Source organism: Microbulbifer variabilis, from assembly GCF_023716485.1.
Taxonomy (GTDB): Bacteria; Pseudomonadota; Gammaproteobacteria; order Pseudomonadales; family Cellvibrionaceae; genus Microbulbifer; species Microbulbifer variabilis_B.
Map to the genome: position 1 here is coordinate 2853621 of NZ_CP092418.1, position 55913 is coordinate 2909533.

Consider the following 55913-nt stretch of genomic DNA (forward strand, 5'->3'; position numbering starts at 1 on the left):
GGCGACCCAACTAAGGCGATGAATCCTCTCAAGGAAAAACAGGGTGGGCGTTATGTCGAAGATTCCGAATATTTAGCCTTTTACACCTGGCTTGAATCCAGGGGCCACACCGCACACGCCGCTGTCATGGAAATCTCATATCTCTGCGGCGCTCGACAGCAAGATGTTCTCGCATTAAAACGACAGGACATTACAGAGGAAGGTTTATTAATTTGCCAACAGAAGACCGGCAAGAAGCAGCTGAAGCTCTGGACGTAGAGATTACAGGACGCGGTTGAGCTGGCACTTAAAAGCAACACCAGCTCCAGGTCACAAAGTATGTATCTGATTCGTGGCCGAATTGGGCAACGCTACACCCGAGATGGATTTAATAGCACCTGGAGCCGCGAACAGAAAGCTGCCAATGAGGCCGGCGCCTACCCTCTCGCTTCCGGTTTCATGATTTAAAGATTAAAGGCATCTCAGATTTCGAAGGCGACAAGCAGGAGTTCAGCGGGCATAAGACTCGCAGCATGATGGAGCGCTACAACCACACCGCCGATAAAGTTGTTTCTCTTAATAAGGCGAGGATTAAAGGAAAGGAAGACACGCCAAAAGACACTGGATGAATGTCCAATCGGAGGGGCTGAAAAAATCGATTGTGGTAAAAATTACCCCTTCGAATTACCCCTCAAAGGCCCAAAACGAAAAAACCCCGCACTAGGCGAGGTTTTAAGTCCTTGATAAACAAGGAAGAATCTGGGGTGGCCGACGGGGATCGAACCCGCGACCTCAGGAGCCACAATCAAACCTAAAACCATATAATAATCATGAACTTACACGACATTGGATGTAAATATTTGTTAGTATGAACTACGCTATACACACCATGACTGTTGAGCTGCACAGCCTTTTTACACATGGGTAAGCTGTCCGTTTAGCCAGTAATATGATTGAGCTCAATACCTATTTGTACCCATGTCACCACCAATTATCCCCCCTTTCGCATCGGGAGTGATCATAGTTATCTCTTGCAGGCATAGCCTGCCCCTTTTTTTACCAAATACTCACAGGCTAACCACTATTAAGTGCCACAAGGCCATATCATCACTACCACCCAATTCAACGGACCATATGGACTGCGCCCCACTTGTTGTTCAAATGTTTATCTGAGACAGAAGGCATAGACCCCACCTACTTTACCGTTGTGAAAAAAAGAAGTTTCAAATACAGCAACACATAAGGCAGCCCTATAAGCTCATGACTGTCAATCTTGTCGAGAATCGATACCTGAGAAAAGATCATATTGTTGTTCTTTTCCTCTCCGCTTAAGACGAGCCTTAGTTATTTTAGGTGTATCAAAAATTTTCAACTTACTTGTTTTGCATTAAAACAATTAGTTGAGACATATTTTCAATATAAAATAGCAATCGAGAAATAGTTCACGATGATCATCATGTAAATGTTATGCACTAATACATGACGTGCAACAACCACAAAACATGCTCTTATGACCACCACTTGTAGCTACCCACTTTTTGAAAATTGTTTTTTTGCATGCTTCACCGATACAGAAGCCGGTAGTTTTTTGAGGTCCACCAATACTTTAGTAGCTACATTGACACCCACCGCACCTTGGCTGGCGCACACTCACATCAATACAAAATTCACACCTCACAAAAATAGAACTTCAACCTCACATCAAGAAATAAAAAAAATTTTCAATAAGGTGCATATTTACAATTCACCACGCAACAACCCACAACTGAAAAACAAAAAGGATGATAACTTTATGCCAAGCCAATTTAACTTCAACGCTTCGGACCCAGTAGTTATAAACACACTAACAGAGGAGGAGATAAACGAAGTATCAACATGGCAAAATGACTACCCTGAATTTAAATTTGAGTTTCACACCATGCACGAGGCAGGGTGGCCATGCTACCTTAGAGAGCCAAATGGTCCAAATCGAGGGCTACCAAAAGTCAACCTTAAAGATTACTGTGGCCAACTCTTGCAAGGAGAGAGTGTAAGAAGCCAAGAATGCTCCTCTGAGTTTATGAGGGTAATTAGTGGAAACCTAGAGTCATTCCAAAAGCTAGCCAAAGAGTACTATGAAGGAAAGGAAGTCAATATTGAACTTAAAAAATTTTGGTATGTAAAATACAAATGTGCATACTCTAAAAAGGCCCCTCTTATTATTATTCAACTTCCTACCAGGGGGCAGGCCATAGCCGAAATTTTTTGGCTAAATATGCAAAACTGGGCAAAAAAACCAGAATGCGTCTTACATAAACACACCAGCTGCATGCTCCCGGCGATTCTTGAGTCATTTGATAAAGACGAAACAAAAGAGTTTAATTATACATATAGATACAAAGACAACGGCGAAATAGAGGAAATTTAATCATCAACAAAATAAACTCAGGCGACGTCATAGGCGCCGCCTAAATTTAGCGTTAAGCCCCAATGAAATATGAATAGAGAAATATTTAGAGACAACGATAATTAAGCTCTAGTCGTGCTATTTAAATTTCAGCCGATCATTTTGAAATAAAAATTGACCCTTCCTACAATTTCACTGTTGCACTCCAAATAACTTCCCATTCATCTCAAATGAGCGCATCCGAGTTAAAGAAATCCTCTGTAGATTTGGAACAAGGAAATATGTCTTGCTTAGGAGTAAAGACGATTACCATTAAGAAAAATCTTTCCCCTGTACAATACAGAGAAGTTCGTTTAGTCGATCGTGTACTTGTAATTGGTTTTCATATTGTTTCTGCAACTTGAATATGAGGCCGGTACCACTCACGCACCGACTCTACAAAGCAGTCAGGCAGGCTCTTCAATTGCAGGTCTTCCCCCTGGGATCATTTACTCAGAAGCGCAGATAACACCTTCAAACACGAACCCTACCTCCTCGCCAATAAGCTGCACGGGCCAGCCGATTCGGACAATCCGCCACCCATTCCAGGCCGGCACATAGATTATTGACGCGGTGAAGTTGTTGAACATGAGCGGTCATTAGCAATGCAAAATGCGGTTTTATTTCGAAAATCGAAAATTTGTTATAACGGGAGTACCTGATACGGCTAGATGTTTGAGGCCGGAACACTGGGCGAACGCCTGCGCAACGCACGGAAATTGAAGAGGATGACGATTGCACAGTTGGCCAACCAGCTGGAGCTGGCGCCATCTCAAGTTTCGAAAATGGAAACAGGCAAACAGAAGATAGCGGGGGAGCTGCTGCCGGCCTGGCGTGAGGCGGTGGGGATTACGTTGGCCGAGGTGTACGGGGCCGAGAACCGGCACCACTTTGTGCAGGTTCCCTTTCCGCCGCTAATAGCTCGACTGTATGCAAAATTGCCACAGGAGTTTCGCCGGCATATTCACCGGGTGATTGAGAGTAGTTACCAGCTTTGGAAGAATCGGCCGTAAATTCAGTGGTTGAAGTTTACTTACCCCAGACTGCCCAATATAGGACAACCTAGACAAGTTCAATGAAGCTTGAAACTTTAAAAATATACACAAACTCCACTAACCATTTCACCCCAAGCTCCTTTGTAGAAAAAAGGCTTTTTATCTCCGCTCACATATTCACTAATCTCCAAATAATCAACAGTAAAATGCGGCTTATAGATTGTAACTGCCTTAAAACCATTTTCTTGTGGCAAATAATTGTAAACCGTTGGCATTTGCCCTGACATTGTATTTACAAATCCACCGCCAGTAATTTGGCCGGTTTGCCGATTGACGATAAACTCCTTATCTCTCTTCCCTTTAGCTACATTACTCACTCGACTTAATGTGCCATCCTTTTCCAGTGTCACCGAGTCAATTACCTTACATTTAAAATCTTTGTAAGCTTGAGCCATTGGAGCGACAAAGAACAACGCCACAAGAATTAATACACTTTTCATGTTCATCAGAAGTTGCTATCAAAATTTCTACGCATTGAATTCAGGCCGCTTAAATTTGTTTACCTTTATTGAGTGGCTCTCTGCTTTCAGTACGCCTAGCTCTCAGAGTGCCCTCAAGGGATATAAGCCTCATGCACACAGCAATTAGGCCTAGAGTAATAGGTAATGTACCTGATGGAACTTTATTAATCAGTGGCAAAGGGTCACTAAATTCATGAGCTACGAGAAAGAACAAGCAAACTCCAAGAGCGGCATTAGATAACGTTCCAAATGTTTTAGACATTTGATCGTATTAACTTAACTCATCTTTCATATCATTTCTTTCTTGCTATTGAGGAGGACTAATATCGATCAAGGGTACCTCAAAACTAGAGCACTAACTAAATCACATCAGTCCATATTTTTGCGCGACTGCTTTAAACTGTCTCGTATAAATAGCGCGGGCGGGCTGATAGGGCGGCAACCATTCATCGGGGCCTTTATCGCCCTTGCTTTGGTTGTGTCCATCATCTACTAGCCAGAGGTTGGCCGGGTCTTCGGCGAAGGCACGGCGCTGTTCGCGGGTCCAGTTGGCGCCACCGTGCTTATGGGCCCAAGAAAGTGGAACAATATGTTCAACATCCAAGTCCGAAGCCTTTTGGAAAAACTGACCGATATAGGGATCCATCCATAAGCCTGACACCACGGTGTAAGCCCTCTCATTGCTAAAGGTCACTGGAGCCAGAGAGAGACGAATCAGCAACTCCTGGCGAGTATTCTGGCAGTCGCCATCGGCATCAGACCAGCGGGGAAGCCATTGCTGGCGGTCGTAGGCTTGGAGTTCGGCTTCGTAGCAGCCAATTAAAGCGGCTGCTACAGCAAGTAAGGAAAAAATACAACAGTGTTTTAACATCGAAAGGTGGTCTAACACCCAACACTTATTTTGGTGGCTGGGCTATATATGATTAGAACGAGACAGCTGGGACACAAGGGCACCCCAGCCTGCCGAAAGCTTAACGTTTAGTCTGCACTTTTAGTGAAATGCAGACTGTCTTTCACCCGAACACCGGTACTTGGGTCAGTGACATACCAGGTTAGCTCATAATCTCCGGCCTCAAACCAAGCAGGAATATTTAGATAATTTCTAGTGTAGTCCTTCGCCTCAGAATAATTTAGCACCACATCCCGTGACTTATGGATGGGATAATTATCCCCGTTGGGAAATTTAAGTACACTCCACTGTTCGAGTGTCACCAAAGATTGCGTAGAATCTAAATTACGAATACTTGCATCATAATTGACTCTCCCTCCGTAAGAAGGAACTGAAAACTCGGCAGGTTCGTCAAGTGCAATTGTTAACTGAGTATCAGAGATATCACCTTCAACTTGCAATCTAAGGCCCGATAACTCTACATAGCCACCGGACACAGTGAAATTAATCTCACCTTTTCTGTCAAGAAGATTCTTTGGCAATATATTATTGCCATCCATACAATAATTGAAATCTTGCAACTGCCTAATGGGATTAGGATTTTCTGGAGTTGGGAGAATAATGGGATAAAATAAAGGTACCGAAATCCATTGACTAACTACAGGCGGGTAACCTGGGAATTCATTTTCTACTATGAAACCTGCATAGTCCGCATCTCCACCATTAACTTCAGCTTGGATACAAAGCCTTTCAATACTATTGAATTGAAAGCCAATGTCTAACTTCACCTCATGAGTAACTCCATCCTCCATCATGAAAGGATACGGTTCACTCAGGTGTACTGGGGCACTGATCATGTCTGCCTGTACGGATGCCGATGCGCAGATTAAAGTAAAGCCAGCGATAGATTTTCTCAACACAGTATTGTGCAGAGGTTGATTTATAGTCAGCTTTTTCAAAATAACAACTCACTCAAATATATTATGAAGTATAACAATTCTTCCAAATAGAGTAGCTGGGACACAAGAGCGTCCCAGCCTGCCAGGAGCTTAAAGCTTAGTCAGCACTTTTAGTGAAATACAGACTATCTTCTACCAGATTCCCGGTGCTCGGGTTAACTACATACCAAGTCAACTCGTAGTCTCCAGCCTCAAACCAAGCAGGTATATTTAGGTAATTTCGCGTGTAATCCTTTGCTTCAGAATAATTCAATACGACATCCCGTGATTTATGAATGGGATAATTAGTCCCATTGGGAAGTTTGAGAACACTCCATTGTTCGAATGTAACCAATGATTGCGTATAGTCTAAATTACGAATACTTGCATCATAATTAACTCTTCCCCCATAAGAAGGAACTGAAAACTCAGCAGGTTCATCAATTTCGATCGCCAACTGGATGTCAGAGGATTCACCTTCGACAACTAGCTCAACATCCCAGAACTCTACGTAACCATCAACCGCTTCGATTGAAAACTTAACTTCCCCATCGAGAAGGTTTTTCGCCAAGAGAGAATTTTGATCTAAACAGAGACTAACATCCTGTAGCTCTGAGACAGGGTTGGGATTTTCCGGAGTTGGATCATCGGCGGTGTAAACCATAGACATAGGATACAATATCTCATAGGACATATGGCAGGGTTTAACATATTCCGGTCCTACAATAACAGCCATCCTGTCAGCATTTCCGCCTTTAACTTTAGTTTTGAAACAAACTTTTTCAATGGTATCAAACTGATGGGCAATATCTAAATCCACCTCATGCTCAACTCTATCTTCGAAGCTGAAGGGATACGGCTCACCTAGATCTATTGTTGTACTGATCGTATCTGCCTGAACTAATGTCGACGCGCAAATTAAAGAGAAACCAGCGATAGAATTTTTCACTACAGCTTTGTGTCGAGGGGATCTATTTGTCAATTTTTTCAAAACTACATTCCATTACATACATTTTGAGACACAAAAATACTTCGAACATTTTTTACAACCCAATCCTGATTAAGTGCGACCCATGCTTTGGTAATCGGTATTTATCGCACGTCTTAGATAGCTCCAAACTACGAACAATAGATTTACAGAGCACAACCCCCAAAATCAGTAGGCTAAAAATGTTCGAATTATTCTATTCGATCATTTCCTTATACCTCAAAATTTTTACCTTTGTATCCGTACCATCTAAGCCAACAACTAAAACAACACGACTAACTAACCTGATTATCCCAATAAATCCCATTCAACGCGCTTAACATCTGCGTAACCACCCCAGCCAAATCGCTGCTTGTGTCGCCAGTAATCTGCGGCAAGGTCGCGGGGCGGTTGGAGATCTGCCAGCCGCTGTTGCCTTTCACATACAGCAACCCGTCCGCTTTATTTAGGGTCACTTTTGCCGGGAAGAATTGCCAGTAGCCGGGGTCAGCCATATAGCGGGCGAGCTGGCCGTCTTTGCCGGCCCAGGCGCCGGTGCCTGCACCTACTAAATAGCGGTCGCCATCGCTGGCAGAGTCCGGTGGATCATTCTGTATTGCCAGCACTTCCAGCTGTAGTAATGCGTCGATAGTGTCCAGGGCTTCGTTTAAGCTCGCGGCTGGGTCCAGTACGCCCTGGGCGGCGTAGGGTATGGCGTTGTTGGGTGTGGTGCTCATAGGCTCTTATACCGTGATCTGTGCAGCCGGGCCGGCCCCGGTGATGCTGTTTAGTTGGCTAACTTGGATAGTGGCGGCACCTGGGTCTGTTACCGTCAGGCTGGTTGCGTTGGTGTCGCTGCTCTGCCCGTTTACCGTTACCCGGTAACCGCTGAAATTTTGCGATTGATCGAAGGCGGCGCGGCCACCGAGGCGCCCTACTCCGAGCCAGTTAATTACCAGCTGGCCATTTGCTCGGTGAGTGCTGAGATTGGCCGGGGCGGACTCGGTATGGCTGGCGCCGTTAAAAGTGCTGCTGGTAACTGTCTCTTTACCACTGCCAATACTGGTGGCGCGGAAGGTCAGCGTCTGGCCGAGGTTATAGCGCTCGGTGGCAATAAAGTTCAGCGTGTTGCGTTCCAGTAATACAAAGCGCGTGCCCGCCGGGTGATTGGCTGGCGTGGTGTCGAGGCGCCCGCGCAGGAAAAACCCGATTTCCCACAAGCCGGGGCTGATTTCTTCGGCCTCGCCAAAGCTGACGATTTCATTGCCGATCAGCGCCCTATTCTGGCGGTTTAATAGATCTGCAAGAGTGCGATTTTCCAGCGCGTCATCGCTATCGTAGAGACGCAACTGTACGCGGTTGTGAGTATCGGGGATTTCCGGCTTGTGGCTGGCAAGGCTGGTGGTGAGCTCGCCCATCACGGCCTCAATATCGGTGTTATCGGATTCGATATAGTTCTGCCCGCCGTCCAATGAGAGGGCCACTGTGGCACCGGCCCAGGCGCTATTGCTGCCGGCGAGTGCGATGTAATAGCCGAGCTGGCTATCATCACCGCTGGCAAGAATCGGCGCGTCGATAAATTCGATATACGTAGAGCCCGGTACCAGCGGCACCGGGGCCGGTGGCGCCATGGGTGCCACACCAAAGGCCTGGGACTGGTAAGCACTTTTGCGGTCGTGAATCAGTTTGTACTTCTGCTCGCCGTTATCCAGGGAGACTTCGTCGATACGGCAGCGGTCCCCACGGAACAGCACCACATCGCCAGGGGTGAGTTTTAGATAACTATCCGGCAGGGTGATTTCAAAATCGCCGCGCTGCTCTTCGATCATCACCTTGTGCATAATCACGGCGATCTGCGCGGCCTGGTCGGTCTCTAGTACCAGCGGGGTTTCAATATTCTTTTCCCCCTCGCCACGTGTATCGATGCTGCGATCACTGGTCTGCTTACAGGTATCGATACCGCCTTCAGCATCGTAATAGTTCAGGTTTAAAACCCGCACAATTTCCTCGGGGGAGCGTCGGGTTTTCTCGTCATAGCTATCGCCGATCAAATCGTTTTCATCGATGGTCATAACCGGCTCGGTGCCGCGCGGGGTAAACACCAATGAATCGCCCCGGTTGACCGGATCAAAAAAGAACGCCTTGGCCAGCTCCTGAATATGTTCAAACGCGGGGGCCTCGTTGCTGATCTGCATACCCGAGACATACCCCTCCAACAGGGAGGTAGCGAATTTGCCAAACGGCAGGCCGGCACGCTCGCAGATCTCTGCAACCACGGCATAGAGGGGATAAGGCATAGGGATTTATTCGAAGGTTTTATTCGGGGGGCTAATCAGGGCTTTTGAGTAAAAACTGCAAGCGGAAATTGCGGCTCATGCCGATTTTCACCAATCCGGGGCTGTTCACATTGCTGGCCAGCAGATACTCGCTGCCGTAGCGGTCGCGCTGGCGGCGGTGGTAAAGATTGCCGTTCTTTAAGTAGGCAAAAATCACATCGCTTGCCTGCTGCTGCAGAGGGCGCTTTTCATCCAGGGAAACCCTGGGGGTAATAATCCCTGGCCAGCTGGTGGTCACCTGCTGGGCTTGGCTGGAGTCGTACCAGTACAGCTTGGCGGTGCCGCTCTCGACGTAAGCGATCACCGGGCGCATATTCTGATCGAATGCCAGACTTACCTCGGTAATATTGGTTCCGCTAATTACCGTGCTGGCCGCCACCTGCTGGGCATCCAGCACGATGGCTTTGCCGTCATTTAATATCCGCACTCGCCAGGTCTGGTAGTCCAGACCGCGACTGGTGTCCTGTATGGCAATGCCGCCGCGCTCGTAGTCGATAATATGCCGCACCGGCAGGGCGGCGCCGCCGATAAAAGCCGTAGGTACCGCTTGGCTGGATAATTGGTTGTCCGGCAGCATCAGGCGCGGCCCCAGCTATGTGTCACCGCGATTTTTAAAATACGGTCGGCATCTTTGGGAATGGTGCTGCCATCCACCTGGCTGGTGAACTGGATCTGCCAGGCAGAGAAACCCAACGGCAGGGCCAGTGAGCGGATACCCCCAGCCAGATTCCAGATACTGGTACCGGCGGTAAAAACCAGTGTGGCTTGGTAAGCGTTGGCCACATAGGCTTCTGCGCTGACATTGTCCCAGCTTTGAATCGTTTCACTATTGCCGCTGGGTATGTCATCCACTGCCCCTATAGGGCCACTGTAAGCGTGTATAATGTTGGCACTACTAAACGCCACATAACGCGCGGACTTATCAAAACTCCAACCATATTGGAAGCCATTGGGCTGCACCAGATCGATATTGGCCGCGCGTGCGATATAGTCGTAGACAACCCCTTCCAATTCAATCGTGCCGACTAAATCCGATAGCGGTGGATAGATGCGCAACTCATAGGTGACGCTGAGGATTTCATCATCCAATACAGTCAAGGCTGTGGGGTTACCCTGGGCATCCTTGACCAGGGCGCGGCAAAACAGGCTGTTGTTGTCACTGCTGTCACCAAGGCCCAACTCTGCAATATTGCCTGCTGCAGCACCCTCGGCAAACTCGAAACGCATCCGCTTCCACACATAAGGGGTGCCACTGCTCTCGACGCCATGGGTGGTTTCCACTCGGTTACTGGTATTGGCCAGTGGCAACACCAGTGCCGTCTGCGTCTCCGCAGGCGCAGTACCGCCTGACCCCACATGGCAGTTATCGGTGATCTGGCTCAGAGAGCTATCGGCCAGCTTGTTCAGGCCCTGATTCAAAATCAGATTTTTAAACCAGTGGCCAGCGCCATTTTTATTTACGGGAATTCGCGATCCACGGGCACCGCGCTTTGATACCTCCAGGCGGAAGTGGCCGCTCATGGTGTTGCACAGATTAATCATTGCTTATCTCCATTGAACCGGTGACCGCGACCAGCGCGGAACTCAACGCATCGGTTTCGCTGTAGGGAATTAACGGCATACGCAGAGAACCGCTAATCGAAACCAGGGATGACTGCAGCGCTTCCTGCTCTTGTGTGTTGGGTGGAATTTTTAGGGAGCCGCTGACTGAGACCAGTGCAGAGTGCAGTGCCTCGGTTTCGCTGTGCGCCACTCGGGCAACCCGCATAGTGCCGCTAAGGCCGGCCAGGGTGGAACCCAATCCCTCAGCAGGAGGCTTGGCCTCGATATTCTTGAAACGGGCAGTGGCAGAGCTAAAGGCCGGTGTCAGAGCCTCCTGGGTCTCGATGGCATAGGGCCTACTGGTGAGCACAAAACCCTCGGAGCGCTCCACCTCAAACGCATACTGCGGAATGGCGCCGCCGGTGCTGGTGAGGTTTTCGTTGTCGATCACCAGGTAACAGGTGCCGCGATAGGCGGGCACGTTGTTAATGCCAAAGGCAGCCTGCAGTACCGCGCTGGGCATTTGCCCAAAACCACCGAGGAAAAACTCGGCCAGCTGTAAAAACGCTTGGTTATTGTCGATCTGGGTGGGGTCTGTGCTGTCACGGTCGTAAACCAATTCATTGTTGCGCCAGACCTTACAGACGCCGGTAATCGGGCCTTCGCAAATACGGATCGCATAAGTGCGGTACACCTCCTCGTTCACGACCTCGGTTTTGCCGCCGCCTTTTCCGCTTTTTTGCTTTTGTTTCTTCTTAACAATTTTTGGCGGCGTGGTGGCGATAATATTGCCGATCACCGGCTTTACTCGCCCGAAAATAATCTGGCGCGGCACCCCCGCTTTGCTGGTCTGCAGTTGGATCTTGTCGAACTTGCGGCCCTGAATCGTAGTGGTGCCGAATATTAAAGCGCCCATGGCGAATAGACCTCCACCAGTAAGCGGCGCCAGCGGGCGTCTAATAAGTGTTCTCTGCAGTCCTGATCGGCGTGGGCATGAATTAAGGAGAAATCAGCGGAGCTTCCAAGCGGATAATCGCCAAGAAAACCCACATGGCTGGGATCGCTGCGCTGCGGACTTTTAAAAACGGCGATATCGCCCGGTTGCCATAAATCCTTGGCAATAGGCTCGCCGAAGCGCGCGCGCATTTTGCGGCGCACGCCGTCTTTCCAGGGCTCGCGGCCGTAGTGTTTTTCATCTTCGATATTCAGCCCGGCGGCGCGCAGGCTGAGCACAATCAGGCCCACGCAATCCACCGCCCAGGCGGTGCGGCCCCGGTGCCGCCAGCGCACGTGCTTAGCCACCAGGCCTCGGGCAAAGGCCAGTGTGTCGATTCTTTGTTGTTGCATTAGTGTCGCTGCTGGCTGGGGCCGTTGGAATTAAACGAGGAGCCACCGCCGGTACTACCGGGCACACCGGCGCCGGGGGTATCACTGGCCTGGCCAATGGGAATTAAGTTTTCACCCTTAAAATCCAGGTGATTGCTGTACACATCGCGACAGACAGAAAAGGTCTTGTCGCAGTCCGGGCGGATCTCCAGTTGATCCCCGTTTTCCACGGCAAATGGCAGCGGTTCGATTTGAGTAATCTGTCCTGTGGCGCTATCCACCGCCTCCACCTGATACAGACGCGAGGAGACGTTATTGCCGCTTTTCCAGCGCACCCGCCAGCGCTTGGCGGCCGTGGGCAGGCTGGCAATATTGCTGACCTGGTAAGTGACTTTGGGCTCATCCGTATTAACCGCAGTAACCGTGGCGGGCAGCCACAAAGAATCTGTATTCACACCGCAACCGGTCTGGGAATTGGCCGGGGTCCCGAAAATTGCCCTGCAGGTGATGGAATCCACATGGCCGATACTTTGCCGCAGACGCATGGCGTAGCTGAGTAATTCCGGCATAAATACCGTATTGCTCGCGGTGCGCACCTCGCCTACATCGCCGCCATCGAGCAGCAGCGCACCCATGGATAGATCGCGGTAATTCACCAGAACCATGGCCCACTCCGCCCCGTCCAGTTCGCCGCGTTCCGCCATCTCGACGGTAATGCCGGGCACATCGGTGCTATACAGCGAATAGCCCTCGGCGTTGTCCACATCGAACGAGGCATCACTGGCAATAATGCTGGAATCGAAACCGTTCTGGGCGTAATAGGTGAGCCCTTCGAAATCGATATCCCGATCCAATGTTGTGGCGCCAAACTGGCGGCCATCGGCGAGGGTAATTTTTAATAAGCGGCACAACGTGGTGACGCCACTATTCAGATGGGCCTGCAGTGCTGGGGGAATATTTCTCACAGACGAATCTCCAGCAGCTCCACATTGCCATTCAGTACCGGCATTCGCTGGTGGCGATTGTCGATACTGAAGCCGATTTCATCGTCTTCAAAGCGCACCGGTACATCGAATTCCCCGCTCCAAGTAATTTCCGCACCGTTATCGGCGCTGAGCTGCACAAGGCCCGTGGTGTAGTCGATGCTGTGAGCCACCGGATTACCATCGACAAAAATGGTTACCCGGCCGATCACCGGTTTTACAATTTTGCGCTGATAGGAAAAGGCACCGAATAAATATTTTTTTACCAGCTGGTAGCTCTCGCTATTGCCGCTGCCAAAGCCAATCAATTCACGCTCCGCTTCAAAATCGCTGGCGTCTTTAAAACGAAAACCAATCAGGGCACCCATGCAGGCATGATGGGCGGCGACCACGATTTGATGGTCTGCATAATCCAGGTTTTTAAACAGCACCGAGTAACGGCCCAGCGGGCGCTCCCATTCGGCATTGCGGCGCTCTACCCCGCTGCGCAATGCTTTAATTTCGGTTTTATAGCGGTGGCCGTATTCGGAGCCGTAGGCCACTTTTTCCAGCAGGCGACTTTCGTTAAACATTAAGAGCCGAGCCTCCTGCGGTTAATCCGTTGTTTACGCTCGCTCTCACGGGCGAGCTGTGTGGCAGTGCGATTATTCACCGTGCCATCGACGCGAATATTCTGTGTCATGGAAACCGGACGGCTGTAATCCCCTGCACCGCCACCACTGTGCATATCCGCCTGAATCATGGCCAGGGTGCGGTCCAGTTTTGCACTGGTTTCCGAGGTGGTCACCCGCTCGCCTTTTTGCAGCAGCCAGGTGCCGTCTTCCGGTACAGCGTCGATACCGTCGTGGGCCATACCGGTAATTTTTGCCGCGGCTAAACCGCCGGTAACATAAACCGCACCCGCCGCCGCAGCGCCCAGCACCGGGCCCACATAGGGAATCGAAGCCATGGCTTTATAAGCGCCCATGGCGGCGTCCTGGGTGTTGGCAATTACGCTCTGCAGGGCATTGCGTTTTTTCTCATCCAGCAAGGCCCCGCCGATAGAGAGGGCCGCGCGCATATAGGCCGCCTCTTCGCCCTCCATGCCCGAGTAATAATCCGATGCCACTTGCATCAATACGCTGTAGCCATCCAGCTGTTGCTGGCGGCGCAGGTCTTCATTGGCCTGGGTGATTTCGGTCAGGCGCTCTTCGTACTGTTGCCGCAGGGATAATTCCTCTTCATCCCAAGTGGCATTGAGGTCGGCGCGCTCGCTGCGGAATTGCTCCAGCATTTGCAGCTGGGTGGAATACCAGTCCTCGAGTTCTGTACGCGCGGTTTCGATATCCTCGCCACTGCCGAGGCCGCCCAGGGTTGGACCATCTTCGGTGGCGGCGTCGGCGATACGGCCGAGAGTGCTGGCCCGCTGCTCTTCAGTGAGGCCGGCCATGGCATCGACTATGGCCAGGCGCTCGCGCATCTGATCGGTCAGTACTTCTTCGTCTGTGCGCAAATCCCGCAGTAAACCCGCATACGCTTCCTTATTGCGCTGCAGAGCCTCGGCTTCTTCCTTGGCGGTTTTAAATTCGGTGCCGAGTTCTTCGATGACTTCGTTAAAAATCAGCCAGTGATCCACCGGCGGAAGTAGCTCGCCCTCCGGGTTAGCATCAGTAACCAGGCTGGTATTTTCCACAAGCCCGGCGGGGGCCGGTGTTGAGTTACCGGCAATTTTTGAGCGCGGCTTGTAATAGGTATCGATCGCGGATTCCAGCCGCGCTAGTTCCGTTTTTAATTCTTCATCATTCCAATATTCCACCACGCCTTTAGGGCCGAAGAAGCGCAGGCGCTGGCCAAAGTCATTGCTATCGAGCACGTCCCGAATGCGTTGAGCGTCCCGCTCCAGGCGCACAATATCGTCGGCATGGATGCCCACGGTAATTGCGGCGAATTCCTCGGCCAGGTATTGGACTGTGTTCACCGTATCGGTGACCACTTTGGAAACTGCGGTGAAGCCTTTGATCAAACCATTGGTAAGCGCAGCGGCGGCCTTTTTGGTGGCCGGATCTTGCAATAGTTTGGTCAACTCCTGCAGGGCCGCTTTCCCCTCATTGAGCCCGCCCTCGGATTCGAGCAGATCCCCAAAGGCATTCTGGGCCTGCTTTAATGCCCCACCAAAAGTATCGGCAGCCGCCTCGGCAGCGCCACCGAATTGCTTTTCCAGCTCTTCAAGGATCAGCCCCTGCGCCTCGGCAGTGCGTCCGGATTCCACCAGCGCTTCAATGGTGCTTTTCTGCGCGTCGGTAAACTGAATACCGGTACGGCTCAAAGCTGAAATTCCCTTAATTGGATCATTCAGCGCTTTGCCGAGTTGTACTGCCGAGGAACGCAGATCCGTACCCATGGCCACGGACATATCCAGAATCGCCGGGGTAGCCCTTTTAAATACCTCGCCTTGGATATTCGTAAAGGTGAGCAGCAACGCTTCCATTTCCATCACAGCTTCATCGCCAAAGGTGGTGAGCTGCTGCATGGTGCCGGCGAGGTTTTGCAATTCCTCCGAGGAGAGACCGGCGGCGCCCTCGGTGGATTTAAGCCGCGCTTCCAACTGACGTAAGGCGTTTTCCTGGCGGATAGTGGCCTCAATAATCTCCTTGGTGCCCACTGCCGCACCAATCGCGGCGAAGGCGGCCCCGATAGCCCGTGCGGCGGTTTGACTGCTCTTTTTAATTTCCCGCATACGTTTATTGGTATGGCGGGTGGCCTTATCCAGCCCCTTTTCAAAACCGCCCACCTTGGCGATTAAATCCAGCGTTAATGTGCCCAGGCTTTTTTTAGACATAGCGATCCACTGGCCCCTAGGACCAGCTGTTCATCGCCTCTTGCAGCGATAGCTCTGGCTCTTCCTCGTGGGGCATAAAGTCGGTGATTTTTACGGGATTGCCTTTACCGCGATGGGTATTGGCGTAGAGGGTGGCAAGTAATGCCGACGATCTTTCGATACGCATCCCAGGATGCAGGGAGCCGCGTTTTTTGCGGTAGAGCGCCCAGCGCTGGACCTCTTCATAGCTGAGCCGCTGCTGGGCCTCGGCGATGGTGCAGCCGCCGATACCATTCAGCACCAGCTCGTGCCAGAGTTCGTCTAGTTCACTGAGCTGGGTGTCTTTCCCAGATTATTGACCGCACCGATTTCCAGCAACAGAGCTTGGGTTAGATTCGCACTGAGCGGGCCGCGCTGCGGGTCTGCCTCACCGGTAATATCCGCCGGGGTAAACACCGGCTTGCCCTCGGCATCGACAATACAGGCAGCGATCCGCCCTGCAATCACATCCCCCTCACCACGCAGCGCAGTCACATCACTGACGGCGCTGTGATAAGAGAGTCGGCGGACATAAACGGTTGCCGACAACTCCTGTTCACCCTGCTTCCAGGTAATGGAACGCTTCACAGGCGCACCGGAAAAAGCCCCCTGCTGCTGCAGGGATTCGATGGATAATTCCATGATTGCTCTCTTAGGTTGAAGACTTAACCGTCCAGGCCGAACCACCGCTTCGTTGAATCGACATTTCACCAGTGACCAAACTGTTCTGCTGGAAATCAAAGGGGAAGTCGGCCACATAGCCCTCGAAGGTGAACCAGGTGCGGGTGGTCGGTAAATCAAACTCTTTGGTTACAGAAACGGTGGGTTCCTCGGTGCCATCACTCCAACCCACCGCCCATTTCATATTGTCCACCGTGTCATCCTGGGACAGCTCATGCAGGCGTTTGTGGACCGCATTTCTCGGATCAATTTTGAGACCCACCGACGCCTGCCCCGGTGTACGCAGGCCCCGTTTGAATTTTTTATCCAAATCCTCCAAGGAGGTATCGTCGAGCTGATCCGCCGGGTTGCCACCGGGGTTAAAAGAATTCAGCCCGGTCACTTTCTTCACAGAGTCATCTGCCGGGTCGATAAAATAGATATTGGTGCCCTGAGCCAATTGAGACATAGGGGTTCTCCCGTTGCTTTAGTGGAAATGAAAGTCCGACGCAGGGGTGCGTCATTCAGTGGAATATTGAGCGGTATAGGTCAGGCGTACTTCACCAAGCGGGTGATCCTGATCCAGGGCGAAATCGGTTTGTGAGAGCGCAAAAATCTCACAGGCAGCGCCCAGGGTTCGATCCTGCAATACGCCCTCTACATCCTCGGAAGCCCTATCCAGCAGTTCATAGATATCTCCCCGACTGTGCACCACCACCGAAACGACAAGATCCAGCTGGCGGGTAGTACCCGAGAGTTCCTGTTCTATCTGTTCCGTAGCAAAGCCCACAAAGATTGCCGGCAGCTTTTCCCGTTCGATGCCTTCGGTGGTTCCGGCTGTGGGGAAGTTGTAGCCGGTTAGGGTTTGTAGCTTGTTTAGTACGCCATCGCGGATGGTGATGCGTTGTGTCATGGGGTAGTACTCCAGGAATTTTGGGTATAAAAAAACCCGCTGGTGCGGGTTTCGATATCAGTTTACTCTCAACTCAAAATACGATGACTTCCAAGATTTACTATCACTCTTTATTGGTTAACAATGCACTTGATGATTGATACATTTCACGCAAAACAACTGCAGCAACAAACCCAGGAATAACACAAAAAATAAAAAAAGAGTACACCGTGTAAAATCTAGACTCACCAAAAAATAGAGCTGCCATCGTTATATTACAGATTCCACACAAAAGGCCACCACCAACATAAAAACAAAAATCACTCTTTAATATAGATTGAAAAAACTCAACGATTACGGAACAAATAAGCGCCGGAACCCCAAGAAATATGAACTGAAAAAAAAACGCCAGAATGAACATCGTATAGGAATTAGAATCTGTCAAATTATTAAAACCACGAGGTAAAATTACCCATATCATAAGAAATAGAACCCCCAATATAATGGGAAATAAAACCCCAACAATCACCCTCTGAATTCTCTTACTCACAAATCGATAACCCCTTAAAAAAATCTAACCCCAAACAAAGCGAAGCGAACCAAGTATAGGCGGCCGGACAAATCTATTTTTTTACAATCTACTTCCTATAAGATATTTACTAAAAATACCAGAAATACATTAAGCGAGTCATTAAAATATAAATTATTGGTACAAATGTACAAAATTCTGCTCTAAGCATCCTCAATAAAGTTGGGCATTTTCTCCGCCTTATGCTAATTTGGGAAGGGCATATACTCCTAAGCATCCACCAACGTCCGCCAAACAACCCCATCATCCCACCAGCGCTTGCGCACTTAATATGCCCTCAACATCCGCCGCAGCCCTATCCAACAGTTCATAGATATCCCCCCGGCTATATACCACCACCGCTACAACAAGACCCAATCGGCGGGTAGTGCCTGAGAGTTCTTGTTCCGTGGCAAAGCCCACAAGGATTGCCGGCAGTCTCTCCTGCTCGATACCTTCAGTGGTTCCCGTTAGGGAAAGTTGTAGTCGGATAGGGTTTGCAGATTGCTGAGTACGGCATCGCGGATTGTTATGCGTTGGGTCATGGGGTAGTGTTCCAGGAATTTTGGGCATAAAAAAACCCGCTGGTGCGGGTTTAGGTAATTGTTATGTTATTTACTGACCGCCATCTTTGATGGCTATTTACGGTTAAAACAGTCATGTAAAACAAGATGAATAGTGGTTATTGGTGTAGCCTTAACGTTTAGAACACAACTTTGCGGACCCAAAGCATCGACTTTTTAGAATTAGGAGCCACCGTATACCGTTTCTTCTTGCAAATAGTTATTCTTTACAAATTTTGATGTAACAAAAAAAGTTGAAGAGCTCTCATCGTCGCACCACTGCCATAAATCTTTAGCTCTAGCTGCACAGATGTCCTGACTAACATTTGAACCATACGTTGTATCGAACCACTTCGATGGAAATTCTTGGGCATTTGGATAAGAAGATCTAGCCGGGCAACTAGTTGCAGATATCTCGCATCGGTTTGATAAGCCTAAAACCTGGCTACAGGTATTTCCTGGTGCTTTACTGTCGGACAAACACCTATAATAAGCGTCAGTATTGCCTGAGAAATGAGCGACGGAAGAGTGATTGGAAACAAAGGTCCTTCCACTTGCGTTTGTGGTCGATGTTCGCGTGACATTATTAAGAACGCTTATACCTATAACAGGCGAGTTAAAATCAGATAGAATAGCATTCCCAATAGCAAGGTCATATACGGAATTATGTTCAATTCCAGAATCATTCAAGTCTGTCCACGTGGTGCCATGGAAGGTATTCCCAATAACAGTTTGAAAGCTATCCATTAGCTTTATCGAGGTAATGTTATTGATAAACGCATTGTTACGAATAACATTAAATTTGGAATAATCGAAGTATTTATCAATATAACCGCCGATTGTTTCATCACTACAGCCCGAAATAGTCTTACCTTGTCGCGATGCTATAATAATGGCCGCTCCTGCATCATGGTTGTCATGATACTTGAAGACGTTATCCTCTATTATGTTGTTATTGGCGTGCATCGCTCGGTAAGTATTGGATTCACCACAATTTTTATAGGTTGTAATTGCCGCATATTTATTGTCAACGAATGTATTTCCAGATATAACATTTCCAGATGATGCATCAATGGCAATTGCTTCGCGCCCCTCTGTTCCGCCAGAAAATCCATTATGCAAAAAATATGAATCCACCACCTTAGTCCGAATACTATTCGCCTCTAAGTAAAGCCCCGACAATTTAGTATCTTTTATTAAGGTGTTTTCAATTAGAAAATCCTGACTATAAGGACCAACAATAACACCCTCACCATTGCCATCATCACCACCTTCAGTATTTTCAATTGTCACATTACTAATCGTAAACTTTTTAAGACCTGTTATGTAGTTAGCTCCTGAAATACCTAAGGTAGAAGGCGCCAGAATCAGTCCACTTTGATAATTCTTGAATTTACAATTTTTTATGACTACGTTTTCCAATGAACTCATGGAGTCCAGTGCTCGGGAAACATAATTTTCCGGTGCCGACAACATACCATCGAAAGTGTTCCCACCGCAATCCAATACAATATTGGATGCTTTCACTTTAAACCTTGTACCGTAGACAACTTCTTCTGTAGGGCATAAAGTAAGACTCTCATTTAAGTTAATAAGCTTTTCATCATTTGCTACATTTTGAATGGGCACGCTATCAAGCGTTACGCAAGCAGCCGAATTAATGGATAACAGCGACCATATTACTCCGCCTATCGTAGCGACCTTACTTAAATACTTCTTCACACCTAACTCCCCTTTATGCGGATAAAAATCTAACAGTTAATTTTAGATACACACCTAATATGATTTTCCGCACTGAACCCTTACCAGAAAAACAATAAAAACCAAATTGAATTCAACGACCTGACATCCATCAATCGTACACCCTGCATAGCAGGTGTAACCTTGCCCCACATATACTAGACAAAAAACCTAGGGCCAATAAAACTCTGCATATATTAACTTATGATCCGGAAAACATTCAGAGCCAACACATAAAGCATCTTTTGCCTCCGCCGATAAGAGAGGAAAAGGATAGCCATTAGGAGCGTTAACAGGCAGAATTTTCTGTTTAATTAAACCATTTGGCGAGTAGTAGAATATGTAATCCAATTTAGACCCATCTACCATAACATGCCCACCGCTACCAGAACCTTCACTCCTTTTCATATATGTGTACTCAATTTTTTGAGTAGCTTCAACGGTCCCATCAAAATATTCATCAAACAATTCAATCAAATCATCGTAGTGTGACGTTCCAGACCTGATATTAAAATCCCCGGAGAATATTATTGGCCTAGGCTCTCTCTGATAGGCTTCCTTCATATCTATCAACATTTGCTTTACATCTGCAACTGCCAGGCTGGCGTCACCATGAGTAGCATGAATATTTACAAACCATAGTTGTTTTTCAGACTCAAACTCCAATAGAGTTGTGACATATCCTCTAGATGTCTTTTGATCATCGCTCAACCCTTTTCTAAGCACCTTATACATAGTCTCACGAATTTTAGGTCGCGTTATAATGGCATTCCCAACGTAAACCCCTGACATCTCACCATTAGACATTGAATCTTGTGCTTCACCTGGAACACCCCCGTAGTTATCCATAGGTCTGAGACCCAAAAAAACATTTTCAACTTCAGGGAGAAAATGATCACCAATCCTCTGCACCAGCGGAGAACCATCTCCACATGTCCGCTCAGACTTATTATCTATTTCTTGAAAAGCAAAAATAAAATCTTCTTCCTCCCCCACAACCTCACTCAAGTATCGCAAATATGATTTAACCCTTTCGTTATATTTAGTAGAACCTGTTTCACAACTTATATTAACATGGGCTGCGGCCCCACCCCCTACACTTAAATCGTAATGCTTAGTAAGGCCAGCCCATATATTTTGACTAACAACCTTAAAGGTTTCCGCATAAACACCACCCGGCAAAAACGATAAAAAACAAAATAAAAATACAGCTATTTTCACTCTTCCCAAAACAAAAACCTCAAAGTAGAATTCTTCACAGACAGAAGGTAAAGCCACTTACTCACCAAATCTACGCACGTTGAATCCTACTGCACACGCAATATATAAACGCCACAGGAAAAAACGAACAAGAATAGATTGACAATAAGGAAACTTATTAAAGAAAAGCGCTCAACTCAGAACTCTGAGCTACAGCGCCTTTAGATTTTACGATTTCACAACAATGCCAGTGACCAGCGGGTACTCCTTCCCGAACTCATCTGTAAAACAACCCTTTACATTTAAATCTATCTTTTTGTTTGCCATCATGGCTGCTAACGCCATACTAATGATTTTTTCATCACCACCATCATTATCGTTAAGCAGTCTTTTATGCTTTGTTGGCTGCGCTCCAGGACATTGAGTAGCATCGTCATCTTCAACGGTAATAAAACCGTAATCTGTATACCAGCGAACATCGACAATTTTAGTATTGTATATCCAAGCGGCAGATGCCTGAGCATGAAAAATTAGAAGAATAAAAAATAATACGTATTTCATAACTTACACTCAAAAGAAAATAACGACATGCTCTAAGAAACCTCTTCACATCTATCAACCTTATATCTCGCCCCTTCCCCTTAGATAAAAAAAACGGTCGATAAATTCTGATAGACAGAAAGAAAATTGAATGTAAATCGGTTTCAGTACAGCTCTGCCATTCTCTCAGCTTCTCCTCTAATTATAAAGTCGCCACAAAACGCACCTCATTAATCAGCTACCAACACCCGCCAAACAACCCCATCATCCGACAGTCGCTTACGCACTGCATACTCCACACCGCCAAGCGTAATCACCGCCTCGGTGTTGTAAGCCCCTACCTCACTCACCAGCAGGCTTAACTCAATGCGCGGCACCCGCACACGCTCATCCTCATCGAAGTCGTCAATCTCTTGATCCTTGATCACGCGGCAATCAATTGGCTCAGCACCGCTACCATCGGTATAGGTAGCGGGCTTGCCCCATTTGCGGAACGCGCGCTCTGCGGCTCTTTGGTCCAGATCCATAGATCACCTAGGCCTTCACGGTGCCCGGTACGCCGGTAAACTTCACCGCTAAGCTGGTAACACCATCGCCGGCAGCCTCTGCGGCAAAAGCGGTAGGGCCAGTGATATCGCCGGTTGCGGCTGTTGCGGCGCTATCGTCAAAGGCTGCTGCAGAGATATCCCAGGTGAGCGACTCGCCCTGGCCAATCACCGCGCCGGATACTTTGGGCACGGTGAATACGCCTTCAATAGCGATCACACCAGATGCGCCCACGGCGATATCATCCATCGCCACACCCAGTACTGCGCCTACTGCTAGCACCTGGCCAGAGGTAATTACTGAGCTGGTACTGTTGGTGACATTCAGCATGCGCCCATCTTGTACAAAATTAGTAGCCATTCTCTTTCTCTCAATTGAGTAAATTACTAAAAGCAAAAAGGCCGCGATGTGCGGCCCTTTTCGGATTCTTTAAGGTTTGGTTCGGTTTGAGCTGGGTATTAGGTCTTGGGCGTTTTCACCATGCTTTTTGCATCCCAGGCTTTCGAGGCTGCGTCGAGGCGGACTTTGAATTCCACCCCGTCGATATTCCAGCCGTTTTGCTGCTCCAGTACTGGGGCTTGCTGGCCATCCAGGTAAAGCACTTCGATGGTGTCATGCGCTACCGGGTCGGCATTGAGGTACCAACCATTGTGCCCGCTGAGGCGACCATCGGAGATCACGCTGGCAATATTGCGCACACTGTTGGGTACAGTGTTGGATTTCTCTGCAGCACCCACTTCAAACTCTGACTCCAGAGCAACCTTTGCGGCACCCTCGTCGGCAATATCACACAGTAGGAATTTAGGGCGGATATTTAGGAAAGCGGTACCGTCCTTCTGTTTGCCCATCAATACCCGCGCGGCGTCGATGCTGGCTGTATTGATGCCTGCCTTAGCAGCTAGGTTGCCATGGTCGGTATGGAATAAGGCCTTGCCATCGGCCATTTTGGGATTGTTGATCAGGATACTGAACACCAGATCCCCCACGGTGCGAATAGCAGCGAGACCCATCTTTTGCGGAATGCGGGTGAAGGCCCCTAGGTCGTCATTGATAATCGCCTGGCGCGTAATGGAGAAGAGTTCCCCGTAAGTGGCCAGCGCGGCAGTTTCGGCGCGCTCGCCGATACTCACATATTTAAATTCTGCCCCGGGTGCCACTTGGCGCAGTGAGGGGAAGGTGCCGAGGTCTGTGCGGGTAGCTATCTTGAAATCGCTTAAGTTTCCAGTGGCGGTAAACTGCGGGAATACTTCCTGGGCTTCCGAGTAGCCCTTCAGCATCGATTTATTAGCAATATTGCCCAGGACGGTAGCGAAGTCACCAGAGCTATGGGTAAAGGCTGCGGCAACCACGCCCATTTTATCCAGGCCCGCTAAATTCTGTCCGTGGGCGTGCATAAACATACGGGCAATTTCCAGCATGGTATAGCCGGCCAGACTGTTGCCCTCTGTGCACTTCTCGCCAAAGGCACGCATGGCAATGGCATTCTCAGCATCCGCCTTGATGCGCTTAATGCCCTCACCTTCCTGCACCACTACGCTGTAGCTTTGCACTGGGGTTGGGGTTTGGTTACCCAGGACTGTGAGCAGTTTATCCTTGGCCTTTTCAGCGGTGCAGTCCATATCATTGAGACATTCCTGCATCACAACACTGTGCGCTTCAAAGCCTTTAAAAACTGCTTTGATAGTGTCTTTGCGCTTTTGCTCATCTGCTGCAAATTGTGCCCTGGCATCGGCGGCAATTTGCGCTTTCATTTCTGGGGTAACCTCGGTCGCAGCGGTTGCAGCTGGCGTGGTGGAGGTAGGTGTAGTCATGGCTTGCGCCTCCTGGCTATGGGTTTGGTTTGGATTGCCTGCAACCGCAGACGGGAATCGAATATCCGTAGGCCCCTGCATTACCAATGCACTAATAGCTTGGGGGGTATTTTTGAATTGGTTTAAATGATCGGCACTGAAGCTTGCAGCCATTTCAATAGCTGTCGTGGTATCGGTGGCGAAACCGGCTTCCACTGCCTCAGCACCGGTATACCAAGTCTCGTCATCCATCACTTGGCTGACTTCCTCATCCGACATTCCAGTGCGCGAGGAATACAGGCTAATCATGGTGGTTTTAATTTTTGCCAATAGGCTTTTGGTTTTTTCCAGAGCGCGCTCGTCACCGCGAACGCCGGCACTGGGGTTATGCACCATGTAATAAGCATTTTCGGCAATATGGACGGTATCCCCAGCAAGGGCGATCACACTGCCCATACTCAAGGCGACACCTTCAATCCAGGTTTCCACCTCTGCCTTATGATCTTTGAGCAGGTTGTAAATAGCGGTACCGTCGAACACATCACCGCCGGGGCAGTTGATGTGTAGATTGATCTTGCTGACATCACCGAGTGCTTTTAGATCTCGTGCAAAATCTTTTGCGGTCATATCCCAATAACCGATGTAGTCATATAGATAAATATCGGCTTCACTGGTATTTGCAGCAGCGGTAATGCTGTACCAAGATTTTTTAGGCATTGCGGTTTCCTACTCGGAATCAGTATTTTCTGCGGGGACCGCAGTGCGTTTAGTTGGGGTGGTGATTTTGTTTTCTCGCAGCTTTCTCTGCCAGGCAGCGGTTTGCTTAACCACATCGTCCGGCTTCTTACCACGGCGGCGAATGGTCTGCTGTGGGCTGGCTAGAACATTTTCCAGCAGCGTTTCATCGGCGCTGGCTTCATGTACCGGATTAATCCAGGGCATGACCGGGGTAATAAAATCGACGTGCATTAACGAGGATGGATCGACATCTCTCGGCACTTTAAAAGCATCGGCCAGTAAGCCCATCTGCACCCAGCGCCGGGTTGCCGGTTCAACGATTTCCTCACAGAATTCCAAGCTAAGGGTTTCGTAGTTTGTCCACTGCTCTACCAGCTCCTGGCGCTGTGCGCTGTAGGTGCCGTTGTAGTTTTTGCTAATGCTGCTAAAACTGGCCATGGTGCCGGTGGCAGCCATGCGCTGCATGGTTTCTAAAAATGGCGTTAGCAGACCGCTGGGGCGATTGCTTTGAATGGTGCCGACGGTTTCCCCTGGGCGTAGATCGTCATAGATGGCACCGGCACGGATATCGAGGGTACGGTTTCCTTCATCATCCCAATCGTCATCATACTGATAGCGATCAGGGCTGCCCTTTTGAATAAAGCCAACCATGGCTGATGCAATTTTGGCAGCGACACGCTCGTTTTCTTCATAGTCTTTAATATCAGTAAGGCGATTCATTACCGCTGCAAAGATGGAAACCCCTCGGGTTTGGTGCAGTCTGCGTACAAATTTCAGGTGCTCGATATTTTCAGCGCTGTGGAGCCTGCGCTTCATACGCCAGTTAAATGAAGCCCCTGGATGTTCGTCATATAGCCAAAACCCTGAAGGCTCGCCCCAGGCAGATTTTTGAATCCCTTGAACAATACGCTTGCTGGGATCGTTGTAATCCACCGGCAAGAAATCTGGCTCCAGGCATTCGATGGTGTAAGGCACCGGGGTGCGGTGCTTTAATCCGGGTACTGTGCCCTGCAGGTGCCGCATCAGCGTTTCACCATCTCTCAGCCAGGTATTACACAGAAGCCGCTGCGTTTTCCCCCAGCTAAACTGCCGAGTACATTCCGGGCGCCTTGCCCATTCCTTGTGGGCATCATTCATTTGGCTGGCGAAATCATCGTGGATATCGCCATCCCAGGTCTTGGGTTGGAATTCCACATCAATGCCGCGCGGGCCAACAATGTTGTTTACCAGGGTTGTAAGGATGCCAAAGGCAAAATCGTGGTTTTGCTCCAGATGCCGTGCCTGGCCGCGCAGGGTTTCCACACTGCCTTCCAGCACCAAATCCCCGCTGCGGTTGTCACCAGGGTTTTTTCTGAGTCGGCTGGGCCGCGCAGCTTCATAGGCTGCAGCAACCTCCAGGGCGCGACGAGCTTGCACACGGCGCAAGGCAGCCTCGGGCGCAAAGAACCCGATTACAGAATCTAATTTATTCATTAACAAAAATTCGCGTAGGCAGGCCCAGGGCGTTTGCCGGCAGCCTTAAATTTTTCTTGAATGTCACGGCGCTCCCACTCCTGACGCCCTGCGCGGATTTCCTGCAGGTTCTCGGCTGTAAACTGGCGGCCATTGATTATCGTGGATTTACCGGCGAGCACGTCTATCTCGGCCTCAATATAGAGGTCGACCATCTCTTGTGCGGTTTTAGACATTTAACTATCCAGTAGAGAGCCTGCAGGCTGTGCAGGCCGCCGTGGTTTCTTAGTGGTTGGCTTAGGTTGTTTAGGTGTTTGAGGAGATTCCGGTTCACTGAACAAGGTACGCTGGCCCAGGCGGGATTCGATAATGGACCATTTTCTTTCATTCCATTTGTGCATACCCATTACATGAGCTGCATGTAAGGCATATACCTCAGTATCTAGCCCTTCATTACTCTTTCCAGGCCTTTTCTGCCAGGCTTCCTTACCCAAGTGTTTTTTGCTTGGTGCTTTAACTTCAGCGGTAACTTGCTCCCAATAGTCTTGTCGTACATGTTTACAGCTGTGCATATAGGCACTGGTGCCTAACAAACGCTTAGCAATCAAGTCCTTGGCTTTGTGGGTACCGACAAAGTAAAGTTTGACTTCAAAAAAGTCTGCTTTAGTACGTCGTCTGGAATCCGCATATTCGACTTGCCTCGGAGGTGTATATATCTCCTTGCGCCCGTAGTCGTTACTATCCCCCTTTATGGCCATCACCTGAACACTACGGTATTTTTTATCGCGAGTTCGTGCCCAGTGATAGACCGCATTACTGGTTCCACCATCACCGGAATCTATACTTACGGCCGTTGCACGGATCTCGCCAAAGCGTTCATGCTTAAAGCTTTGGAAAACTAATTTATCCAGAGCTGCCCAACAATCATCTTGTTTATCCGCAGTATCACCATCAATTTCGCCCCAGTACATTTGCCAACTTTCTTCATTGCGGCCAAAAGCACGAATAGTGATTGCTAATCGATCGTGTTGGACATCAACACCAACTGTCACGAGCAACCCGCCTGTAGGACAAAATAGTTCCGGGTAATCATCAGCCGACTTTTCAAGCTCCTCATGATCCAGCATTTGGCTGGCTGCGTATTGATAAGGGCGGCCCAGTTTGTTGTTCTGGAAAACAATGCGTGCAGATTCATCGCCGCTCTTTGCTTCGTGTTCGGCTTCAAGAAAATCCCGCACCACATCGACAAGGCCTGTACCGGGGATACAGACATAAAGCTCCGATAGCTCCATAAAGGTCTCTATCGGTTCGATCTCATCTTGCTTAAAGTCTTCACCGCATTGGGTCTTTACCCAGCCTGCAAAGTCATCGCCATTTTCCAGGGCAGTTTTGCAAGTCTGCAATATATTGGCCTGACGGCGGTAGTCATCCCAGGCGCTGCCACATTCTGGACAGGAATAAACAGCAGTTTCTGGTTGGTTCAAACCAAATACCGGGTGTGGCGTGCCGCCCTCTTTCTCTAACCAACTGACGTTTTTCCAGTCCAATACATGGGACTCACCACAGTCGTGACAGGTAATCGGTAACACTCGCATGGTACCGAGTTTGGTGTAGTGCTCCACCTGGGAAAGATCGGCAACTGCAGGGGTGCCGCCGATAATTAATTTCTTATTGCGCATCCGCTTGAGGCGTTCGCGCAGGTGGCGGATGGAGTCGCCCTGATCGCCGACATCTTTGTTGGTATCGTCTGGCTCTTCTACATAGCCCCGACGCGCTGATGTAGATTTCACATTGGAAATGGAATTGGAGCCAATGGTACGCACCTCGCCGCCAGGGAATTTCTTGCGCGTGGAGCGGCTGCCGCCTTTGCGGCTAGTGGTGACATCAATCACCCGGTTAACCGCTGGCGAGCCTTCGATTATCGGCACCAGCTTTTCATCCATAAACAGCCGCCCTTTTTCATCCTTAGGAAACAGCATCAGGATTCGAGCTGGCTCGGTTACGGCAACTTTGCAAATATCGGTGGCCAGCAGAACCGTCCAACCAATTTGCGCGGCCTTCTGCATAACCACCATCCACGACACTGGATTATCCAGTGCATGCATTACGCCCCAGAAATAAGGCACATAATCGTTGCGGTAATAGCCCGCGTTATCGCTATCCTCAGACGGCAGTTTGATATTTTCCGGTAACCACTCAATCAGAGGAATCTTAGGCTGCGGTATCCAGGTCTGGCGCACCTCCTCCACCAGCCTCTTTAGGTTCAATCTCGTAACTACCAATAGCTTTGAGGGCAGCGTCAATGTTTGGCTGTAGGGGTTCACGGTCGACGGTAATTGCATGCTGGCTCTCGATAGCAATAACGATGCTTTCCACCGCTCCTAGAAATTCATTCTTTCCAATGGTCGACCACTCCACCATCGCTTTACGCACGGACTCAATATCAAGGATTAATTGATCCTGCTTATACAACTCTCGCATTTTTAGTTGAGCATTCGCCTCAGATTCAACTGCCTGAGCCATATCACGACGGTTGCGGGCTTCATTCGCTTGGCGGCCTGCGGCCTCGGTTCGCAGACGCTCACAGTATTCATGAAGCCAGACTCTGAAACTGGCACCTTCCGTAAAAAGCTGAGCTTTGTAATGCTTGGAAATAGCAGGTTGAGAAGCACCAACCAGGCGAGCGAAACCAGACTGGGTTGCCTGATCATCAAGTGATAGGTTTTCAGCCAAGGTATAACCCCCTAGGAAATTTCAGATATCTGTTAAAAAAACGGGGTCCGAATCACCCGTGTGTTGGCCCCCTCAGGAGGACCCGTTCAACGTCTTTTTGCGGTCGCAATCGCATGGTCCATGGCCTTATCCAGCTCTAATGGCAAATGCCTACGGGCTATGCCTTCAGCTATTCGAATAAAAGGGAATCGCTTGCGGTAGTCTGGCTTCCCCTTGAGGAATATCAGGATGGGCTTAACCGTTGGCCGGCGTTTGCCGCCTGCCCTCTTCCAAACGCCTAAGACACCATTAACTTTGCCAACGAAATATTTGCCCTTCTTACCCTGCGTACTACCTGCACCACCAGCAGTGCCAGAGTTGCCCCGTAATTCAGCCAGAATTTTTTTATAGGTTCCGACTGAGATATTCCCATGCTTGTTTAATCTCGCCGCCTCGCCATGCACCACATACATACCAGCAGGCAGGACACCCATGTGCCGCAGGGCACGCTCAAAGCGCTTGTCGTTCCGGTTCACATCCATGACCGACGGAGCCAGATATTTACTCGGTGCAGTTCCATTGGAAACCTGATCACGTATAAAGACTTTGGCAATACCTGACCGCTTAGTGGCTTTCTTTACCAATACAGAGTTCAGCGTTAATTTTGCCGGGTTTGTAAATACACGCCCCATCGCTGAGCGCTCTTCTCCCCGTATACGAAAGGCCACGTTATTTAGGGCAACCGAACTGGCATAGGGTAATTGCTTTTTTAATTCTGCAGATGCTTGATCAAACTTTGAAGTATCCAGCTTCACACTAACGTGCATCGTCCCCGCCCTGCAGCTCCTGCAGCTTCAAACGCTTGTGGTTGTAATACCAATTAACCATTAAACCTGCCGCAGCTATCAGCACACCAGCAAGACCAAGCCAGTTGTTTGCAAGCCAACCCGCGAAAGTTCCAGCACCAATAGCAGTCATATAGCCAGCCTTATCCGCTATTTCTCTGAGGGCATCCTGAAGTGTCATGACTGCTTCCAGGCAATAGTTGCCTTCTCAACGCTGCGCCCCACGACATAACCACCGAGGCCGATTTTTACTATTTCCAGAAGGGCGAGAGTCTGGTTCTCGCTGAGGTTTGGCGCTGTCCACCCCAGCCAATGAAAGACGATCAGTCCCACGAATGTGAGCATTGTTACTGGCCGCCAGTTTCTTTGTAGCCATGACTCTCCCCCAGCTTCTGCAGTGATTACCTGGGTAGCCGCTCTCAGCTCCTCCAGGTCCATTGAGATTAACTTTGAATCCACCTGCGCCTTTAGGCGATTGGCTTCTGTCTTATCTGGGAATGCCTTGTCTATAACCTTGCCGAGTAAGCTGGATATAGCGGAAATCATTAGTAGCTCCACACCGTAGGGCGCGCACGCTCGCCAGGAATTGAATCAAGGTCATCCAAATGGATAAACCGCTTTTTGATCGGCCCCTTCTGCTTCACCCCTATACCGCTGAAACCTTCTTCTAAGGCAACTTTCATAAGCTCATGTGCTCTGCCTACAGCCACAGAAATATCAACAGCTTGCCCGGTGGCATGAGTCATGGTCGCATTTAATCGTTTGTTGTGAGCTGGGCAACGATAACCGGAATTGATAACCATTGGCTTGCCGAAGCGCTCCCTGACTCTAATCAGGCGCTTTAGCGTTTCATCTTTAAAATGATTTTTGCCACAACAACGACAGGCCAATTCCGACTCTGAGAAATAGTCGTTTTGGAGCATGGGGGTCTCAAATTTCAGGCACAAAAAAACCGGCTTAGAGGCCGGTTCTAGAAAGGATGATCGGTCGCTACGCATACAACTCGACAGCTTGCCCAAGATTATTCTTTTGATGGCTAGCTGTCAATAAATACAGTTTGTATGTATGTATGCACAGAGTAGAAATTAGCGTATCAGTAAATCCTAAAAGCTTCTAATAGCATCTAGATCATCAGCTCATTCGCAGATATTCGCCTTTTCCTGAATACCATGCTTCCTAAGAAGCTTTGCATATTCACCTGTAGAACAAAGACGGGCCAGCCCTTTATTGAACTCATCTCTGGTCTTTTCATCCTTAAACGCCATTTTAAATTTCGATACCGGTAAAAAGACCTTGTGAGTATCCACCTCATCCATTGAGTGCCCCTGATTCATGGAGAAGTGAGTAAAAATACTCTTATCGATAATGGCAATAGAATCTTCGTTCTTCCAGAAATCCCGGACCTGATCTCGTGAATCTTGTATCTCGACATAATTTTTGCTACCTGCCCCTCCAGGCGAGAAAAGGCGCTCAAATTCTGGCCCTAGATCCAGGTGAGCCCCCTTCCAGGCAATGACATGGTGCCCTACAAGATCGTTCACATTATCTATTTTAATATCTTCACTCTTGCGGCTAATTGCGTAATTAACAAATCCAACATAGTTATTTGAGAAATAATGGCCACCCGCCTCGCCATGCTCATACACATTTGTCTCAGCATCTGCTATGCCATTTTTAATAGCATTTTGAATATCCCCCCAACCCATCTGCAAGAATTTTATTGAATACCCAGGCAATGCCTGCTGGATTATTTCGACTTCAAGCCCACTCTTTGCGTTATCAGCAACATAAGGAGGTGCATCATTAGCTATAGCGACTTTTAACTCCGACGTATTAGCAAATAAAGGTAACCCAAGCAGCAATGGGAACAAGACTAACAGCTTTAAGGTCTTGTTTCGCATAGTAAAACTCCTTAATAGCAGGAAATTCTTAATACTTAAATAGCAGGTTAGGCCAAAACATAGATACTATGTAAAAATACAATATCGAATACAATCGACCTTAACTGTTAATAAGGCTTAATAATTAAGGCGCCAATGGCCAGAGCAAATTGGTATAATAAAAAATTGTACTTAATTAACTGGAAGGGAAAGGGCCTTTCCTCATCCTTGCTAAAGCCGCTCTCGCATCTTGTAGCCCACTTCTATGCTGGACTCAATGATTTGGCATAGAATCTTAATGCTAGCTACCGATTTTTTTGCCACCTTTGCCACCTCTTGCAATTCCCATCTTCGGAAGTAACGGAGCCAAAATACTGTTAACTCAATTCTGGCCTTATCTTGGTTATTGCGCCCCTTTACCGCTCGAAGGTACATACCAACAACTTGGTCAGTTTCTTCCGCCCTTCCCTCGTTCACCGGTTCTGGATTCTCTCGATAATTTGACTTCATATTCCTAGCAAAGGAGGACATACGGGGCCAAGATACTGAATCTCCTGCTCTCTCCTGGTAGGCTCGGGACCACTCCCACAACAGTTCACGTACACCTAATTCGGACATTGCCCCTCCCCCTTCGAATCTTTAAAACCAAGAACCAGCTAAGCACCCCATCAAGCAGCCTGCGGCATACTCTCGAAATAATCCTGAAGCCGCCTTTCGGCTGCATGCAAATTGTCTCGGTGATACGTCCCCAGGTAATTTATGTGGCCCTGGTTTATCCAGAATTGGGTAACCACCGTATTCGCGAACACAACCTCCACAAGGTGAGCGTACTTGGTGCGGAATACGGCCAGCGGGCTGCTGGGGTTGGTTGTGGAAATCCTTTCGATGGCTTCTGGGATGGTGACTGCGCACATGGTGAGCTCTCCTTGATGATTGGGTTTTACCAATTGGTATCCGTTGCGATTTCTACTGCGCTGAGGTTTCGCGTTAGCCGCTGCCCTGACGCCTGAGGTTGGGGTGCGAAGTACTTCTCGCGTTTTAGCCAGTTGCGCCAGGTGGCGAGCCAATCGAGTTTTACGCCCCTCTGCCCGGGCTGGGATATCCAGTAATCACGGAAGCTTTCGGCAATGTCGTGGATTCGGGGGATTAGGTCTGGGCGGAGGCGCTGGGCTTCGGTGCGGAATTTGTCCGTGAGAATCCAGTTTCCAGGCAAGCGTGTGCCGCGTTTGGGGTTGGCGCGATTTGGAACTGTGCCTCTCTCTACTGGTTTCTTATTGGTTCTTACTGGTTCTATAGAGAAGGACGTGTTGTCATTTTCACCGGTTGGGTGCACAGATTTCACCGGTTCGTGTTTTATTTTCACCGGTGAAGATTTTTCACCGGTGAAATCATTGCACCGGTTTACGTGTAAAAAGAGGTTATAATTGGTCCTGCGCCCGTTGGATTTTTCGGCGCTCAGGTAGCCCAGTTCTTCCAACTCTTCGATGGCATTAATCACCGAACGCTTTGTACATTGCGCAACGTCGGCCAGGTAGGCATTGCCCGGGTCACACTGCCCGGTATCACTGTTATGGCAATCAGCCAACGCGATTAAAACCAGCTTTGCTGTTGGTGTTCTGGTCCTGCGTTTAATGGCCCATGCCGCAGCTTCAAAGCTCACCACCCACCTCCTGTATAAATTTCCATATAGCGCACCGGATTACCGCCCTACTCCACAAGCAGCAGAATTACCAAGTCACAACAGAGGAATTTGAAAATGATTGTTCTTCAGGCTTCGCCTGCAAACTCATGCTCAGTTAACTTGCTTGCTGAACGTTTACAGGCTTTTCGTAACGCTCCGGATATAAAGACTCGAGTTCGGAAATCATCCCACCAGATGCTTTGCACAATCTCTCCGCCAAACCTCGCCCAACTGCACCACGAGCAACAGCAATTTGCTTGAAGTTGGCAAAGGTGGTTCCAGCCTGCATAGCCACCTGCTCCACCCTTTCTTTTGAATACGTGTAATAGAACTGTCGCGGCGTCATTGGTTAGCCCTCCTTGACGAGACAATAGGGAATTACTATTCCTCAGTCAATAGTGTTTCCCTAATAACGGTTAGCGTTTTCCTAATGGCATAATTAAGCGATGGAAATCAAAGACATCCGCAAAGACAACCTCAATCTGCTAGCCGACAAGCACGGCAGGAATACCATTTCTGAGAAGCTGGGCTACCCAGACAACAACTACATCAACCAGCTCTGTGGCGGCCACACCAACATTGGATCCCGCACTGCCAGGAAAATTGAAGCTGCTCTCGGGCTGAAGACTGGCTGGATGGATTGGCCACAAGCTAATGAGCCCGACGTATCCACATCCGACAATTTGACAAAAGGTCCAGAAATTAAGGGGCGCATCCCACTAATCAGCTGGGTGCAAGCTGGGCAGTTTTGCGAAGCGATGGATCTCTTACAGCCAGGTGACGCCGAAGAGTGGCTACCCTGCCCTACACCCCACTCTGATTATGCTTATGCGTTACGAGTGAAAGGTGACAGCATGGCAAGCCCATATCCTGGGCAAAGAAGCTACCCAGAAGGGATAATTATTTTCGTCGACCCAGAAAAACCCGTGGCAAACGGTAGCCGCGTAATCGCTCGCTTGAATGGCGAAGCTACCTTCAAGACATTTGCGGAAGATATGGGACGTTTATTTTTGCGCCCCATCAATCCAAATTATCCCACACTCGACATCACGGATTTAGAGGTGAGTTTTTGTGGCGTAATCATTGGATCCTTCTACCCGGAATAACTCTTCTACCAAAGCTCTTCAGCTAGCGGTTGCACACAAACGTGCGACCGCCATCTCAAACAATGCAATGTAATTTTCTTTACCCAGCCTCTAACGAAATCAGGGGCCGACCAAATGGCGCCCAGATAAACACAGAATAGTAAAAGCCTATTGACCAGCGAATAGGGTTTTACTATTGTCGCCTTACCGGCAACTGATAGGGCACCCAATGCACACCGCCATCAATCACAGGCCACTAGCACCACGCCAAGCTGAAGCGCTGGCATATCGAGCCCGAGGCCTCTCCAACAAAGAAACCGCCGAAGCTATGCGGTGCTCTGTAGCGAATGTCACCAACTTGCTGGCGGAATGCTTTTACAAGCTGCATGCCCGCAACAGTACTGAAGCGGTGGCCAAGGCGGTAAAGCACGGATTGATTCAATTCGCTCTGCTCGCCTGCGTACTCAGCGGCATGGGTGTTGATGCTCAAGACCAATTACGCACCCGCTTCCAGCGCCGCCCCACAGTTCGAACCATTCGCATCCGCAACAACCGGGAGGGAATCGCATGACCGCCACCGTGTTTGTACATCCAACGGCTACGAGCAAAAACGACGTAGATCGCCTCAAGCAGCGCACCGATATCGCCAACGCGGATCGCAAAATGCTCATCCGGTTCGTACAGCCAAAACCCACTTTTGCACGGCCAACTCAGCACAACGACTGCCCCCCATTTGGAGGTGATACAGCATGAATACTTTCAGCCCAACCCTGAGCGTGGAAACCCTGCTCCGCGTTGCCAACGGATACTCCGGTGCTAGTGCAATTGCCGCACAGGTGTTGCTTTCGGCTTGGAACAGCAACGATTTTACGGTTCCCGTTGCCGAGTTATCACTACTTGATGGGGAGAACTATCAGCACGCCCTCAACGTGATGACACTTCGCTATCAAGGCAAGGAGCCCCAAAACGTAATCGCACAGGGCGATAAAAAATTTCACACCCTTTGTGTCGAGTGGTCTCACCTTGAAACCCAGAGGAAAGGTGCAGCATGAACCAGCTGCAGCAGCTGCCACGAATACACTGCACCCACTGCGGAAAACCCGCAGAGCCGGTATTCAACGGGAAGCTGTTATTGCGCGGCTGGAGTTGTCAGCTTTGCAAATACTGGGAGCCGGCAATTGGCCGGGAAAGAAAGTTCAAGAAAGTGGTAGGCACAAACCATGAATGAGTTTTCCCAGCTCTTGCAAATCACCCAAGACCTAATGGCCACGGTAAAAGCCCAGCAGTTACAAATAAACGGTATGCGCGAGCAGATAGCCGCTCTCTCCGAAGCTATTCAGGGCCAACCATCAGAACAAAACTTGAAGGACCAGGAGGCAGCGTGAAAAAGGAAAAACTCTTCACCATCACCCAGGCCGCCCGAACTTTAGAAATGGGCAGAAACAACCTGTTAAAGGTTCTACGAAATAGCGACCTTTTGCATAGCCGCGAACCTATGCGTAACTCACCGACAAAGTCCGCCGTACAGCAGGGGCTACTGGTTGCAGAGAATGCCGAATATAGCCGCGGCCCAGTGAAGGTGCCGTATATCAATACCAAAGTGACATCGAAAGGCATGGTGTGGATTCGGGATCTGATCGAAAAGAACTCCATCTCCCAAGCCAGCTAGAAATTTAACCGCGCCCCGGCGCATTCAGTCAGAGGTAACCATCCTTGGGCTGCCGGTATGGAGCCCATTTTTCAAAATGGGAAAATCCAATGGAAAGATACGCACTGCTAACTGGCACCTACAACCTATTGATGGGCGGCATCAAAGATTTCAAGCGCTCCTACCCCACTGAAAAGGAGGCCTTCGAAGAAGTACAGCGCATCGCTCAAAATGACCCGTTTACCCACTGGGCTCAGATATTCGACAAGAAAACTGACAAGGCAAAAATTTATCGCATAGTCGATAAAAAAATCATTGAGGAGAAACCCAAAGACTGCCCTCACCCAGAATCAAAACCCCAGGCAGAACCGCAATACGCCTGAGCTCATCTCAAGACAGCTTTCTCAGCCCGCCAAGTGTGGGCTTTTTAGGTAGAAGACAACAACGCGAGGGATGTGCGATGGGTAACTTGCTAACCAAGCATGAGATAGCCCGCCTAACAGGCGCTGGTGCCGAGAATGCTGAGGAACAAAAGCGTATTCTCGATGCCAATCGGATTCCTTATGTGCTGAAAAAGGACCGATCCCCCGCACTCACCTGGGAAATGGTTAATCAAGCCATTCTGGCCCGAGGGGCCTCAAAACCCGACTTAGCCGGTGTTAACCTACCCCCAGGCTTTAACCTTGGAGCAGCAAGCTAATGGGCAGAAGGCGCAACCCCGAAAATGCATGGATGCCACCACATGTTGAGCGGTACAAGAATGGCTTTCGAGTAAACCGAAGGGGCTACCCAACTAAGCACTTAGCTAAACAGGATGCCAGCAAAGCAGAAGTTTGGACGGCATATGAACGCTACCTTGCGGGCCTAGTCGAGAAGGAATTCACTTTTAAAGACCTTGTTGAGCTGTACTTTGCATCACCTCAGTACACCAAGCACATCAAGCCACAAACTCAAAAAGACTACCACCGCTACAGCCAACGTATATTGATAGTGTTTGGAGAAATGACACCAGACTCAATCACTTCACCACTGGTACAAATGTTTTTGGATGCCCGTGGCGCAGAACACCCTACCGCAGCAAACCGAGAAAAAACCTTTCTAGGCATTGTGATGAAATGGGGTAAGGCCAGAGGGTTTGTAAAAATCGAAGACCCTACAGTGGTAGTTAAAGCCCTAAAGGAAAAAGCTGGCGGTCGCTATTTGGAAGACTGGGAGTATGAAGCCTTTTGGGAATGGCTTGGTGAGCGCGGCCACATTATGCATCAGTGCGCTATGGAGATCAGCTATCTGTGTGCAGCCCGACAACAGGATGTATTGGCACTTACGCGAACAGATATGAAAGAAGATGGTCTGCTTGTTATTCAAAGCAAGACCGGAAAAGCACAGATAAAACTCTGGAGCTCAGCACTAAGGGAAGCCGTGGATCGCGCACTCGCAAGCAATGTTGATGCACAAATTCAAACAGCTCATATTATTCGCAGCCGCATCGGGCGCCCCTTCACCCGCATGGGCTTTAATGCCACCTGGCTAAGAGAACAGCGAGCTGCGCTTGAAGCGGGAGTTATTAAGGAGCGATTTCGTTTTCACGATTTGAAAATTAAAGCCGCCAGTGATTTTGACGGCGATGTGCAGAAATTTACCGGACATAAAACCCGCTCGATGGCAGAGCGATACAATCGAACAGCAGATAAAGTTGTCAGCCTAGACCGGAAGCGCCCAAAGAAAGGCAAATAATTTAGTTTGCCTTTTGCTTTGCATTCTCTTTGGTTTCTACAACTTCAATATGAGTATCTCTTTCAAGTTCAAGTCTCAGTACAGCTCTCAATTCCTCAATTGATTCAGGTGATAAAGTGACCGGCTCACCTTTCACTTTAGATAACTCAACTGCAATTGCGTGAGTTAGGTTACTTATTGATTCATCAGAGAGAATGACTGGCTGTAAAGCCACAGGGGAGTTTAGATTTACAGAAACATCTTTATTTTGAGAAACGATCTGCCAAAAAAGAGCTAGAGCAGCTATGGAAGCCGAGCCAGCAGCAACCCAAACTCCCCTTCTAGTATGCACGGCGCCTTTACGTGCAATCTCAGCACTATCCCTTGCTGCATCCGCACTCATTTTGGCTGATTCAGAGCTCTCACTTGCAACATGCACACCTTCCTGAGCAATAGAATTCGCGCGCTCAGATTCACTTAATGCCCGCTCAGTAAACTCTATCTGCTTCTTTTCTTGATTACTTCGAATCAATTCTTCAAAAAGCCAAATTTGCGTATCAATTCTTTCAAAAAAATTACCTATGTGCTCCATCTTCTCTTCTGCTTGATCAATCAGTAATCTGCGTAATCTATCCTCTTGTTCGGATTGAGGAGAGGTAGAGCGCATCCTCTTCATCATTATTCGAAGTGATCGATAAAACCCTTGCAACTCCTGCTTCCACTTCTTCAACTCCAAACGGGCCCGCACAGGATCATGCACCGCCCCCTCTGAAGACAACTGACTCAATTGGTCAAACTTTCTTTGCAGCTCCTCAGACTCATCTATTTCGCTCAGAAGCTCCCGGAACACCTCCAACTGACTAGCCATTAAAATCGCTTCTCCTTAGCTAAAAGTTGATATCACTTGAAACCTCAACATAGATTGAGGCCATAATTACCACACCAAATTACCACGCTGGAATCAGAAACGAAAAAACCCCGCACTAGGCGAGGTTTTAAGTCCTTGATAAACAAGGAAGAATCTGGGGTGGCCGACGGGGATCGAACCCGCGACCTCAGGAGCCACAATCCTGTGCTCTACCAACTGAGCTACGGCCACCATAAAAGTGATATACTTCAGCACCTTGTGGCAGTACTGATTGCCGGATACCTCTTGCAGCCAATCTGGCTTCAGACTAAGTCCTTTTTGCCAAACCAGCACCATCTCGTGAAGATGGCACGCCCGGCAGGACTCGAACCTGCGACCATCCGCTTAGAAGGCGGATGCTCTATCCAGCTGAGCTACGGGCGCAAGGTGAACCCGGAAAATTGGTCGGGGCAGAGGGATTCGAACCCCCGACATCCTGCTCCCAAAGCAGGCGCGCTACCAGACTGCGCTATGCCCCGTTTTTCCAATCATTCGCACCTCTTTGACCCTGTTAACCGTCCCGTAGGTGGTTGTGTAAGTCGCTGTAGCTGCGAAGTGCGTGCATAGTAATGATACCCCCGGCCCATGTCAACGCTTCTAAGCTATTATTTTTAAAGAAGTTTATCCTTTTGCCTATCTGGGCCCAGAAGTGGCGAAATTATTTCCAACCTGTGCGAAAATGGCGCACTTCGCAAATCCGACCGGATAAAAAGTAAGCGTTTTTAAAAATCGCCTGCTTCCGCCCTTCTATATACAGTAGGTGCTGGAGCAGACTCCGGTCTATTAGCCATCGATTTTTTATTGTTAGAGATAGCATCTATGTCTGCACTGGTTCTGGACGGCAAGGCCCTGGCACAGAAAACTGAAGAAGAACTCTCGGCTCGGGTAGCCGTACTAAAAGAGAAGAGCGGTGGGCAAACGCCAATCCTGGCGACCATCCTGGTGGGTGATGACCCCGCTTCAGCTACCTATGTAAAGATGAAGGGCAATGCTTGCCGCCGTATCGGCATGGATTCCATGCAGGTGGAACTGCCCTCCTCCACCACCACTGAAGAGTTACTCGCCAAGATTGAGGCGCTCAACGCCAACCCCAACGTCCACGGTATCCTACTTCAGCACCCGGTGCCGGCACAGATCGATGAGCGTGCCTGTTTCGACGCGATTAGCCTGGAGAAAGATGTAGATGGCGTGACCTGCCTTGGCTTTGGCCGTATGGCCATGGGTGAAGAGGCCTATGGCTGTGCAACCCCTAAAGGCATTATGCGCCTGCTGGAAGCCTACAATATCGAAATGGAAGGCAAGCACGCCGTAGTTGTGGGCCGGAGCCCTATCCTGGGTAAGCCGATGGCTGCCATGTTGTTGAACGCCAACGCCACCGTAACTATCTGCCACTCCCGCACTCAAGATCTGGCCGAACATATCCGCCGCGCCGATATCGTAGTGGGCGCCGTGGGCAAACCGGAGTTTATTAAGGCTGAGTGGATTAAAGATAGCGCTGTAGTTGTGGATGCCGGCTACCACCCAGGCGGTGTGGGCGATATTGAACTGGGCCCGCTCACTGAGCGCGTTGCCGCCTACACCCCGGTGCCCGGCGGTGTTGGCCCAATGACCATCAATACCCTGATCTACCAATCTGTCGATTCCGGTGAACGCAAGATTGGCTAGTTCTATACGGTTGGATAAGGCGGTCAGCCAGGTGACTGACCTCTCCCGTTCCGATGTGAAGCGCGCCGCCAAGGCGGAGCGCATCAGCGTTAACGGCGAGGTCATCACCGATCCGGCCGCCAAGGTACAGGCCAGCGATGCACTGTACCTGGACGGCGAGCCCCTGCACGAACCGGGGCCACGCTACATTATGTTGAACAAGCCCCTGGGCTATGTAAGCGCGACCAAAGATGGCGAACACCCTACGGTGCTGGACCTGATTGACGAGCCCAACAAAGCCAGGCTACATATCGCCGGGCGCCTGGATATCGATACCACCGGGCTGGTGCTACTCACCGATGATGGCCAGTGGTCACACAAAGTGACCTCGCCGAACCACCACTGTGAGAAAACCTATTACGCTCTGCTGGCAGAGAAAATTGAGGAAGATGCGGTGGCAAAGTTTGCCAAAGGTATCTGGCTCAACAATGAAAAGAAAAGAACCAAGCCGGCCAAGCTTGAGATTCTCTACGCTAACGAGGTGCGCATCACTATCGGTGAGGGCCGCTACCACCAGGTCAAGCGTATGTTTGCCGCCCTGGGCAACCGGGTAATCGAACTGCACCGGGAGAGAATCGGCGATATCTTCCTGGATGAAGAGCTCCAGGAAGGCGAATACCGGCTGTTAACTTCTGAAGAAATCGCTTCGGTACAATAAAGACTATGTCCTCGCTTCTCCTCCAGGAAATCTCACAGGTGCCGAGTGAAACCCTGTGGATCGCCGATGAAAACAGCAAGCCTTTACTACAGCCGGGCTTTCACTTCGAAGGTGACCTCCTTACCAACCGCTGGGATATTGCCGAGCTGGCCCAGGGTAAGGTTGGGCGCAGCTTCTATAACGACTTTCACCTTGAAGAGCTGGATCGCCGCTACCGCCGCATTGTTTATTCGGTCTCCAAGGAAAAAGCCGTCGTTCACCATATTATCAACCAGGCCCCACGGTTTCTCGGTGAGGGCGGTGAACTGGTGTTGTTAGGGGAAAAGCAGAGCGGCATTAAAAGCTACGCGGCTAAAGTTGCCGAGCGCCTGGATGGCGGTAAAAATCTGCAAAAGTACGGCAACGATTATTGCAGTGTAAACCGGGTGGAGCATCCCCAGGGTGGAACACCTATCGGTGAGGAGGATTACCCACAGCTACGCAGCCTGCCGGAGCTTGGGGGGCTTTATAGCAAGCCCGGTCTGTTTGGCTGGAATAAGATTGATAAGGGCAGCGCCCTGCTGGCCCAACAGCTCACCACCGAGCTTCCCAAGGAAGGTGCCCAAGTTATCGACCTCGGCTGTGGCTACGGTTATCTCAGTGCCCGACTAGCATCACTGGGGAGCTTCCACTTTACCGCTATCGACAATAATGCCGCAGCCCTACTCGCCTGTAAGAAAAATTTTCAAACTCAGGGTATCAAGGGCGTCGTTCTGCCCTCCGATGCCGGGGCAGAGCTGGAAAGCGGTGCTGCGGACCTGGTGCTGTGCAACCCGCCCTTCCACCAGGGATTCCAGGTGGAAGGCGATCTTACCGATCGCTTTTTGCAACAGAGCGCACGGTTATTGAAAATAACCGGAACGGCGCTGTTTGTGGTGAACGAGTTTATTCCGCTACTCAAGAAGGGGCCGCGTTACTTTTCTGAGGTGCAGTTGATCACCAAAGAAAAAGGCTTCTGTGTATACCGGCTGCGCCCTTAGGGCGCAGTTTGCCGGCGTCTATCTAAATTAGGCGAGCAGTCGCCAGGAGTCAAAAATCAAATTTGCGGACCGGTTGAGTCGGTAGGATTAGTAGTCGCGCAAGTTAAACAGGTTCATCGAGAGGGTGTGCTCCTCCAGCTCTTCCAGTTGTCGCAAGCGCTCGAAGGCTTCACGCGCCGAGGGAGTCTCCGCCCCTTGGGCCAGGTCCCGGTATTGGTCAGCCAGATAAATCTCAATATCCATAGCCAGTTTGGCAATGTCATCTAGATTATCTATATCGATACTGCGCAGGCGTTGCAGAAACTCCTTCTCGCGCCCTTCCGGGGCAAATTGCACCCAGGTGTGCAAGGCACCTGGCGGCAAATCGGCGTGGAAGTTCTCCAGTGAATGCTTCATGGAGTCTTCCCGTCGTCGAAGCTGATCTAGGAGCAGCTCAACCCGCTTGTTGGTGGCAAGCTGCTCATACTCTTCGTATTGCAGCGCCAATTTGGCATGAAAATCCCTTCCTTCCTGAATAACTTCCTCAACTGTTTTGTACCGCATTAACGAGCCCTGGAGTAATAAGTCGCTAATGTCAGTATAGACAGGCAGTGAGAAAGGGCGCCAACAACACCCAACAAAAAAACGACAGTGGCAGTTTTCTCTTTGCCTATCGAGCCGCCAGGGCGCTCCAGACAGATAACTCAACGCAGAAGTCGATGATGAGCATACAGGCGACAACTGGGGCTACCGGGATTGATTTTAGCTGGAGCGCGCTTCTTCAGCTCCGCCAGGGAAAGCGTTTTCCTACTCACCGCCAGAATATGATTTTCGTATTGGGGCATGTAGGCCATCCAGGCGCCACGCAGACGGCTGCGCAAAGCCTTTTGACGCCAGGCACTGTCTCGGAGCTCCTGAAGATCGCCAAAGTTACTCACTAAAACCCCATCCCGATGCAATAGGCGCATCAAGTTGGCGCACCATTCTTGACTTGCCGGCACGGCGCGCTGTGCCACCCCCTGAAAATGACCAAATATGTCATCGATGACCAGATCAAACGGCTCAGCAGAGGGGTTTTGCAGGTAATCTGCCACATACTCTTTGGCATCGGCATGTACCAGCTCTACATCCTTAACTCTGAAAAAGCGGCGGGCCACCTGTAGGTGAACCGGGTCCAGGTCCACCCCAACAATACGTTTCGCCGAGGTGTAAGCCTGTAACAAGCGGATCAAGGCACCGCCCCCAACACCTAATAACAATACAGAGTTCAGACGCTTCTCTGGCAGAAAGAAGGCCGGCAGCAGAAGCAGCTCCCACAGGGAGCCCTTAAGGGGATCGCGGGGATTCCACTGGGAATGGAAAACCCCATTGCTGTACAAACGTACGCTGGCGCCGTGGTTGCGCACCTCATAACAGGTGTCTCCCACCTGCTTCTGCCACAGTAGTGCCATTAGCTTTGTGGCAGGTCTGAAGATTTCAGCAGTACTTGGGCAAAGCCCTGTAAGCCAGCCAGGTCTTCTGCGGTGAAACGGGCAACGGTCGGGCTATCGATATCGAGCACCCCAAGGCAGTGGCCGTTATTATCGTAAAGTGGAACGACCACTTCAGAAGCAGAAACTGCATCGCAGGCGATATGGCCTGGAAACTGGTGCACATCCTCTACCAGTTGAGACTCTCCGCTGGATACCGCCGTACCGCAAACTCCGGCACCTACGGGAATACGAGTACAGGCGGGCTTGCCCTGAAAGGGTCCCAGACGCAGTTCATCACCATGCAAAAAGTAGAAGCCCGCCCAATTGATATCCTCCAACTCCATAAACAACAGAGCGCTGGCATTGGCAGTATTGGCCAGCCAATCCCTCTCGGCGGATAGCAGACCTTCGAGTTGACTATTGAGCGATGAGTAGAATTTATTTAACGACATGGCCGGATCGCCCCCTCACAATCAGTGGCTATAAAACGCGTTTGCCAGACACAGCAAACCCGCGAAATACCTGGCGCATTGTGTGCCAAGAGGCAGGTATTTTGCGGGCTTTACAGCAGGAATCAACCGGTGATTGAAAATTACTGGTAGGGGTCCAGCACCTCCTCTTTTGAGGACTCCCGTTGATATTGGTCTGCATCCATCGTGGGACGTGACCACTCATCACTCTCGCGGCCACCCTGCTCCTCCCCCGATTGGATAGCAGGGGGTGCCTTGGTGACATCGGAGGCAATTAAAGCGGAGCGTTTTTGCTCGAATCGCTTTTCCACGACGGGCTTGGGCGGCATGGAGGTGCTGGACTCCCGGCGGATACGGCTGGCCATAGTGCTTAGCGTTGGTCGTCGGCGCTCGGCCAGCTTAACCGCTTCCAACTCGCTGTTGAGCCGATTGACCTCTGCCTGCAAATCTCCCATCTGCGCCTGCAGTTCGGTAATCTGAGTCAGTACGCCTTTAACTTTACGGCTTTCCTTCTCATATAAAACAGCGGCGCCGCCGAAGGCCAAAGCAAAAATGACCAAAATGGAAAACTGACGCATAGAGATCTCCAGAAACTTCCCTTGTTATTTTTAAAGGGCATTTTTACCGTATATTTTCTGTATCTTCCGAGATCTCGCGCATAAAAAACAAGCTTTAAGGCTGACTGAAACGACTGCAACAGCCAGCACAGAGTTAAGAGGAAGAAAAATTTATCCGATAGCGACAAAAAGCCCAGCGTTAAGGGAGAGTCTCCAGCAAAGCCTCTGTTTTGACGGCCTCCTGATCCACAAAACAATTATTAGCCGAGATAGCTGGGATCAAATAATCATCCGCATATTGGCAGCCGATCATTTCGATGGGTTTTTGCCCGAACTTTTCCGCCAAGTCGGGAGAATGGGCTTTGCCGGCGTGCAGAGAGTTGAGTAACAAATCATAGCCGGGCCGCCAACACTGCAACTCAGGAAAACTTTTCTTCAGCGCGGCGGCTATACGCAGCCCTTCATAATCCAGATCCCCCCAAAAAAAAACGGGAAGTGAACCCAAATTATCGCCATACCACCACTGTGAAAATTGCTGCCGAGAAACTGTAGTGGCCGAATTAATCGTGCTAAAGCGAGTAATGCCACAATTGCGAATCCGCTCCGCACCACCCTGATAGCCCTCGCTGTACACCAGCGCCGTGGAGCTGGGCTGCAATTCCGCCAAGCTGATAAAAGTATCCTGGTTCTCTATAAAAATCACCTGCGCAAACTGTTCCGGCAGGTAGGCGTGAAGTAATAACTGGCGCTCGCGAATCTTTCGGCTCAGCTCCGGAAACAGGTTACGCACCAGGGACTGGCGACTAGGTAAATCAAGATATTTGGAATCCCCTTTAAAGCAGCGCGCGGCCAATTGCCGCCAGGTGATTTGCTCGGCAAAAATCAATTCCCGACTTATCGCGGCCCAGCAGGAGACCACCTCCTCGGCAGAGTCGAAGCCCGCTTGAAGCTCCAAACCCTCTACGGGAAAAGCCGCGGGATTCTCAAAGCGATCGACATAGGGCTCCAGCAGACTGATCCAGGCAGACTTGCGCAAGTTGGGGGATGGACGATTGAGCCACAGGCGCAGCTGCTCTTCACTGGCGTCCCGAAAGATCAGCTGAGCGCCCTGCCACTCTGCGACACCCGGTCGCCGTTTAGGGTTCGGTTTTACTGCAAAACATTGATACTCACTGGCAAAGTGCTGCAATTCATTCCACAGCTCTTGCTCGTCTTGGTCGGGGTCTCTGAGGGGCTCCAACACTTCCAACCAGCGCTTACTGCCAGCGCGCAAATCCAGCCTGAAACTAATGCGGGCTTCCTTGCCCCGTTCCAGCTGGCTGTCCCGCCGATCCAGAATAAAATTCAGGATGCCGATTAACAGCGGGTTTTCCTCTACCCAATAGGGCAATGTCTTTTCCATCGGTTGCCTCCCTGCCAATGGAGGGGTTCCCCCCGAAAATACCTATCCCTCTACTTCTACCAGGTCCATAAAATCCAGCGACGCCTGCTGGCGAATCGCGCGGCGGTGATTGGCCCAGAGTTCGGCGATACGCTCCTGGTTGCAGACCTTGCGATCGACATACACCCGCGTATTCAGCTGGCCGATGGGCTTGGCACTGGGGCACTTACTGAATACAAACTGATTCGAGATCAGGTCCATAAAAGGCCCCGATTTACTGCTGGGCATAATGAACAGCAGCTGTAGCCCAAGGGTTTCCGTCAGGTAACGAATCACTTCCTTGGAGCGGGACTCATCCATTTTGGAGAAGGCCTCATCCACCAGCACCATTTGCAAATGGCTGCCGCTTTCACCAAAGCGGAAGGCCGAAGTGACCGCTGCGGAGCGGATAATATAAGCCGGCGTTTCCAGCTGGCCGCCGGAACCGGTGCCGTACTGGCTGAGCGCAATCGGCTCCTTGCCTTCCGGTTCCTTATAGATCTCATAGCTGCGATAGTTGCGGTAATCGCTGATTCGATCCAGCTCGCGCCGCGCCACCTGCTCATCTTCACTCAGCAGCATACTCAACAGGCGATCCCGCACCTTGCGGTGCTTGGGCGCCAGGTCCGTGTCGAACAGGCTCTGCTCTTCGCCCAGATTCGGCAGTTCGATTACCGCCTTAAAGAAGCTCCAATATTCCTTGAATTCCGCCACCCACTGGTAGTCAAAACGGAAGCGCTCGCGGTCGGCGCCAAAGCGGTGGTGCTCCAGCTCTTTGTTCAGATCATCCAACACGCGCTTACCATCGTTAATGGACTGGTAAATAGCGTGGCACAAGTGGGTTACAAAAGTGGTGTTAAAGGATTTTTTCAATCCCAGCAGTTGATCGTGGCGCTCCACCAGCAGGTTGTTCTTCAGGCGGTTACGCAGGGTCTCTACCTGATCGCCGAGACCACTGATCAACTTGAACAGGCCATCTTTATGGCCGCCACTCAAGTCTGGCTCAAATACCAGGGTATCGACGCTGGCACAGGTGGCGTTGTACTCCATCACCGCGCGATCCAACTGGCGACTGTATTTCTCCAGCTGTCCCTGCCAACTTTCGATATCCGCTGAGAAGTCGAAGTTGTCGGCCGCACGTTCTACCTGCTCGTCAGCAGTAACCAGCACTTGCTCGGCATCGAAAGTGGGGTCGATGGCGGTAATGCGCCTTACCATTTCCTCGCTGTCACTGGCAGCATCGTCCAGGGATTCCAGCTCGCCAGACAGCGCGTATAAGAGTTTTTCGTTGCTTCTCAGCTTGGTCTCCAGAGAGCCATGCTTGCGCTGGAGGTCCGACAGCTGCTTCTGCTGATCTTTAAGCTGGGCCTTGAGTTCATCGACCTGCTGCTCGAACTGCTCGAAGTCCTTCAGGTCCAGGTTTTCCAGAGCCCGCTCGGCGCTACGCCATTCCCGCTGGGCCGCCAGGGCGGAATCCACAATGGACAACAGCTTGATATTCGCCAACCCTCGCACCGCATTGGTGACCCGGCGGTAGAGCTGGTGGCGCTCGTTGACGTGGGCGGCCTCTTCCAGCAACTGCTCCATAGCGCGCTGCTGCGCCGCCAGTGCGCGGGCGCGGGCGCCCTGGCCGAAGACCAGCTCGGCATCGTCCATATCGCAGCGCCACATGCTGTAGTTGCCACTGGCCATACCGTCGGCGGTCAGGCCCCGGCGGGTGCCGCGCAGCTCGTGTTCATCCTCCACCTGAACCACGGCACCGTAGGAGGCGCGCAAATAGTGCTCGGCAGTTTTATGGGTGAACTCCATCAGTTCGATAATGGAGCCCGACGGCGTATCCAGACGCTCCGCATCGCGGCGGGCTTTATCCCCCTGGATCACCCGGGCGCGGTTGTTGCGCCCAGGCAGGCTGCGCACGATACGAATCGCGCGGGCCTCGTGTTCCGGCTCCACAATAATCGAGAAGCGCGCACCGCCCAGATAGCCTTCAATCGCCATCTGCCAGCGCTCATCCAGCACTTCCACATAATCACACAGGACACGGGGCTCCGCCTCCGGGCACTGCTCGCGAATTGCGGCCAGGGCCGCTTCCACCGATTGGGGGTAGCGCACGCGGTTGGCCTGGAGATGCTGAATGCGGCTTTCCTGGGTGCGCAGCTGCTTTTGCAATTGCTGTACTTTTTGCTCCCAGCGGGAAGCCTGCTGGGCAATCTGCTCTTTGGGAGAAACCTCATCACTGGCGCCGGCTTTACCACTGCTATCCAGCAGGTCGAAGAGGCGGTTCTGTAGGGCCTCACTGCTGGCAGCGCGCTCGCGCAGTGGCTCCAGTGCGGCATGGTCAATCCAGTCCTTGCCCAACAGCTTGTGCAGATCCGGCAGGTCTTCCTCGCGGGCTACCTGCTTGATCGCCTGCACCAGTGCTTTATCGGAGAAGGCGGGAATTTCCAGCTCGGCGGAGGTGGAGTTAAGCAGGTTTAATAATTCTTCGGCGGCCTCGCGGTTCTCGCGCCAGCGGGCCTCTTCGGCAGACATGGGGGTATGCTGCTGGGACAGAAGGCTCAGGGCATTGTTAATACGCTGTTCCAGTTCGTCCTTATTGCGCAGCGCATCAATACCCAGGCGCTGGGCTTGAAGCTCTACCAGCTGACCATTGAGCTGCTCGACGCGTTCGGAGGCGACGCGCACCTCCCTTTCATTGTTGTCCAGATCGTTGCGCAGTTTTTTCTGGTCGTTCTTGCCGCTCAGATAACTCTTTTGTACCCGCTGGTGGCGGTGGCGTGCGCACAAATATTCCTGCACCCGCAACTGCAACCACTGCTCCCGGTAGAGCTCTACCGACTGAGCGATGGCCTCCAGGGAACTGACCCGCTCCACAATCTGGCGGGCTTCCTGCTCCATGCTGTGGATGGTTTTCATCAGCTCGGAAACGGAGCGGATGGCATCACCCAGATCGCGTTTTTCCAACACTTCTTGGGCGACAAAATCGTTGATGCTTTTTACCGGCTTGTAGGCCATAAAATTGGCAAAAGTGCGCGCGGCGTGCATGGCCTCACGATCGGAGACCGCATCGCGGCGTCCGCGCAGAGCGCCGTAAAGGCGGCGCAGGTAGGCCTTTTTCTTGTCGTACTGCTCTACTTTTTCGAACTGCTTGCTTAGGACCTGGTTAAATTTATCCAGCGGCAGCAGGTGTTTGCCGTCGGTGTAATCCCGGACAAAATCCCCCATCACCAACTGTTCGCCGGGGAATACGAAAAAGCGCAAATCACTCTGGCGGGCCTGGGCGGGTTTACTGCTGCTATCCAGGTGCGCGCGAATACCCATCACCGCGGTAAAGGGCTCAGCATCGTCTTCACCGCTGGTGGGATGGAAAATACCGGCGATGTAACAGTCGGTAGGCTCGACACGGGCATAACTGCCGTCGTCACAACCCAGTACATAGGAAGCTAGCGTCCGCACCTGCTTGCCACCGCGCCCGCGCTGGGTGGTTTCATCCTGCCCCGGGTTAAAAGTAAACAGGGTGTCGTGGGCGGCGGTCATCAATGTCTGGATAGCATCGGCCGCCGTGGTTTTACCGGAACCGTTGCCACCGGAAAACAAGTTGATCGGGCCGAAATCATATTCCAACTGCGGGATATTGCCCCAGTTAATCAGAATCAGTTTTTTTAGGAACATAGTCTTTTCAAAAAAACGGTCTTTTCAAAAGTAGGGTCTTTTGCAGGCGGGAAGCCGACACCCTTCTCCGAGGCTCCCGAGCGCAATTTACGCAAACCCGGGCGGTCGAATGTTTCTCGATTTTTTATAGCCGCTACTGCGGCCTCTATTTTCAACTAGGAAGCGGCTTCACTCTCAAACAGGCTGTTATCTTCGACTTCTGGAGTGATGCGTTCGAGCGCTTGCTCTTGTTCCGCCTCTTCAGCCTTATCAATTTCATCAGCTTGAGTGACCCCGCTCTCTACTGCGGGCGGGACTTCGCTGTCGATCAGCTGGTGCAATACCGACTCGCTGACAAAGTGAGCGATGGTCGGGCGCACGCGCAACCAAACTTCCGCACTGGTCTCCACTTCTTCACTGCTGAACTGCACCAGACGCAGCTGGCGCAATTTCTTCAGCAGGTTTTTACGCTCGGCGTGCTTATCCGGCAGGGACATTTTCAGCAGGTTGCGCATGCCCAGTTCCAGGGCTTCCATCGATAGCGCGGCGTAACCACTCTCATCCACCTGCCCTTCCCGCAGCGCTTTATCGTATTCCACGCGCAGGGCGAGAATCGCGGCCACTTCCTGCTGACTGAGGCGGGCGCGGAAGCCGCCGTGGTGCGGCTCTTCCTGATCCGGCAAACCCGGCACTTCGGCGCCGGGCGGATACACGCGGATAAACTGGAAACGACTGTCGTGTTGCAAACGCAATCCCAATGGGGCCAACCACTCGCGCACCAGCTGCTCGCAGCGCTGGAAGCGATCGTAAAGGGTGGTTTCGATAACGCTTTCATCCCGGCAGATAACGCCGTAATCCAACAGGCGCACCAACAGCTCGGAAAATTCGCTGCGGTTCAGGCGACACTGCGCCAGGGCCTCTTCCAAAGCCTGTTCAATCACTGTTTTTCAGCTCCAGGATATATTCGTCAAATTCGGTGAAATAGTCATTGCTAACGATTTCACCGGTAAATTTCACCTGCAAGTCGGCGGCGTCGCTCTGGTTCACCGCCGCCGCTTCGATCACATGGCTCATAGCGAGCAGATCACGCGCATCGCGCAATGGCAGGTTGCGGCTGTTGATCTGGCGGCCGGTGCCGAGGGCATCGCTCAGATAATCCCGCAGGTTACTGTTGTTGAAATTAAACGCCTGGTCGAGCAATTGTTGCAGCTCGATCTCGCGGCGGTTCTCCTCACCGATGGGGGTTTCATCTTCAACCCGGGTATTCACCGGCTGGCGGCGGTTGCGCTGCCACAGCTGGGTTTGTTTGGGGTCAAACAGGCGCAGCTGGAAGCCACCTAACTGTTCACCCAGCTGCTCGAGAATTTGTGTTTTTTGCTGGCTCTCACCGAGACGCTGGCACAGGTCGGCAAATTCACCTTCAGCCTGGCTGTGCAGGTAGCTGAGCTGGCGGATAATAATATCCGCACGCTTGGTAAAGCCCTGTAGTGCGCGGCGCAAAGCGGGCAACTTCACCTCGCAGGCGCGGCGCATGCGGTCTTCGATGGTATCAAGCATCAGCCACAGCAGGGAGTGGCCCGGTTGCACCAACTCCGGCAGCAGTTGGCGCAGGCGCTTCTCCCACTCCGCTTTCTGCATATCCTCCTTGCGGCGAATGCAGTCAATCACCCGGTTGATGGAATCGCGGTGCTTCTCCACGCTGTCCGCAGACAGTCGGATAGCCAGGTCCGGTTGGAAGCGGCTCTCCATAAAGGAGAAAAACTCATCGGTGGCCTGCTGCACCAGCAATTGAGCCTCCACTTCCCTCACCATTTCCCGCTTGCGCTCTTCCAGCTCGGCGATCATATCGGTGAAATCCGCCACGATACGCTCGGAGTATTCCCAGGCATCGATCAAGTCGTGGATTTCACCTCGGCTGGCAAAGGCTTCCAGGGCATTTAAGGTGTTGCGGGTATTGCGGTGGCGAGTGCGCACGCGGGTGCCGTTCACTTCAACCAGCGGCTGAGTGAAAAGGCGGCCCCGGCGGCTAAACGGATAGGTAGCGGTGAGCGTGGCGCTGTCCACCTGCTTCTCCAGCCAACCGAACTCCACCAGGCTGTTCAGTACCCAGACGGCCTGATCGCGCAGGCTGCGGAAGCGGCCCTCGGGGTCCTGCACTCCATCTTCACTATCGAGTTGGGGCGCGCGGGTCAGGGCCTCGGCAAAAATTTCCAGGATCTGCTCGCGCAGCAGAGACTCGCCGTAGTCAGCCTTGGCGGTGTACAGACGCTCATACAAAAGACGCAAGCACTCAACCACCTGCTCGCGGTATTTACCGGTCAGCGGGCGGAAGAAGTGCTGGTAGGAATCGACGAAGAACAACGACTATAGGCCCGCTTATTCCTCTTCCGGCTTTTGGTTGAAGACGCAGTACTTGGTGTAGTCGCGTCCATCATCCAGGGTCCATTGGCCCTTGGGCACTTTATCCATTTTTTCACACCAGGCATCGGAGCCGCGCTTGGGCTCACAGGCGGTCAGTGCGACAAGGGCAACAGCGGAACAGATCAGAACAAGTACTTTTTTCATGGTTCGCTTCTACAAATGAAATTCGAGTGGCTTTTTCTCCCCAGCTGCGAGCAGCCAGGGAGAAATCCGTGAGCGTAGTTTTTAAGGATGTAGTTTAGGGGCTAGAGGCACCCTACTCGCGGCGCCACTTAGTGCCCTCGCGGCTATCCTCAAGCACCACACCCTTGGATTTTAACTCTTCGCGAATCTCATCGGCGCGGGCAAAGTCACGGTTTTTCTTGCTCTGCACGCGCTCTTCAATCAGCGTTTCAATTTCCTCTGCGGAAATAGTTTCTTCGCCACCGCGGGCCTGCTTGAACCAAGCTTCCGGGTCTTGCTGCAAAATACCAAGCATTTCACCGGCCGCCAGCAACAAACCTTTTAGGCGTGCTTTATCGGCGTCTTCGGCCTTGTTCAAATCGCGGGCAATCTGGTGCAGTTCGCTAATGGCGATCGGCGTATTCAGATCGTCTTCCAGCGCTTTAAGGAAGGCTGTGTCAGTCAAATCTGCCGCTTGCGCCTCAACCACTTCGGTTTCACGCAGTGCACCGTAGAGGGTATCCAGGGTGCGCCAAGCCTGGTCAAGCAGGTCAGCACTGAAATTCAGTTCTGAACGGTAGTGGGCAGATAGCAGTGCGAAGCGCAGTACTTCGCCAGGGTAAAGCGCCAACAGGTCTTTGACCATGCGGAAGTTGCCCAGGGACTTGGACATCTTCTCGCCGTCGATATTCACGTAGCCGTTGTGCATCCAGTAGCGCACAAAATCCACGCCATTGGCGCAGCAGCTTTGGGCCCGCTCGTTCTCGTGGTGCGGGAAGGTCAGGTCACGACCGCCGCCGTGAATATCAATGGTGTCACCCAGGTGCTTCTTGATCATGGCCGAGCACTCCAAGTGCCAGCCTGGGCGTCCACGGCCCCAGGGGCTGTCCCAGCCGGGCTCGTCATCGGCGGACGGCTTCCATAGTACGAAGTCGCCAGCGTACTTTTTGTAAGGCGCTACTTCCACCCGCGCACCGGCGAGCATATCGTCGAGGGAGCGCTTGGACAGCTGGCCGTATTCCTGCATGGACTCCACGGCGAACAGCACATGGCCCTCAGCGGCGTAGGCGTGACCTTTCTCCAGCAGGCTTTCGATCATCGCGATCATTTCCGGCAAGTGCTGGGTGGCATAGGGGACAATATCCGGCTCCAGGTTGTTGAGCGCTGCCATATCCTCGTAGTAAGCCTGGGCATAGCGGGCAGATAGCACGCCAATTTCCTCGCCGTTATCCCGCGCGGTCTTCATGATTTTGTCGTCAATATCGGTGATATTGCGCGCGTAAATCACATCGCTGAAATTTCTTTTCAGTACCCGGTAAAGGGTGTCAAACACCACCACAGGGCGGGCATTGCCAATATGCACGCGGTTGTACACGGTGGGGCCACACACATACATGCGCACCTGATCTTCCACCAATGGTACGAAGGGTTCTTTCTTCCCGGAAAACGTGTTGTAGACCTGTAGAGACATCTTTTCTCTCGAATTCTTTTGCTGTGTGGCTGGGCCAATCATTGACCCAGCCGCGAAAACTGCCGCTCGGGCAGCCCTCCGCTTTACTATTTGTTTTGCTCTTTGGCCCAGCTGTCGCGCAGACCAATGGTGCGGTTAAACACCGGCGCTTCTGCGCTGCCGTACTTGCTGTCGCGACAGAAGTAGCCGTTGCGCTCGAACTGGTAGCCCTGCTCCGGCTCCGCTTTGGCCAGGCCGATTTCCGCCTTACAGCCTTTTAGGATCTGCAGGTTGTCCGGGTTTACGCAGTCGAGGAAGTTCTTACCGCCGGCATCCGGCGCCGCATCATTGAACAGGCGATCGTATAGACGCACTTCGCAATCGACATTGTTGTCCGCAGATACCCAGTGAATAACGCCCTTTGGCTTAACGCCGTCGGCCGGGTCTTTGCCCAGGGTGTCCAGATCAACTGAACAGATCACCTCAACAATTTCACCGGCATCGTTCTTCACGACTTCTTCCGCAAAGATCACATAGGCGTTGCGCAGGCGAACTTTTTTGCCCAGCACCAGACGCTTGTACTTCTTGTTGGCCTCTTCGCGGAAATCCTCTTTCTCAATATAGAGAGTGCGGCCAAAAGGAAGTTCACGGGCCGGCAGATCATCGCGCACCGGGTGGCCGGGTGCTGACAGTATTTCTTCCTGGCCTTCCGGGTAATTTTTCAGGGTGATCTTCAAAGGCTCCATCACGCACATGGCGCGCGGTGCATTTTTATCCAGATCGTCGCGAATGCTGTATTCCAGCATGCCCACATCGACAACTGAGTCGGAGCGGGTTACACCGATCATCTCGCAGAAGTTGCGAATGGAAGCCGGGGTAAAGCCGCGACGGCGCATACCGGACAGGGTCGGCATGCGGGGGTCATCCCAGCCGTCCACATGGCCTTCATCTACCAACTGCTTGAGCTTGCGCTTGGACACCACGGTGTAGTTGAGGTGCAGGCGGGCAAATTCGTACTGACGCGGGCGCGAAGGCACCGGCAGGTTCTCGATCAACCAGTCGTACAGCGGCTTGTGATCTTCAAACTCCAGGGTGCAGATGGAGTGGCTGATACCCTCAATCGCATCACACTGGCCGTGAGCGAAATCGTAGCTGGGGTAAATACACCACTTATCACCAGTCTGGTGGTGAGCCATCTTTTTGATGCGGTAGATGATCGGGTCACGCAGGTTGATATTGGGCGCGGCCATATCGATCTTGGCGCGCAAGCTGCATTGGCCCTCTTCCATTTCACCGTTGCGCATCTTTTCAAACAGCGCCAGATTTTCCTCGACGGAGCGATCGCGGTAGGGGCTGTTCTTACCCGGCTCTTTCAGCGTGCCACGGTAGTGACGCGCTTCTTCTGCGGACAGGTCGCAGACGTAGGCCTTGCCATTTTTAATCAGGTGCAGTGCCCACTCGTACAATTGATCAAAATTATCCGAGGAATATTTGGCCTCGCCATTCCACTCAAAACCAAGCCAGGAGACATCGCGCTTAATCGCATCGACAAACTCTTCCTCTTCCTTGGCCGGGTTGGTGTCGTCAAAGCGTAAATTACAGGTGCCACCGAATTCCTGCGCCAGACCAAAATTCAGACAGATGGACTTGGCGTGGCCAATATGCAGGTAGCCGTTGGGCTCTGGCGGGAAGCGGGTCGCGATCTGCGTAACCCGGCCCTCAGCCAAATCTTCACGAATAAGGTTCTGTAAAAAGTGAGCGGGCTTGCTCTCGGATGTCATAGGATTCTCTTATTTACAGCTGTGCGAACATAAACGGCGAATTATACCCTAGTTGAGCCACAGAATATCCTATTTAGCTGAGCGCCAGACGATGATTTTTGCTGTTGGCGCACACTTTTTAGGCAATCCATTATGATATCGCGACTCGGCGTTTTACAGCTCCTGACTAAAAGGTATCATGCCGGCCGAAATCAACCCTCATAGGACATTTTATGATCACCTTGCACACTACCCACGGAGATATTGCTATCGAACTGGATTTCGACAAGGCC

The 55913-nt window shown here is 50.9% G+C and carries 66 protein-coding genes and 3 tRNA genes (2 of these 69 cut by a window edge); 17 read left to right on the forward strand and 52 right to left on the reverse strand.

Annotation, left to right across the window (positions count from 1 at the left end):
- The 4 genes from MJO52_RS12755 to MJO52_RS12765 form a co-directional block, all read left to right on the forward strand.
- Window positions 1-258, forward strand: partial view of a hypothetical protein gene (locus MJO52_RS12755; RefSeq protein ID WP_252082037.1) — the 3' portion only. The gene continues 54 nt to the left of window position 1, outside the view; 258 of the gene's 312 nt are visible here — the last part of the coding sequence; its start codon lies beyond the left edge, outside the window; its stop codon occupies window positions 256-258.
- Window positions 259-318: 60 nt separating this feature from the next.
- A complete protein-coding gene (locus MJO52_RS21305) occupies window positions 319-447 on the forward strand; it encodes a hypothetical protein (RefSeq protein WP_286036965.1) in 129 nt (42 codons plus the stop codon).
- Between the two features lie 1042 nt (window positions 448-1489).
- Window positions 1490-2386: a hypothetical protein gene (locus MJO52_RS12760; protein WP_252082038.1), complete on the forward strand. Its 897-nt coding sequence runs from the start codon at window positions 1490-1492 to the stop codon at window positions 2384-2386.
- 689 nt (window positions 2387-3075) lie between these two features.
- Window positions 3076-3417, forward strand: a complete 342-nt coding sequence (locus tag MJO52_RS12765; RefSeq protein WP_286036966.1) for a helix-turn-helix domain-containing protein — start codon at window positions 3076-3078, stop codon at window positions 3415-3417.
- 77 nt (window positions 3418-3494) lie between these two features.
- Here the strand turns inward: MJO52_RS12765 and MJO52_RS12770 are convergent, their stop codons facing one another.
- The 37 genes from MJO52_RS12770 to MJO52_RS12950 form a co-directional block, all read right to left on the reverse strand.
- Window positions 3495-3905 (reverse strand): hypothetical protein, encoded by a 411-nt coding sequence (locus tag MJO52_RS12770; protein WP_252082040.1) that lies wholly within the window; start codon window positions 3903-3905, stop codon window positions 3495-3497.
- 379 nt (window positions 3906-4284) lie between these two features.
- Complete coding sequence (locus MJO52_RS12775; RefSeq protein ID WP_252082041.1) at window positions 4285-4791, reverse strand: HNH endonuclease family protein; 507 nt, start codon at window positions 4789-4791, stop codon at window positions 4285-4287.
- A gap of 107 nt (window positions 4792-4898) precedes the next feature.
- Complete coding sequence (locus MJO52_RS12780; protein ID WP_252082042.1) at window positions 4899-5768, reverse strand: hypothetical protein; 870 nt, start codon at window positions 5766-5768, stop codon at window positions 4899-4901.
- Between the two features lie 97 nt (window positions 5769-5865).
- Window positions 5866-6738, reverse strand: a complete 873-nt coding sequence (locus MJO52_RS12785; protein WP_252082043.1) for an RbmA family biofilm matrix protein — start codon at window positions 6736-6738, stop codon at window positions 5866-5868.
- 272 nt (window positions 6739-7010) lie between these two features.
- On the reverse strand, window positions 7011-7451 hold the full coding sequence (locus tag MJO52_RS12790; RefSeq protein ID WP_252082044.1) for a DUF2793 domain-containing protein: 441 nt from the start codon (window positions 7449-7451) through the stop codon (window positions 7011-7013).
- Between the two features lie 6 nt (window positions 7452-7457).
- Window positions 7458-9011: a phage tail protein gene (locus MJO52_RS12795; RefSeq protein WP_252082045.1), complete on the reverse strand. Its 1554-nt coding sequence runs from the start codon at window positions 9009-9011 to the stop codon at window positions 7458-7460.
- Window positions 9012-9042: 31 nt separating this feature from the next.
- Complete coding sequence (locus MJO52_RS12800) at window positions 9043-9627, reverse strand: hypothetical protein (RefSeq protein ID WP_252082046.1); 585 nt, start codon at window positions 9625-9627, stop codon at window positions 9043-9045.
- Window positions 9627-10592 carry a hypothetical protein gene (locus MJO52_RS12805; RefSeq protein WP_252082047.1) on the reverse strand — a complete coding sequence of 322 codons (966 nt, stop codon included), beginning with the start codon at window positions 10590-10592 and terminating at the stop codon, window positions 9627-9629. Before MJO52_RS12805 ends, MJO52_RS12800 begins: the two co-directional genes overlap by 1 nt.
- Complete coding sequence (locus MJO52_RS12810; protein ID WP_252082048.1) at window positions 10585-11508, reverse strand: hypothetical protein; 924 nt, start codon at window positions 11506-11508, stop codon at window positions 10585-10587. The genes MJO52_RS12805 and MJO52_RS12810 overlap by 8 nt, the downstream gene beginning before the upstream one ends.
- Window positions 11496-11939 carry an NlpC/P60 family protein gene (locus MJO52_RS12815; RefSeq protein ID WP_252082049.1) on the reverse strand — a complete coding sequence of 148 codons (444 nt, stop codon included), beginning with the start codon at window positions 11937-11939 and terminating at the stop codon, window positions 11496-11498. The genes MJO52_RS12810 and MJO52_RS12815 overlap by 13 nt, the downstream gene beginning before the upstream one ends.
- Window positions 11939-12883, reverse strand: coding sequence for a DUF2163 domain-containing protein (locus MJO52_RS12820; RefSeq protein ID WP_252082050.1), 945 nt, complete (start codon window positions 12881-12883; stop codon window positions 11939-11941). The genes MJO52_RS12815 and MJO52_RS12820 overlap by 1 nt, the downstream gene beginning before the upstream one ends.
- On the reverse strand, window positions 12880-13473 hold the full coding sequence (locus MJO52_RS12825) for a DUF2460 domain-containing protein (RefSeq protein ID WP_252082051.1): 594 nt from the start codon (window positions 13471-13473) through the stop codon (window positions 12880-12882). The genes MJO52_RS12820 and MJO52_RS12825 overlap by 4 nt, the downstream gene beginning before the upstream one ends.
- Complete coding sequence (locus tag MJO52_RS12830) at window positions 13473-15719, reverse strand: phage tail length tape measure family protein (protein WP_252082052.1); 2247 nt, start codon at window positions 15717-15719, stop codon at window positions 13473-13475. The genes MJO52_RS12825 and MJO52_RS12830 overlap by 1 nt, the downstream gene beginning before the upstream one ends.
- A gap of 16 nt (window positions 15720-15735) precedes the next feature.
- Entirely contained in the window at window positions 15736-15999 is a 264-nt protein-coding gene (locus tag MJO52_RS12835) for a phage tail assembly protein T (RefSeq protein WP_252082053.1), read from the reverse strand.
- A gap of 20 nt (window positions 16000-16019) precedes the next feature.
- Complete coding sequence (locus tag MJO52_RS12840) at window positions 16020-16379, reverse strand: phage tail assembly chaperone family protein, TAC (protein ID WP_252082054.1); 360 nt, start codon at window positions 16377-16379, stop codon at window positions 16020-16022.
- Between the two features lie 10 nt (window positions 16380-16389).
- Window positions 16390-16866 carry a phage tail tube protein gene (locus MJO52_RS12845; protein WP_252082055.1) on the reverse strand — a complete coding sequence of 159 codons (477 nt, stop codon included), beginning with the start codon at window positions 16864-16866 and terminating at the stop codon, window positions 16390-16392.
- A gap of 51 nt (window positions 16867-16917) precedes the next feature.
- Window positions 16918-17310 carry a hypothetical protein gene (locus MJO52_RS12850; RefSeq protein ID WP_252082056.1) on the reverse strand — a complete coding sequence of 131 codons (393 nt, stop codon included), beginning with the start codon at window positions 17308-17310 and terminating at the stop codon, window positions 16918-16920.
- A gap of 103 nt (window positions 17311-17413) precedes the next feature.
- A complete protein-coding gene (locus tag MJO52_RS12855) occupies window positions 17414-17839 on the reverse strand; it encodes a hypothetical protein (protein WP_252082057.1) in 426 nt (141 codons plus the stop codon).
- Between the two features lie 282 nt (window positions 17840-18121).
- Window positions 18122-18430, reverse strand: a complete 309-nt coding sequence (locus MJO52_RS12860; protein ID WP_252082058.1) for a hypothetical protein — start codon at window positions 18428-18430, stop codon at window positions 18122-18124.
- Window positions 18431-18603: 173 nt separating this feature from the next.
- On the reverse strand, window positions 18604-20142 hold the full coding sequence (locus MJO52_RS12865; RefSeq protein WP_252082059.1) for a right-handed parallel beta-helix repeat-containing protein: 1539 nt from the start codon (window positions 20140-20142) through the stop codon (window positions 18604-18606).
- Between the two features lie 189 nt (window positions 20143-20331).
- Window positions 20332-21438, reverse strand: a complete 1107-nt coding sequence (locus MJO52_RS12870) for a hypothetical protein (RefSeq protein ID WP_252082060.1) — start codon at window positions 21436-21438, stop codon at window positions 20332-20334.
- 150 nt (window positions 21439-21588) lie between these two features.
- The gene (locus MJO52_RS12875) at window positions 21589-21921 is read right to left on the reverse strand and encodes a hypothetical protein (protein WP_252082061.1); all 333 of its coding nucleotides are present in this window, start codon (window positions 21919-21921) and stop codon (window positions 21589-21591) included.
- Between the two features lie 209 nt (window positions 21922-22130).
- The gene (locus MJO52_RS12880; RefSeq protein WP_252082062.1) at window positions 22131-22427 is read right to left on the reverse strand and encodes a head-tail joining protein; all 297 of its coding nucleotides are present in this window, start codon (window positions 22425-22427) and stop codon (window positions 22131-22133) included.
- 7 nt (window positions 22428-22434) lie between these two features.
- A complete protein-coding gene (locus MJO52_RS12885; RefSeq protein WP_252082063.1) occupies window positions 22435-22806 on the reverse strand; it encodes a DUF2190 family protein in 372 nt (123 codons plus the stop codon).
- A 98-nt stretch (window positions 22807-22904) separates the two neighbouring features.
- Complete coding sequence (locus MJO52_RS12890) at window positions 22905-24953, reverse strand: ClpP-like prohead protease/major capsid protein fusion protein (RefSeq protein WP_252082064.1); 2049 nt, start codon at window positions 24951-24953, stop codon at window positions 22905-22907.
- A 9-nt stretch (window positions 24954-24962) separates the two neighbouring features.
- Entirely contained in the window at window positions 24963-26447 is a 1485-nt protein-coding gene (locus MJO52_RS12895; protein WP_252082065.1) for a phage portal protein, read from the reverse strand.
- A complete protein-coding gene (locus tag MJO52_RS12900; RefSeq protein ID WP_252082066.1) occupies window positions 26447-26662 on the reverse strand; it encodes a primosomal replication protein PriB/PriC domain protein in 216 nt (71 codons plus the stop codon). The genes MJO52_RS12895 and MJO52_RS12900 overlap by 1 nt, the downstream gene beginning before the upstream one ends.
- Window positions 26663-28693 carry a terminase gpA endonuclease subunit gene (locus MJO52_RS12905; RefSeq protein WP_252082067.1) on the reverse strand — a complete coding sequence of 677 codons (2031 nt, stop codon included), beginning with the start codon at window positions 28691-28693 and terminating at the stop codon, window positions 26663-26665.
- The gene (locus MJO52_RS12910; RefSeq protein ID WP_252082068.1) at window positions 28638-29159 is read right to left on the reverse strand and encodes a hypothetical protein; all 522 of its coding nucleotides are present in this window, start codon (window positions 29157-29159) and stop codon (window positions 28638-28640) included. The genes MJO52_RS12905 and MJO52_RS12910 overlap by 56 nt, the downstream gene beginning before the upstream one ends.
- A gap of 86 nt (window positions 29160-29245) precedes the next feature.
- Window positions 29246-29965 carry a hypothetical protein gene (locus tag MJO52_RS12915; protein ID WP_252082069.1) on the reverse strand — a complete coding sequence of 240 codons (720 nt, stop codon included), beginning with the start codon at window positions 29963-29965 and terminating at the stop codon, window positions 29246-29248.
- Entirely contained in the window at window positions 29955-30164 is a 210-nt protein-coding gene (locus tag MJO52_RS12920) for a holin (protein WP_252082070.1), read from the reverse strand. The genes MJO52_RS12915 and MJO52_RS12920 overlap by 11 nt, the downstream gene beginning before the upstream one ends.
- On the reverse strand, window positions 30161-30529 hold the full coding sequence (locus MJO52_RS12925) for a 3TM-type holin (protein WP_252082071.1): 369 nt from the start codon (window positions 30527-30529) through the stop codon (window positions 30161-30163). Before MJO52_RS12925 ends, MJO52_RS12920 begins: the two co-directional genes overlap by 4 nt.
- Window positions 30529-30906, reverse strand: a complete 378-nt coding sequence (locus MJO52_RS12930; protein ID WP_252082072.1) for a D-Ala-D-Ala carboxypeptidase family metallohydrolase — start codon at window positions 30904-30906, stop codon at window positions 30529-30531. Before MJO52_RS12930 ends, MJO52_RS12925 begins: the two co-directional genes overlap by 1 nt.
- A gap of 213 nt (window positions 30907-31119) precedes the next feature.
- Window positions 31120-31884 carry a substrate-binding periplasmic protein gene (locus MJO52_RS12935; protein ID WP_252082073.1) on the reverse strand — a complete coding sequence of 255 codons (765 nt, stop codon included), beginning with the start codon at window positions 31882-31884 and terminating at the stop codon, window positions 31120-31122.
- 210 nt (window positions 31885-32094) lie between these two features.
- Window positions 32095-32481: a hypothetical protein gene (locus MJO52_RS12940; RefSeq protein ID WP_252082074.1), complete on the reverse strand. Its 387-nt coding sequence runs from the start codon at window positions 32479-32481 to the stop codon at window positions 32095-32097.
- A 322-nt stretch (window positions 32482-32803) separates the two neighbouring features.
- Window positions 32804-33523, reverse strand: coding sequence for a helix-turn-helix domain-containing protein (locus MJO52_RS12945; RefSeq protein ID WP_252082075.1), 720 nt, complete (start codon window positions 33521-33523; stop codon window positions 32804-32806).
- Window positions 33524-33659: 136 nt separating this feature from the next.
- Window positions 33660-33890 (reverse strand): hypothetical protein, encoded by a 231-nt coding sequence (locus MJO52_RS12950; protein WP_252082076.1) that lies wholly within the window; start codon window positions 33888-33890, stop codon window positions 33660-33662.
- Window positions 33891-33990: 100 nt separating this feature from the next.
- Here MJO52_RS12950 and MJO52_RS12955 point away from each other — a divergent pair, with 100 nt between their 5' ends.
- From MJO52_RS12955 to MJO52_RS12995, 9 genes are all read left to right on the forward strand, one after another.
- Window positions 33991-34650 carry a LexA family protein gene (locus tag MJO52_RS12955; RefSeq protein ID WP_252082077.1) on the forward strand — a complete coding sequence of 220 codons (660 nt, stop codon included), beginning with the start codon at window positions 33991-33993 and terminating at the stop codon, window positions 34648-34650.
- A gap of 208 nt (window positions 34651-34858) precedes the next feature.
- Entirely contained in the window at window positions 34859-35200 is a 342-nt protein-coding gene (locus MJO52_RS12960) for a response regulator transcription factor (protein WP_252082078.1), read from the forward strand.
- Window positions 35201-35378: 178 nt separating this feature from the next.
- Complete coding sequence (locus tag MJO52_RS12965; protein WP_252082079.1) at window positions 35379-35681, forward strand: DUF7673 family protein; 303 nt, start codon at window positions 35379-35381, stop codon at window positions 35679-35681.
- The gene (locus MJO52_RS12970) at window positions 35678-35857 is read left to right on the forward strand and encodes a hypothetical protein (protein ID WP_252082080.1); all 180 of its coding nucleotides are present in this window, start codon (window positions 35678-35680) and stop codon (window positions 35855-35857) included. Before MJO52_RS12965 ends, MJO52_RS12970 begins: the two co-directional genes overlap by 4 nt.
- Window positions 35850-36014, forward strand: coding sequence for a hypothetical protein (locus tag MJO52_RS12975; RefSeq protein ID WP_252082081.1), 165 nt, complete (start codon window positions 35850-35852; stop codon window positions 36012-36014). The genes MJO52_RS12970 and MJO52_RS12975 overlap by 8 nt, the downstream gene beginning before the upstream one ends.
- Window positions 36011-36298, forward strand: coding sequence for a phage antirepressor KilAC domain-containing protein (locus MJO52_RS12980; RefSeq protein WP_252082082.1), 288 nt, complete (start codon window positions 36011-36013; stop codon window positions 36296-36298). Before MJO52_RS12975 ends, MJO52_RS12980 begins: the two co-directional genes overlap by 4 nt.
- Window positions 36299-36387: 89 nt before the next feature.
- A complete protein-coding gene (locus tag MJO52_RS12985; protein WP_252082083.1) occupies window positions 36388-36660 on the forward strand; it encodes a hypothetical protein in 273 nt (90 codons plus the stop codon).
- A gap of 77 nt (window positions 36661-36737) precedes the next feature.
- The gene (locus MJO52_RS12990; protein ID WP_252082084.1) at window positions 36738-36977 is read left to right on the forward strand and encodes a DUF4224 domain-containing protein; all 240 of its coding nucleotides are present in this window, start codon (window positions 36738-36740) and stop codon (window positions 36975-36977) included.
- On the forward strand, window positions 36977-38011 hold the full coding sequence (locus MJO52_RS12995; RefSeq protein ID WP_252082085.1) for a tyrosine-type recombinase/integrase: 1035 nt from the start codon (window positions 36977-36979) through the stop codon (window positions 38009-38011). Before MJO52_RS12990 ends, MJO52_RS12995 begins: the two co-directional genes overlap by 1 nt.
- Window position 38012: 1 nt before the next feature.
- Here MJO52_RS12995 and MJO52_RS13000 read toward each other — a convergent pair whose 3' ends face one another.
- The 4 genes from MJO52_RS13000 to MJO52_RS13015 all read right to left on the reverse strand — a co-directional run bounded on the left by MJO52_RS13000 (window position 38013) and on the right by MJO52_RS13015 (window position 39376).
- A complete protein-coding gene (locus tag MJO52_RS13000; RefSeq protein WP_252082086.1) occupies window positions 38013-38858 on the reverse strand; it encodes a hypothetical protein in 846 nt (281 codons plus the stop codon).
- Between the two features lie 155 nt (window positions 38859-39013).
- Window positions 39014-39089 (reverse strand) — tRNA-His (locus tag MJO52_RS13005).
- 115 nt (window positions 39090-39204) lie between these two features.
- Window positions 39205-39281, reverse strand: a tRNA-Arg gene (locus MJO52_RS13010).
- 18 nt (window positions 39282-39299) lie between these two features.
- A tRNA-Pro gene (locus tag MJO52_RS13015) sits at window positions 39300-39376 on the reverse strand.
- 340 nt (window positions 39377-39716) lie between these two features.
- On the opposite strand from MJO52_RS13015, the gene folD reads away from it, so the two are divergent.
- The 3 genes from folD to MJO52_RS13030 are packed head-to-tail and all read left to right on the forward strand — an operon-like array spanning window position 39717 to window position 42278.
- A complete protein-coding gene (gene folD / locus MJO52_RS13020) occupies window positions 39717-40562 on the forward strand; it encodes a bifunctional methylenetetrahydrofolate dehydrogenase/methenyltetrahydrofolate cyclohydrolase FolD (RefSeq protein ID WP_252082087.1) in 846 nt (281 codons plus the stop codon).
- Entirely contained in the window at window positions 40555-41259 is a 705-nt protein-coding gene (gene rsuA, locus MJO52_RS13025; RefSeq protein WP_252082088.1) for a 16S rRNA pseudouridine(516) synthase RsuA, read from the forward strand. Before folD ends, rsuA begins: the two co-directional genes overlap by 8 nt.
- 38 nt (window positions 41260-41297) lie before the next feature.
- Complete coding sequence (locus MJO52_RS13030) at window positions 41298-42278, forward strand: class I SAM-dependent methyltransferase (protein ID WP_252082089.1); 981 nt, start codon at window positions 41298-41300, stop codon at window positions 42276-42278.
- An 87-nt stretch (window positions 42279-42365) separates the two neighbouring features.
- On the opposite strand, the gene MJO52_RS13035 is transcribed toward MJO52_RS13030, so the two are convergent.
- The 11 genes from MJO52_RS13035 to MJO52_RS13085 all read right to left on the reverse strand — a co-directional run bounded on the left by MJO52_RS13035 (window position 42366) and on the right by MJO52_RS13085 (window position 55641).
- Complete coding sequence (locus MJO52_RS13035) at window positions 42366-42821, reverse strand: hypothetical protein (RefSeq protein ID WP_152453116.1); 456 nt, start codon at window positions 42819-42821, stop codon at window positions 42366-42368.
- Between the two features lie 140 nt (window positions 42822-42961).
- Window positions 42962-43708, reverse strand: a complete 747-nt coding sequence (locus MJO52_RS13040; RefSeq protein ID WP_252082090.1) for a methyltransferase domain-containing protein — start codon at window positions 43706-43708, stop codon at window positions 42962-42964.
- A complete protein-coding gene (locus MJO52_RS13045) occupies window positions 43708-44181 on the reverse strand; it encodes a GAF domain-containing protein (RefSeq protein ID WP_252082091.1) in 474 nt (157 codons plus the stop codon). Before MJO52_RS13045 ends, MJO52_RS13040 begins: the two co-directional genes overlap by 1 nt.
- Before the next feature lie 140 nt (window positions 44182-44321).
- A complete protein-coding gene (locus MJO52_RS13050; protein ID WP_252082092.1) occupies window positions 44322-44777 on the reverse strand; it encodes a hypothetical protein in 456 nt (151 codons plus the stop codon).
- Window positions 44778-44955: 178 nt separating this feature from the next.
- Entirely contained in the window at window positions 44956-46158 is a 1203-nt protein-coding gene (locus MJO52_RS13055) for a Wadjet anti-phage system protein JetD domain-containing protein (protein ID WP_252082093.1), read from the reverse strand.
- A gap of 42 nt (window positions 46159-46200) precedes the next feature.
- Entirely contained in the window at window positions 46201-49848 is a 3648-nt protein-coding gene (locus MJO52_RS13060) for an ATP-binding protein (protein WP_252082094.1), read from the reverse strand.
- 155 nt (window positions 49849-50003) lie between these two features.
- The gene (locus tag MJO52_RS13065) at window positions 50004-50768 is read right to left on the reverse strand and encodes a DUF4194 domain-containing protein (RefSeq protein WP_252082095.1); all 765 of its coding nucleotides are present in this window, start codon (window positions 50766-50768) and stop codon (window positions 50004-50006) included.
- Window positions 50761-52188: a Wadjet anti-phage system protein JetA family protein gene (locus tag MJO52_RS13070; RefSeq protein ID WP_252082096.1), complete on the reverse strand. Its 1428-nt coding sequence runs from the start codon at window positions 52186-52188 to the stop codon at window positions 50761-50763. The genes MJO52_RS13065 and MJO52_RS13070 overlap by 8 nt, the downstream gene beginning before the upstream one ends.
- Window positions 52189-52203: 15 nt before the next feature.
- On the reverse strand, window positions 52204-52392 hold the full coding sequence (locus tag MJO52_RS13075; RefSeq protein ID WP_252082097.1) for a DUF3012 domain-containing protein: 189 nt from the start codon (window positions 52390-52392) through the stop codon (window positions 52204-52206).
- A 112-nt stretch (window positions 52393-52504) separates the two neighbouring features.
- Window positions 52505-53881 carry a cysteine--tRNA ligase gene (gene cysS, locus MJO52_RS13080; protein WP_252082098.1) on the reverse strand — a complete coding sequence of 459 codons (1377 nt, stop codon included), beginning with the start codon at window positions 53879-53881 and terminating at the stop codon, window positions 52505-52507.
- Between the two features lie 86 nt (window positions 53882-53967).
- Window positions 53968-55641, reverse strand: a complete 1674-nt coding sequence (locus tag MJO52_RS13085; protein ID WP_252082099.1) for a glutamine--tRNA ligase/YqeY domain fusion protein — start codon at window positions 55639-55641, stop codon at window positions 53968-53970.
- 212 nt (window positions 55642-55853) lie between these two features.
- Here MJO52_RS13085 and MJO52_RS13090 point away from each other — a divergent pair, with 212 nt between their 5' ends.
- A protein-coding gene (locus MJO52_RS13090; protein WP_252082100.1) for a peptidylprolyl isomerase crosses the window boundary here: on the forward strand, window positions 55854-55913 show its start. Its footprint extends 450 nt past the window's final position; 60 of the gene's 510 nt are visible here — the first part of the coding sequence; the start codon lies at window positions 55854-55856; its stop codon lies off the right edge, out of view.

Excerpts from the sequence above, each read along its gene's own strand:
- MJO52_RS21305 (WP_286036965.1), top strand. The coding sequence starts at position 319 with ATGTATCTGATTCGTGGCCGAATTGGGCAACGCTACACCCGAGATGGA.
- MJO52_RS12760 (WP_252082038.1), top strand. The coding sequence starts at position 1,490 with ATGACCACCACTTGTAGCTACCCACTTTTTGAAAATTGTTTTTTTGCA.
- MJO52_RS12765 (WP_286036966.1), top strand. The coding sequence starts at position 3,076 with ATGTTTGAGGCCGGAACACTGGGCGAACGCCTGCGCAACGCACGGAAA.
- MJO52_RS12770 (WP_252082040.1), bottom strand. The coding sequence starts at position 3,905 with ATGAACATGAAAAGTGTATTAATTCTTGTGGCGTTGTTCTTTGTCGCT.
- MJO52_RS12775 (WP_252082041.1), bottom strand. The coding sequence starts at position 4,791 with ATGTTAAAACACTGTTGTATTTTTTCCTTACTTGCTGTAGCAGCCGCT.
- MJO52_RS12790 (WP_252082044.1), bottom strand. The coding sequence starts at position 7,451 with ATGAGCACCACACCCAACAACGCCATACCCTACGCCGCCCAGGGCGTA.
- MJO52_RS12795 (WP_252082045.1), bottom strand. The coding sequence starts at position 9,011 with ATGCCTTATCCCCTCTATGCCGTGGTTGCAGAGATCTGCGAGCGTGCC.
- MJO52_RS12800 (WP_252082046.1), bottom strand. The coding sequence starts at position 9,627 with ATGCTGCCGGACAACCAATTATCCAGCCAAGCGGTACCTACGGCTTTT.
- MJO52_RS12805 (WP_252082047.1), bottom strand. The coding sequence starts at position 10,592 with ATGATTAATCTGTGCAACACCATGAGCGGCCACTTCCGCCTGGAGGTA.
- MJO52_RS12810 (WP_252082048.1), bottom strand. The coding sequence starts at position 11,508 with ATGGGCGCTTTAATATTCGGCACCACTACGATTCAGGGCCGCAAGTTC.
- MJO52_RS12815 (WP_252082049.1), bottom strand. The coding sequence starts at position 11,939 with ATGCAACAACAAAGAATCGACACACTGGCCTTTGCCCGAGGCCTGGTG.
- MJO52_RS12825 (WP_252082051.1), bottom strand. The coding sequence starts at position 13,473 with ATGTTTAACGAAAGTCGCCTGCTGGAAAAAGTGGCCTACGGCTCCGAA.
- MJO52_RS12830 (WP_252082052.1), bottom strand. The coding sequence starts at position 15,719 with ATGTCTAAAAAAAGCCTGGGCACATTAACGCTGGATTTAATCGCCAAG.
- MJO52_RS12840 (WP_252082054.1), bottom strand. The coding sequence starts at position 16,379 with ATGGAATTATCCATCGAATCCCTGCAGCAGCAGGGGGCTTTTTCCGGT.
- MJO52_RS12845 (WP_252082055.1), bottom strand. The coding sequence starts at position 16,866 with ATGTCTCAATTGGCTCAGGGCACCAATATCTATTTTATCGACCCGGCA.
- MJO52_RS12850 (WP_252082056.1), bottom strand. The coding sequence starts at position 17,310 with ATGACACAACGCATCACCATCCGCGATGGCGTACTAAACAAGCTACAA.
- MJO52_RS12860 (WP_252082058.1), bottom strand. The coding sequence starts at position 18,430 with ATGCCCAAAATTCCTGGAACACTACCCCATGACCCAACGCATAACAAT.
- MJO52_RS12875 (WP_252082061.1), bottom strand. The coding sequence starts at position 21,921 with ATGAAATACGTATTATTTTTTATTCTTCTAATTTTTCATGCTCAGGCA.
- MJO52_RS12880 (WP_252082062.1), bottom strand. The coding sequence starts at position 22,427 with ATGGATCTGGACCAAAGAGCCGCAGAGCGCGCGTTCCGCAAATGGGGC.
- MJO52_RS12885 (WP_252082063.1), bottom strand. The coding sequence starts at position 22,806 with ATGGCTACTAATTTTGTACAAGATGGGCGCATGCTGAATGTCACCAAC.
- MJO52_RS12890 (WP_252082064.1), bottom strand. The coding sequence starts at position 24,953 with ATGCCTAAAAAATCTTGGTACAGCATTACCGCTGCTGCAAATACCAGT.
- MJO52_RS12895 (WP_252082065.1), bottom strand. The coding sequence starts at position 26,447 with ATGAATAAATTAGATTCTGTAATCGGGTTCTTTGCGCCCGAGGCTGCC.
- MJO52_RS12900 (WP_252082066.1), bottom strand. The coding sequence starts at position 26,662 with ATGTCTAAAACCGCACAAGAGATGGTCGACCTCTATATTGAGGCCGAG.
- MJO52_RS12915 (WP_252082069.1), bottom strand. The coding sequence starts at position 29,965 with ATGCACGTTAGTGTGAAGCTGGATACTTCAAAGTTTGATCAAGCATCT.
- MJO52_RS12920 (WP_252082070.1), bottom strand. The coding sequence starts at position 30,164 with ATGACACTTCAGGATGCCCTCAGAGAAATAGCGGATAAGGCTGGCTAT.
- MJO52_RS12925 (WP_252082071.1), bottom strand. The coding sequence starts at position 30,529 with ATGATTTCCGCTATATCCAGCTTACTCGGCAAGGTTATAGACAAGGCA.
- MJO52_RS12930 (WP_252082072.1), bottom strand. The coding sequence starts at position 30,906 with ATGCTCCAAAACGACTATTTCTCAGAGTCGGAATTGGCCTGTCGTTGT.
- MJO52_RS12935 (WP_252082073.1), bottom strand. The coding sequence starts at position 31,884 with ATGCGAAACAAGACCTTAAAGCTGTTAGTCTTGTTCCCATTGCTGCTT.
- MJO52_RS12940 (WP_252082074.1), bottom strand. The coding sequence starts at position 32,481 with ATGTCCGAATTAGGTGTACGTGAACTGTTGTGGGAGTGGTCCCGAGCC.
- MJO52_RS12950 (WP_252082076.1), bottom strand. The coding sequence starts at position 33,890 with ATGACGCCGCGACAGTTCTATTACACGTATTCAAAAGAAAGGGTGGAG.
- MJO52_RS12955 (WP_252082077.1), top strand. The coding sequence starts at position 33,991 with ATGGAAATCAAAGACATCCGCAAAGACAACCTCAATCTGCTAGCCGAC.
- MJO52_RS12960 (WP_252082078.1), top strand. The coding sequence starts at position 34,859 with ATGCACACCGCCATCAATCACAGGCCACTAGCACCACGCCAAGCTGAA.
- MJO52_RS12965 (WP_252082079.1), top strand. The coding sequence starts at position 35,379 with ATGAATACTTTCAGCCCAACCCTGAGCGTGGAAACCCTGCTCCGCGTT.
- MJO52_RS12970 (WP_252082080.1), top strand. The coding sequence starts at position 35,678 with ATGAACCAGCTGCAGCAGCTGCCACGAATACACTGCACCCACTGCGGA.
- MJO52_RS12975 (WP_252082081.1), top strand. The coding sequence starts at position 35,850 with ATGAATGAGTTTTCCCAGCTCTTGCAAATCACCCAAGACCTAATGGCC.
- MJO52_RS12985 (WP_252082083.1), top strand. The coding sequence starts at position 36,388 with ATGGAAAGATACGCACTGCTAACTGGCACCTACAACCTATTGATGGGC.
- MJO52_RS12990 (WP_252082084.1), top strand. The coding sequence starts at position 36,738 with ATGGGTAACTTGCTAACCAAGCATGAGATAGCCCGCCTAACAGGCGCT.
- MJO52_RS12995 (WP_252082085.1), top strand. The coding sequence starts at position 36,977 with ATGGGCAGAAGGCGCAACCCCGAAAATGCATGGATGCCACCACATGTT.
- MJO52_RS13000 (WP_252082086.1), bottom strand. The coding sequence starts at position 38,858 with ATGGCTAGTCAGTTGGAGGTGTTCCGGGAGCTTCTGAGCGAAATAGAT.
- folD (WP_252082087.1), top strand. The coding sequence starts at position 39,717 with ATGTCTGCACTGGTTCTGGACGGCAAGGCCCTGGCACAGAAAACTGAA.
- MJO52_RS13035 (WP_152453116.1), bottom strand. The coding sequence starts at position 42,821 with ATGCGGTACAAAACAGTTGAGGAAGTTATTCAGGAAGGAAGGGATTTT.
- MJO52_RS13040 (WP_252082090.1), bottom strand. The coding sequence starts at position 43,708 with ATGGCACTACTGTGGCAGAAGCAGGTGGGAGACACCTGTTATGAGGTG.
- MJO52_RS13045 (WP_252082091.1), bottom strand. The coding sequence starts at position 44,181 with ATGTCGTTAAATAAATTCTACTCATCGCTCAATAGTCAACTCGAAGGT.
- MJO52_RS13050 (WP_252082092.1), bottom strand. The coding sequence starts at position 44,777 with ATGCGTCAGTTTTCCATTTTGGTCATTTTTGCTTTGGCCTTCGGCGGC.
- MJO52_RS13055 (WP_252082093.1), bottom strand. The coding sequence starts at position 46,158 with ATGGAAAAGACATTGCCCTATTGGGTAGAGGAAAACCCGCTGTTAATC.
- MJO52_RS13060 (WP_252082094.1), bottom strand. The coding sequence starts at position 49,848 with ATGTTCCTAAAAAAACTGATTCTGATTAACTGGGGCAATATCCCGCAG.
- MJO52_RS13075 (WP_252082097.1), bottom strand. The coding sequence starts at position 52,392 with ATGAAAAAAGTACTTGTTCTGATCTGTTCCGCTGTTGCCCTTGTCGCA.
- cysS (WP_252082098.1), bottom strand. The coding sequence starts at position 53,881 with ATGTCTCTACAGGTCTACAACACGTTTTCCGGGAAGAAAGAACCCTTC.
- MJO52_RS13085 (WP_252082099.1), bottom strand. The coding sequence starts at position 55,641 with ATGACATCCGAGAGCAAGCCCGCTCACTTTTTACAGAACCTTATTCGT.